Genomic DNA, 51629 nt, shown 5'->3' on the forward strand with positions numbered 1-51629 from the left:
ACCCACCCGGACGTGGACGCCATCTCGTTCGTCGGCTCGACCCCGATCGCGAAGTACGTCCACGAGACGGCCACCGCGCACGGCAAGCGCGTCCAGGCCCTGGGCGGGGCGAAGAACCACGCGATCATCCTCCCGGACGCGGACATGGACAACGCCGCGGACCACCTCTCCGCGGCCGCGTTCGGCTCCGCGGGGGAGCGGTGCATGGCCATCTCGGTCGCCGTCGCGGTCGGGGAGGCCGGGGACGCGATCGTGGGCAGGGTCGCCGAGCGGGCGCAGGCGGTCAAGGTCGCCGAGGGCACCGACCCGGACGCGGAGATGGGCCCGATCATCACCGCCGCCTCGAAGGAGCGGATGAAGGGCATCGTGACCGCAGCCGCCGAGGCCGGGGCGGAGCTGGTCGTGGACGGGCGGGAGTTCACCGTGGCCGGGAAGGAGGGCGGGAACTGGTTCGGGCCCACCGTGATCGACCAGGTCGGCACCGGCATGGACGCCTACACCGAGGAGATCTTCGGCCCCGTCCTCTCCGTGGTCCGGGTGCAGACCGTGGAGGAGGCGATCGAGCTGATCAACTCCAACCCGTACGGCAACGGCACCGCGATCTTCACCTCCTCCGGCTCGAACGCGCGCAAGTTCCACCGCGGGGTGCACGTGGGCATGATCGGGGTCAACGTCCCGATCCCCGTCCCGGTCGCGTACCACTCCTTCGGCGGCTGGAAGAACTCCCTCTTCGGCGACAAGCACATCTACGGCGAAGAAGGCGTCGCGTTCTACACCCGCGCCAAGGTCATCACCCAGCGCTGGCCCGAACCCACCCACGCCTCCGGCGCCTCCTACAACTTCCCCTCCAACTGATATGGAGTAGTCCGCTCTCAAGAGCAGCGCCCCTCCACCTGGGCGGGCCCGCCGTCGTCCAATCCGAGTCTGCGACCGCTCCGAAGTACCGGTGCAAGCTACCCGCCGACCCCCTTCCGGCGGGACACCGTGAACAGGAGTGGACCCATGAACACCATCACGCGCACGTCTGCCACCGTCGGTCTCGCCGCACTCGGCATGCTGGGCCTCGCCGCATGCGGCGGGACGACGGCGGCAAGTGACAGCCCGTCGTCGGCCATGTCCTCCGGAGGCGGGAGCAGCATGGCCGCGAGCCCTTCGAAGAGCACGATGTCCGCGATGGACCCGGCCGCGAACCTCGTGGGGCCCGGCTGCGCGGACTACGCGAAGGCCAACCCCTCCGGCGCGGCCTCGGTGCAGGGCATGAGCGCCGATCCGGTCGCCGTGGCGGCATCCAACAACCCGCTCCTGACCACTCTCACCGCCGCGGTCTCGGGCAAGCTCAACCCCAAGGTCAACCTCGTCGACACGCTTGACGGCGGTCAGTTCACCGTCTTCGCCCCGGTGGACTCCGCGTTCGCCAAGATCGACCCTGCCACGATCAACTCGCTCAAGACTGACGACGCGACCCTGTCCAAGATCCTCACGTACCACGTCGTACCGGGCCAGATCGAGCCCGCCTCGATCGCCGGCAGCCACAAGACCGTCGAGGGCCAGGACGTGACCGTCACCGGGTCCGGGAACAGCCTGCAGGTCAACGGGGCCAATGTGATCTGCGGCGGCGTCCGGACGGCCAACGCCACGGTGTACCTCGTGGACACGGTGCTCATGCCCCCGGCCAAGTAGGAGCACACGCACGACGGCGGGCCGGGACCTGGGAGGCCGGCCCGCCGTCCGCGGTCTGCGGCACGCGACAGGACAGAGCGAGGAAGCCCATGCCCGCACGTGAGACAGTGGTGTCCATGCCCGAGAAGAGCAACGGCACGCCCGCGCCGGACCTCGACGACCTCATGGCGCGCGTGGCCCGCGGCGACCAGGAGGCCTTCGGCCGTCTCTACGACGCCCTTGCGCCGCTCGTGCACGGCCTCGTGCTCCGGGTGGTGCGCGACCCGGCGCAGTCCGAGGAAGTCACCCAGGAGGTGTTCCTCGAGGTCTGGCAGCAGGCCAGGCGGTTCGACGCCGACCGCGGCCGGGTCCGCGCGTGGATCACGGTCATGGCCCACCGACGCGCGGTGGACCGCGTCCGCGCGGCTCAGGCCGCCACGGACCGCGACCTGCGCCAGGGCATCCGCGACTACCGGGAGAGCTACGACGACGTGGAGCACACCGTCGAGGTGGCCCTCGAGAGCGAGCGGGTCAACATGGCCCTCGAGTCGCTGACCGACGTGCAGCGGCAGGCGATCCGCCTCGCCTACTACGGCGGCTACACCTACGGCGAAGTCGCCGAGACCCTGGGCCTGCCCCTGGGCACCGTGAAGACCAGAATCCGCGACGGGATGATCCGCCTGAGAGACGTGTTGGGAGTGAGCCATGGATGATCAGCTGCACCTGCTGACCGGTGCCTACGCCCTCAACGCGCTCGACGACGACGAGCGCCGTCGCTTCGAGCACACCCTCTCCTTCGGGGACGCCACGGCTGAGGAGGCGCGCGAGCTTGCCGAGACGGCCGCCCTTCTGGCCGCCGGCACCACCCCCGTCGCCCCGCCTCCGGACCTCAAGGCCCGGCTCATGGCCCAGATCGCGGTGACCCCCCAGCTCGATGCGGGGTCCCGTCCCAGTGATGCGGGGTCCCGTCCCAGTGATGCGGGGTCCCGTCCCGGCGATGCGGGGTCACTTCCCAGCGATGCGGGGTCCCGTCCCGGCGATGCGGGGTCACCGGCCCCCGAGGCGACGGTCACCGACCTCGGCGAGCGCCGCCGTCGTGCGCTGTGGACCGCCCCCGTGAAGTGGCTCGCCGCCGCTGCGGCCGTGCTCCTTGTCGCCGCCGGCGCGGCCGGCGTGTGGGGACTGCGCGTCCAGCAGCAGCGCGACGACGCCCTCCGGCAGCTCGCCGCGGCCTCCAACGCCCCCGGCGCGGTCATGAACCGCATCCTCGGTGCGCCGGACGCGAAGGTCCAGGAGGTCAGCGTCCCGGGGGGAGGGACGATGCTGATCGTGCACTCGCGTCAGGACGCGCTGGCCGGCGTCATGACCGTCGACCTGCCCGCACCCGCCGCCGGTCACGTGTACGAGCTGTGGCTCGGCGACGAGTCCGGGTCGATGAAGCCGGCCGGCCTCGTGACCGGCAGCGGAACGACCTGGAACCAGCTCGCGGGCGGGATCGGCTCGGCCACGGCCCTCGGCGTGACCGTGGAGCCTGCCGGCGGGTCGCCCCAGCCGACCACGGCGCCGCTCCTCGTCCAGCAGTTCTCCTGACGGGGTCGGCCCAGGGCCGGCCCGGGGCCGGCCCCCGGCAGGTCAGCTGACGTGGATGCCGGGCCGGCGTGCCTTGTCCGGCTCGTGCTCGCGGATGATCTCCCGCACCACGGGTGGCGTGTCCCCTCGGCCGAGCAGCAGGTAGCGCATGAGGTGTGCCAGCGGGTTGCCCTCCGACCACTCGAAGTGCGCGTGGGGGATGACGCCGGTCGCGTCGCGGAGGGCGAGCAGGATCGCCGCGATCGCGTTCGGCGCCGCCGGGCTCTGGACCCGCAGGACCCGGAAGTCCCCCACCTCGACGCCGTGCACCTCGAGGGTGCCGCTGAAGTCTGAGGGGTCCTCGATGTCAACCTCGAGGAAGATCACGTCGGCCGCGCCCGGGACCGGGTTCGTCTCCCGCTGCACGGATTCCTTCTCGGCATACTCCGCCTCGTCGCGGGCCTGCGGCCGGTTCGCGATCAGGTTCAGGCGCCCGTCGTACTCGAGCGACTCGAGGATGAAGCGGCGGGCGGCCTCGTCGAAGACGATCCGGTCCGCGCGCAGCTCGGTGGTCCGTGTGATGCGGGAGATGAGGGAAACGACGATGATGCCGGCGATGAAGAGGGCCGAGATCGCCAGGCCGTCGGGCTTCTCGAGCACATTGTCGCCGAGTGCGTAGAGCAGGATCAGGCTGAGCACGGAGAACGCCACGGAGGCGATTCGTTGCCTCCGCCGGAACGCCGAGATGGTCACGGCGATGGCGCCGGAGAACATCATGGCGAGCACGCCGGTCGCGTAGGCGCCGGCCTGGGCGTTGACGTCCGCCCGGAAGCCGAGCGTGATGAGGATGCTGATGGCGGTATAGACGAGGACGACGGGCCGGATGTGCCGCGACCACTCGGGAGCCATCCCGTAGGAAGGCAGGTAGCGGGGCACGATGTTGATGAGGCCCGCCATGGCCGAGGCCCCCGCGAACCAGAGGATGAGCACACTGCTGAAGTCGTAGACGGACCCGAACACGGGCCCGAGCCGCTCGTGGGCGAGGTAGGCGAGGGCACGGCCGTTCGCCTGGCCACCCGGCTGGAACTCCTGCGCCGGGATGAGGAGGGCCGTGACGAAGCTGCTGCCGATGAGGTAGACGCTCATGATCACGGCGGCCGAGGTCAACAGCTTGCGGGTGTTGCGGATGCGCGAGGCCATCTTCTCCTCGGGCGTCGATCCCTGCGACGCGACGAGCGGCATCATGCTCACGCCGGTCTCGAAGCCGGAGAGGCCCAGGACCAGGAGCGGGAAGGCCAGGATGGCGGGTCCGAGGGCGCCGAGCGGGCCGCCGCTGCCCCGCGTCAGCGCTCCCCACCAGTCGGAGACCGTGGCGGGGTGGGAAAGGAGGTCGCTGAGCCCCACGCCGATGATGGCGGCGTTGAGGCCGAGGAACACGGCGACGAGCGGAATGGCGACGGCCACGGCCTAGGTGAAGCCCAGCAGGAACACCCCGCCGAGGATGAGCAGGAGGACCACCGTGACGAGCACGGCCTTCCCGTCGAGGAGGGCATGGGGCAGGAGCGGGTTCTCGATCAGATGCACCGAGGCGTCCGCCGCGGAGAGCGTGATCGTGATGATCCACGACGTCGCGACGAACCCGAGCAGCACGAGCACGAAGACCTTGCCGCGCCAGAACGGCAGCAGGTGCTCGAGCATGGCCACCGAGCCCTGGCCGTGCGGGCTCTCGTCTGCGACCCGCCGGTACATCGGCAGCATGCCGAGGAGGGTCAGCCCGACGATGAGCAGCGTGGCCAAGGGTGAGAGCGCCCCGGCGGCCAGGGCCGCGATGCCGGGAAGGTAGGAGAGGGTCGAGAAGTAGTCGACCCCGGTGAGGCACATGACCTTCCACCAGCTCTGCTGCCCGTGGTCCTCCGGGACCTCGGGACCCACGGGCTGGACCCGCTTCTCGAGGAGCCACCGGGCCAGGGTGCTCCTCGGCGGGGCCTGCTGCTGGGGTCCCGGCACACTCTCCGGCATCGTGTACCGAGGCGGTGCACTCATGGTCCTGTCTCCTTCGCGCCATCGGGCCGGTCTCGCGCTGTGTGCCTTACCCCGAACGGACCCCTCGTACGCGAATGGCCCGGGACGCCGGCCCACGTCGCCGCCGGCGCCGGTCCAATCCGGCTCCCCGCCCGTTCCGAAGTATCGCTGCGGACACATCGCACCGGCACCCATGGGCGCCGGACCACCGTGAGGAGAAGCCATGTCCACCTCAGTCCTTTCGCGCCGCCGTACTCCGATCCAGCTGGTCGCGACCGCCGTGGGTGCCGTGTTCCTGCTGGTCGGCGTCCTCGGGTTCATCCCCGGCATCACGACCGGCGGCCTCGGCGTCGCGGGCCACCATTCCGACGCCTACCTGCTGGGCCTGTTCCAGGTCTCGGTGCTGCACAACGTGGTGCACCTGCTGTTCGGGGTCGCCGGCCTCGCGCTCGGACGTTCGGCCGCCGGCGCGAAGATCTTCCTCGCGTGGGGCGGCGCGATCTACCTGCTCCTGTTCGTCTACGGGCTCGTGTTCGGCGGCGAGTCGGCGGCCAACTTCGTGCCGCTCAACGTCGCGGACAACGGCCTGCACCTCGTTCTGGGCCTCGCGATGGTGGCTCTGGGCCTCATCCTCGGACGCACGACGGCGACTGCCGGACTCGCGCGCGCCGCTCACCGCTGACCGGCCGCACCGCTGGCCGGCCGCCCGCTGGCTGGCAACCAACCTGAGGGCCGCCCGCTGCGGCCCTCAGAGCACGGTGCGCGCGGCCTGGATGAACGCCCGGATGAGCCGGACGTCCTTGACCCCGCGCGAGGACTCGACACCGCTCGAGACGTCCACCCCGCCGGGGCGGAGGGACTGGACAGCGGAGGCCACGTTCTCGGCGGACAGTCCGCCGGCGAGGGCCCAGAAGCCGGTCGGCGCGGCGCCGAGCTCGTCGTCGGAGAAGCGGGCTCCCGAGCCGGGGACGGCGGCGTCGAGCAGGAGCCGGTCGGGTGACGACCATCCCTCTGCCGTGCGGCGCGTGTACTCGCCCGCGGCGAGGGCCCGGATCACCCGGAAGCCGGCGTCGCGGAGGGCATCTGCCACCGTGTCCGGTTCGTCGCCGTGCAGTTGAACGGTGTCGACGCCGGCCTCCCGGGCCAGGCGCGCGACCTCCTCGAGGGACTGCCCGCGCACCACGGCCACGGTCTCGATCTCGCGTCCGGCCCGCCGGGCCGCGTCCCGGGCGGCCGCGACCAGCGAAGCCGCCAGCGCGGCGTCGACCGTCCGGGGACTGCGGGGCGCGAGCACGAACCCGACCGCGTCCGCTCCGGACTCCACAGCGGTCTCGACGGCCTCCGGCGTGGACAGCCCGCAGATCTTGACCCAGAGCATCAGGCGGCCCCGCCCTGTGGGGCCTCAGCCTCGGCGCCCGGGTCAGCGCCCGGACTTGCGCCCGGCCCGGCGTGCTCGGCCTCGTACCGGACCTTGATGGCGCCGCGCTTGACCTTCACCTCGAGGATCCGGACCCCGGTCAGGTCTGCGAGCGAGCGCACGTGCGTGCCGCCGCACGGCTCGGCGTTGACCCCTTCGATGGTCACGGTGCGGTGCCCCGATCCGTCGACGGAGGCGGAGACCTGCCCGCCCCGGGCCAGCACCGCGTCCATCTGTGCCTGGAGCTCGGCTCGCACGCTCTCGCGGAGCTCGGGCGTGGCCAGTTCCTCCTCGTGCCCGGCCGGGTCGAAGTCGAGGCGTGCCTGGCCCGGGAAGTGCGAGTGCCCTGAGTGGGTCCAGCCGCGGGCTTCGCCCAGGTGGCCGAGCACGTGCCCGGCGGTGTGGAGCGCCGCGTGGCGGCGCCGCAGACCTTGATCCACGTGGCACTGGACGCTCGCGCCGACCTCGGGCGCCGGCGCGCCGTGCAGCACCACGAGCCCGTCGGCGCGGGCAGGGACGATGGGCGCGCCGTCGAGCGTCCCCTCGTCCGAGGGCTGGCCGCCGCCCTTCGGGTGGAAGATGTTCGGCGAGACCGCCGCCCACGGGCCTTCCTCATCCGTCCCGGCAGCGACCACCGTCGCGGAGGCGTCGGTGAGGTAGGTGTCGTCGTAGTAGGCGTGGATCTGCCGGGCGATCGTTGCGGTCACCCATCAAGTGTAGGTTCGCGTGCGCTCCGGCCCGCATCCAGAAGCCGGTCGGCCCGACACGCCGAAAGAACGGCAGGTCTGTCTCGGAGAAGTGGGCGGGAACGTACGCGTTCCGGGGCCCGCCGCCGCCCTGGTTCGAGCGCGTGGGGCATGGGGTACTGTCGGGGCATGGCCGCCACTGAGGGAGCGACTGCGTACTGGACCACGGGGCCGTACTGCGGGGAGCTCCGCCCCGAACCCCTCAGGGCACCGGGGGAGGGCGAGGCGCTTGTCCGCACGCTCTACTCGGGGCACTCCCGCGGCACCGAGAACCTCGTGCACGCCGGCCAAGTGCCCGCCCGCGTGGCCGGACTCATGGAGGCGCCCCACCAGGAGGGCCACTTCCCGGCACCCGTCAAGTACGGCTACCTCTCCGTCGGCGTGGTCGAGGCCGGCCCCGAGGAGCTCGTGGGCCGCACCGTCTTCTGCCTCTACCCGCACCAGGACCGCTACGTTGTCCCCGCGGCGGACCTCACCGTGGTGCCCGACGGCGTGCCGCCCCGCCGCGCGATCCTCGCGGGTGCGGTCGAGACCGCCGTCAACGCCCTGTGGGAGGCCGGGCCGAGGATCGGCGACCGCGTGGCCGTAGTCGGGGTCGGCCTCATCGGCGGGTCCGTGGCCGCGCTCCTGCGCCGGTTCCCCCTCGCACGCCTGCAGGCCGTGGACAGCGACCCTGCCAGGGCGGAGCTCGCGGAGGCGCTCGGCGTCCCCTTCGCGCTCCCCGAGGACGCCGCAGAGGACTGCGACATCGTCTTCCACGCCTCCGCCACACCGGCCGGGCTCGCGCGCTGCCTCGAGATCGTGGGCGACGACGGCGAGATCATCGAGCTCTCCTGGTACGGCAGCGGGGACGTCGGGGTGCCCCTCGGCGCCGACTTCCACGCCCGCCGGCTTTCGCTGCGCGCGAGCCAGGTCGGCGAGGTCGCGCAGCCGCGGCGGGTCCGGCGCACGACGGCGCAGCGGCTCGCCCTCGCGCTGGACCTCCTCACCGACCGGGTGTTCGACGCCTTCCTCGGCGAGCCCTCAGACTTCGCCGACCTGCCCGCCACGATGGACCTTCTGGCGAGGGGCACCGGGGCTGAAGAGCAGCGCTCGGACCCCGGCATGTGCCATCTGATCCGCTACCCGGGTGCCCCGTGACGGCTGGCCATCGAGGCCCGCGGAGCCCTTGAGCTGAGTCAAACCCAAGGAGGAGCATGTTCAGCCTGACCGTCCGAGACCACGTCATGATCGCCCACAGCCTTCCCCGCCCGGCGTTCGGCCCCGCCCAGGGACTCCACGGCGCCACCTTCGTCGTCGAGCTGACCGTGCGCGCCGGGGCGCTCGACGCCAACTCGACCGTGATGGACATCGGCGAGGCAACCGAGGTCCTCTCGGCCATCCTGGGCGGCCTGCGCTACCGGAACCTGGACGAGCACCCCGACTTCGCCGGCCGGCTGACCACCACGGAGGTCCTCGCCCAGCACGTGGCGGTGGCCGCCGCGGAGCGCCTCCGCCACGTGGGCCACCTCACCGCGGTCGAGGCCACCCTCCGGGAACACCCGGATGCGTGGGCCTCGTGCACGGTCGAGCTGGCCGGCGCCGCGGATGGCCGCGGCTGAGCCGATCGCCGCAGTGCACCCGGAGCATTCAGAGACGCTGCGGCTCGTCGTCCCCGGCGGCCTCGGCTACTCCTCGGGGGGCACCGTCTACAACAAGGCGCTGCTCACCGAGCTCCACCGGCTCGGCGTTCCTGCCCGGGAGACGACGGTCTCGGGGGAGTGGCCGGTGGGATCGACTGCGGACCGCGCCCGCCTCGCCCGGGCGCTGGATCCCAAGGGCTCAGGCGAGGCTGCACCCGAGAGCATCCTCGTCGACGGACTCATAGCCCTCGGCGCGCCGGACGAGGTCCGCGCGGGGGCCCACGCCTGCGCGGAGTCCGGGACGGTGCTCGGGATCCTGGTCCACATGCTCCTCACCGACGCGCCGGGCCTCGCACCCGCTCGCCGGGCGCGTCTGGCAGGCCTCGAGCGCGACGCCCTCGAAGCCGCACCCGCGGTGGTCGTCCCCAGCGAGTTCGCCGCCCGGCGGCTCGCCCAGCGGTACGGGACGCGCGCGGACGTGGCGAGTCCCGGCGTCGTGCGCGTGCCAGCGGCGGGAGGCAGCATCGCGGAGGGGAAGCCGCCGCACCTCCTGTGCCTCGCCGCGCTTCTGCCGGGCAAGGGGCAGCTGCGGCTCGTGCGCTCGCTCGGCGCGCTGCGGGGAGAGCCGTGGACGCTCACGCTCGCCGGGCACGACGACGCCGACCCGGCCTATGCGCGCCGGCTTGCCGCGGAGGCCGAGCGGCTCGGGATCGCCGACCGCGTGGACCTCCCGGGAGAACTGCGCGGACCGGCCCTCGCCGCCGAGTGGGAGCGGACGGACCTCACGGTGCTGGCCTCGGAGTCGGAGACGTTCGGGCTCTCGGTCGCCGAGTCGCTCGCACGGGGCGTGCCCGCCATCGTCGGCGCGGGAACCGGCGCGACCGAAGCCCTGGCCCTCTCGCTTGCAGGAGGCCTCGGCCCGGCGGGGACCGCCGCGGAGCCCGCGCCCGCCGGCAGCGACGAGCCCGCCGCGGATCCGCTCACGGCAGAGCTCGCGCAGTGGCTCGGCCTTGGGGGGGTGCGGGCGCGCTGGCGGGCAGCGGCCCGCGCGGCGAGGCCGCTCCTGCCGGGCTGGGAGGCCACGGCGCGCGCGGTCGTGCGGGCTATGCGCCCAGGCGGCTGACTACTGGCCCCGCCAGCGCAGGGTCATGAGGAACCCGGCGATCGCGACCGCGAACCCGATCAGGATGTTCCAGTTCCCCAGCTCAGGGAGCGGGAAGAGCCCCTGGGTGACGTAGAACGTGATGATCCACAGCAGGCCCACCACCATGAGCCCGAACATGAGGTACTTGTACCACTGCGGGGTGGGGCCAGCGGCGCGGGCCGCGCGGGCCTGGCGCTTGGCCTTCCGCTTGGCCCGGCGGGCGGCATCCTTGGCCCCCGTCTTCTGCCGCCCGTCCTTCTGCTGCGGCTTGTCCGTCGACTCCGGCACTGAACCTCCTCGGGGCCGCTCGGCGTGCGGCGGGGCCCGCTTGGTATCCTGCAGTCACCCCGTTGTGCGCCGGGCACGGCTGGTGGCTGCAGTGGCTTCACTGGTGTGCCAGTCAGTCTATCCCGGCGCGCCGGACCCACCACTCCACGATTGGCCCACACATGTCCACGCGCATCCTCGTCATCGACAACTACGACTCGTTCGTCTACACCCTCGTCGGCTACCTGCAGCAGCTGGGCGCGGAGACCACGGTGGTGAGGAACGACGACGTGTCCCTCGCCGAGGCGATCGAGCTCGCGGAGGCGCGTGACGGCGTGCTCATCTCCCCCGGGCCGGGCAACCCAGCGGAGGCGGGCGTCTGCATCGACCTGATCCGGTGGTGCGGGGACCACGCGAAGCCCATGCTGGGCGTCTGCCTCGGGCACCAGGCGCTCGCCGAGGCGTACGGCGGCACCGTGACGCATGCCCCTGAGCTCATGCACGGCAAGACCTCACTCGTGGAGCACGAGGGCAAGGGCGTGTTCGCGGGGCTGCCCAGCCCGTTCACCGCCACCCGGTACCACTCGCTCGCGGCCGCCGCGGACACCATCCCCGAAGCGCTCGAGGTCACCGCCCACACGCATTCCGGCGTGGTGATGGGCCTGCAGCACCGTTCGGCTCCGCTGTGGGGCGTGCAGTTCCACCCTGAGAGCGTCCTGACCGAGGGGGGCTACCAGATGCTCGGCACGTGGCTCGAGTCGCTCGGGCTGGCCGGTGCCGCGGAAACCGCCTCGCACCTCAGCCCCCTCATCACCGCGGGCTGACTCCGACGCTGACTCCGGGGCGGCCCGGGCGGCGCGGCCGCGCGCCGGACTGGGCGGAGGCACTCAGCCGTTGCCCTTGCCGTTGTCCTTCTTGGTGGGGCTGGGCGACGGTGCCTGGGTCTGAGTGGTGGGGCTGGGGGCGGGGGGCGGCGGTGGCGGCGCTTGGGCCACGGTGAGCACCACCGTTCCGCCCTGGTCGACCGTCCCCGGGGACGCAGGGGACTGGTCGGTGACCGTCCCCGGTGCCACGACCGCGTTGTCCTGCTGCTGGACGGTGGTGGTGAGGCCGAGGTCGCTGAGGGCCTTCTGGGCCGCGTCGAGGGACTTGCCGCGCACGTCCGGGACATCGACCTTGCCGGTCGAGACCGTCAGCTCCACCTCGGAGCCGATGGCCACCGTCTGCCCCACACCGGGATTGGTGGCGGTCACGGTTCCCCTGGGGGCCTTCGGATCATTGGCCAGGACGGACTTCGCCTTGACCTTGAGGCCCAGCCCCTCGAGGGCCGAGCGCGCACCGATCTCCGTGGCGCCGATGATCGAGTCCGGGATGGTGGCGCTCGCGGGGCCGTCCGAGATCTGGAGCGAGATCGAGGAGCCGGGAGCAAGACGCGTGCCGGCGTCGGGGACCGTGCGGATGGCCTTGCCCTTGGGAACCGTGGCGTCCTTGGGCCTGTCGATGGACGGCTGCAGCCCGAGGCCCTGGAGCTTGAGCGCCGCCTCCGTCTCCGACATGTTGGCCACGGAGGGCACCTCGATCATCTGCACGGCGGCCGGCTGGTTCATGTAGGTGTAGAGCAGGATCCCGCCGCCGGTCGCCAGGAGCAGCGCGGCGATGATGAGCGCCACGATCCACGTCCGCCGGCGTCCTCGGCGGCGCCGCTCCCGCTCGTCGTCCCGCGCGTCGTCGAACTCGATGAGCCCAGGCGCCGCGGCGGCGACGAGGGGGATCTCGCCCGTGTCGCCGAGATGGGACGACGCGGGCCTATCGCCGTCGGCGGTCTGCTTGCCCGCCTCAGCGTCCGGCTCGGCCGCACCGGCCAGCCCGGCACGGCCAGCAGCTCCCGCAGCCCCGCCGGCGGCACCGGCAGCCCCGGCTGCGGCAGCTCCCGCCGCGAGGAGGCCGACCGCCTCGGTGGGAGCACCGTCGTCGCCCGCGGAAACCGCGTCGGTGCTCCGCCGCGGAGGCAGCGCCACTCCGGCCCTCGCCGCGCGGAGCGCACGCTGGAAAGCCGCCGCGCTCGGGAACCTGTCATTGGGGTCCTTCTCGAGCGCCCGGTCGATGACGCTCTGGAGCGCGTCGGTGACTGCTGGGTTGAACTCGGAGGCGGGCGGCGCGGCTGACCTCACATGCTGGAGGGCCAGGGAGACCGGGGACTCACCGATGAAGGGCGGCCGCCCCGTGAGCAGCTCGTACAGGAGGCAGCCGGCCGAGTACAGGTCGCTGCGGGCGTCCACAACCTCGCCCTGGGCCTGCTCGGGGGAGAGGTACTGGGCCGTGCCGACCACGGCCTGCGTCTGGGTCATCGTGGCCGCCGAGTCCGCGGTGGCCCGGGCGATCCCGAAGTCCATCACCTTGACCTCGCCCGGCGTGCTGCACAGCATGACGTTCGCCGGCTTGATGTCCCGGTGGATGACCCCCTGCCGGTGGCTGTACTCGAGCGCGGAGAGCACGCCGAGGACGTAGTCGACCGCCTCGTCCACGGTGACGCCGCCCTCGCGGATCACCTCCCGGAGCGTCTTGCCCGTGACGAGCTCCATGATGATGTAGGGCACCGCCACGCTGTGCGGGGACAGCGGCTCCGCGTTGTGCTCGCCGGTGTCGAAGACCGCCACGATCGCGGGGTGGTTCAGGCCGGCCACCGCCCGGGCCTCCCGCTCGAAGCGGGCCCGGAACTGTCCGTCACGCGCCATGTCGGGGCGCAGCATCTTCACGGCGACGGCGCGCCCCAGCCGCAGGTCACGGCCCTCGAACACGTCCGCCATGCCGCCGCGGCCGATGAGCTCGCCGAGCTCGTATCGGCCCGAGAGGACGATCGGAGCGGGCATGGGCGCGTCCTCTCGTTCCAGGGGCGGGTTGGCGGAGTGTGTCATGCGCTAGCTGCTCGGGGCCGTGGGAAGGATCGAGGGCAGCGCGCCGGATGAACGGGTCGGAGCCTGCGAGGTGCTGGGCGGCGGTGCAGGCGTGGAGGTGGCCGGCGTCGAGATGGTCACGGGCGGCTGGACCGAGAGGTAGGTGACCGTGATGGTTGATCCGACGGTCACGGCACCGGCCGGGTCGACTCCTGTCACCTGGCCCATGGTCCCCGTCTGCGACTGCATGGGGTTCAGGGCTACCCTCATACCAAGCGCCTCCAGCTGAGCCTTTACCTGAGTGTAGTTCTTGCCCAGATACGCGGCCGGGACGATGTTGACCGTGGCGGGTCCCGAATCCACCGGGGTGCTGGTGCTCGGCGGCGCGGAGGAGGTCGTGCTCGGAGGCGCGCTCGCTGTGGTCGGCGCCGGGCTGGTGTTCGAGGGCAGCGGCGACGGGCTGAAGAGGCCGGCGTTCGAGAGCCAGACGCCGATCAGCACGAACAGCAGCAGGAGGACCAGTCCCACGAGCGGCCACGTGAAGGGGCTCCTCTTGCGTGACCGCCGCTGCGGGGGGACATCGTCGAGCTGCTCGTCGTCCTCCACCGGCGCGTACAGCGGGTTGTGCGCGTCCTCGGCCCCGGCGGGGCCAGCGTTCGGGTCCGCCGTGCCGACCACGGGCAGGGCCGACGTCGCCGGCATGCGCCGTGCGGCCGACGCGCCTGCCGCTGCAGCAGCACCGGCGGCCGCGGCCCCGGCAAGGCCGGCGCCGCCCACGACGGCGGTCGGGGCGGTGGCCTGCCGGACGGGCGCAGTGATCGCTTCGGTGGAGTCGTCGTGCAGGAGCATGCCCGGCACGGCTGCCTGGGCCGCACGGACGTCGCCCCGGCGCAGTGCCTCCGCCGCCTCGGCGAGCTTGATCGCGTTGGCCGGGCGGTGGCGCGGGTCCTTGGCGAGCATCGACATGAGCAGCGCCCGCACGGGGGCGGGGATTTGCTCCGGCATGGGCGGCGGGGCGTCGTTGACCTGGGCGAGGGCGATCGCGATCTGGCTCTCGCCCGAGAACGGCCGGTGGCCGGTGAGGCACTCGTAGCCGATCACGCCGAGGGAGTAGATGTCGCTCGATCCTGTTGCCTGCTGGCCGGTCGCCTGCTCGGGGGCAAGGTACTGCGCCGTGCCCATCACCTGGCCGGTCTGGGTCAGCGGCACCTGGTCTGCCAGGCGGGCGATGCCGAAGTCGGTGACCTTGACCTTGTGGTCGGGCGTGATGAGCAGGTTGCCGGGCTTGACGTCCCGGTGCACGAGTCCCTGGCCGTGTGCGGTCGCGAGGGCGCGCGCCGTCTGGGCGATGATGTTCAGCGTGCGGTCGGGGGAGAGGACGCGCTCGCGCTCGAGGATCGCGGAGAGCGGCTCGCCGGGGACGAGCTCCATCACGAGGTACGCGGAGCCGCCGGCCTCGCCGTAGTCGAAGACGTTGGCGATCCCGTTGTGGTTCAGGAGTGCCGTGTGGCGGGCCTCGGCCCGGAACCGCTCGAGGAAGCTCGGGTCGCCCGCGTACTCCTCCTTGAGGATCTTGATGGCAACGATGCGGCCGAGCACCTGGTCGCGCGCACGCCACACCTCGCCCATGCCCCCGATGGCGATACGGCTCTGCAGCTCGTACCTGCCGCCCAAGGTGATGCCTGACGTCGGTCTCACTTGTTCAACACCGCCTTGAAGATCTTGCTCGCTGTAGGACTGGTCAGCGCGGCCCCCGTGTAGATGTCGACGCTCTCCATCACCACGGTCACCTGCACCTGGGGGTTGTCTGCCGGGGCGAACCCGGTGAACCAGGAGTTGTTCAGCATCTGGCCCTTGCTGTTGGTCACGCCGAGCTCCGCCGTGCCGGTCTTGCCGGCCACCTGGACGCCGGGAACCGCGGCCTTGGACGCGATGCCCTGGGAGACCACGCTGGTCATCCACTCGGTGATCTGGCGCGCGATGTCCGGGGTGGTCGAGGTGCGCAGCACCTCGGGCTTCGGCTGGGACACGACCCGCAGGTCCGGCGCCGTGATCTGCTTGACCAGCGACGGCTTCATCTGCACGCCGCCGTTGGCGATGGCACTCGTCATGAGCGCGATCTGCAGCGGCGAGGCCTTGACGTCGAACTGTCCGATGGCGGACTGCGCGAGCTGCGCCTGATTCAGCTTCTGCGGCCACACGCCCGGGGAGTAGTCGAGGTGGAGCTGGTTGCCGGCGTCCTGGCCGAACCCGAAGGCGGCCGCCTGCTTGCCGATCGCATCCTGCCCGAGGTCCAGCGCGATGGAGGCGAACGGGGTGTTGCAGGACTGCTGCAGCGCGAACGCGAAGTCCGCGGTGTCCCGGGTGTAGCAGTTGCCGCCCGCGTAGTTCGGCAGCTGGGTGGTGGTACCCGGCAGGGTCAGCTGCGCGGGGTTCGGCAGCGTCGAGTCCTTGTTGTACTTGCCGGAGGCGAGCGCCGCGGCGGTGTCCACGAGCTTGAACACCGAGCCGGGGGCCAGCAGGGCACCCGTAGGGCCGCTGACGCCCTGGTTGAGGTTGATGCCGGGCTCGTCCTGGATCTGCTTCATGGCGGCAGCGGCCGCCGCCTGGTCCTGGGTGGCGATGCGGTTGGGGTCGTAGCTGGGCTTGGAGACCATCGCGATGATCGCGCCAGTCTTCGGGTTGGTGACCACAATGGAACCGCGCTGGCCGTCCGGGATGAGGTCGTACGCGAGCTTCTGGATGGCAGGATCGATCGTCAGCTCGACCGAGGCGCCCTTGGGCTGTTCGCCGAGGAAGAGCTGGCGGATCTTGTCGAGCAGGAGCTGGTCCGACTCGCCCGTGAGGGTCGAGTTCATCGAGTTCTCGAGGCCCGAGGAGCCGTAGACGTTGGAGTAGAAGCCGGTGAGGCCCGCGTAGAGGGGGGCGTTGCCGGGGTAGGTGCGCTGGAACTTGCACGAGTCGGAGCCGCTCGCCACGGACTGCGCGATCGGCTGGCCGGCCACGGTGATGGGACCCCGCTCCTGGCAGAAGGTCTGCAGGATCGCGCGGTTGTTCTGGCTGTTCTTGTTCAGCTCGTCGGCGCCGATGACCTGGACGTAGCTGATGGCTCCCAGGACGAGCGCGAACATGGCCGCGATGGCCACCCACGCGTTGCGGATCGCCTGGTTCATAGGGTCTTCACCGCCTGGGTCGTGGACGTGTCAGTGAGCGGGGGCGCGCTGCTCGGCCGGCGAGCGATGTTCGAGATGACCAGGAGCAGCGCGACGATGATCCAGTTCGCCAGGAGCGACGAACCGCCCGCGGCGAGGAACGGCGTCGTGAGGCCCGTGAGCGGGATGAGGCGGGTGACGCCGCCCATGATGACGAAGACCTGGAGCCCCACGGCGGCCGAGAGGCCTGCCGCGAGCAGCTTCCCGAAGGAATCCCGGGCGCCGAGCGCCGCGCGGAAGCCGCGCGAGACGAGGAGCGCGTAGAGCATGACGATGGCGAACAGGCCCACGAGCCCGAGCTCCTCGCCGAGGGCCGCGACGATCATGTCCGAGTGGGCGAACGGCACGAGGTCCGGCCTGCCCTGGCCGATGCCGGTTCCGAGGAGGCCGCCGTTCGCCATGCCGAAGAGGCCCTGGACTATCTGGTAGCTGCTGCCGTACGTGCGCCCGTACACCTCGGGGGAGAAGGCGTTGAGCCACCCGTCGATCCGCAGGCGGATGTGCGGCAGGGCCAGGCTCGCTCCCATCGCTCCGGCGAACATGAGCAGGATGCCCAGGATGGCCCAGCTCACGCGGCTCGTGGCGATGTAGATCGTGGAGATGAAGATGCCGAAGAAGAGGATCGACATGCCGAGGTCGTGCTGGAAGATGAGGATGCCGATGGCCGCCACCCACGCCACCACCATCGGCCCGAGGTCGCGGAACCGGGGCAGCTGGAGCTTCCCGATCCGACGGCCGGCCAGGAGGATGAGGTCGCGGTTCGTGGAGAGGTAGCCGGCGAAGAAGATGGCGATCGTGATCTTCGCGACCTCGCCGGGCTGGAAGGTTGACCCGCCGATCCGGATCCACACCTGGGCGCCGTTGATCTCGCCCGCCGTGATGCCCGGCACGAGGGGCAGGAGCAGCAGCACGGCGCTCGCGGCGAGGGAGATGTAGGTGAAGCGGCGCAGGACACGGTGGTCCTTGAGGAACCAGATCACCGCGATCGCCAGGAGCATGCCCACGACGGTCCAGCGTGCCTGCACGTTGCCGTAGTCAGTCTGCGGTGTGTCCAGCCGATGGATCATGGCCAGCCCGAGCCCGTTCAGGGTGACGACGATCGGAAGGATGATCGGATCGGCATACTTCGCCCTGAAGCGCAGCACTATATGAATGGCCAGGGATGGAACGATCAGGAGCGCTGCCTGCTGCCAGAAGTCGCCGCCGAACGCCGTCCCGTCCTGCAGGCCCTTCATCGTGTTGGCGCCGATCGCCACGCCCCACGCCAGGACCAGGAGCGCGAGCTCCACGTTCCGACGGGGCTTCGTCACGGTCTCCACGCCGCTCATGGGGTTCCTCCCAGGCAGGGATCGGGTGTGGTGGTGGGGCGGGCACTTGCCGACGCGGTGGCGCTCGCACCCGCTGACGCTCCGGACGCGCTGGGTGCCGCGGACGACGGCGCCGGGCTGGCCGGCGCTGGAGCGGCGCCCGAGGCGCTCGGTGCCGCCGATCCTGTGTGCGAGGCGGAGGGGCTGGCCGTGGCTCCCGAGCCCGGAAGGCAGCCCAGCGGATCGGTCTGGATGCCCTTGACGAGATCCTCGGCTGCTTCGAGGCCGTCGGCCGGGACGCCGGAACGGAGGCGCGTCTGCGTGTAGGGCGTGAGCGAATCGACCGAGATATTGGTGACGGAGTGCACGTGGGAGAGAGGGATCGGCCCGAGCTGCTGGGAGACCCCGTTGTAGATCGCCACCCTGCTGTCGTAGATGCCCACGTAGTAGCGCGTCTGCGTCCAGGCGTAGCCGAACCATGCCCCGAGGACGAGCACGAGCGCAGCGATCGCGCCGAGTCCGATCCTGAACCAGCGGCGGATCAGCCGGCGGCCCAGGCCCGTGGCGCCCGGATCGTCCGCCTCCCCGGCCGGCTCGGGCCCATGGGTGAGCACAGCGGCAGCTCGGCGCGCGGCCGTGCGGCTTGCGACGGAGGGCAGCGACCCGCTCTCCGCGGCTGCAGCGGCAGCACCGACGAGCTCGTGCGGCCTGGAGTCGAGTTCCTGCCTGAGCACCTCTGCGGTGAGGTGGGCGCCGAGGTTCGGATCTGTGGCCGGTTCCTCCCGGCGCGGCGACTCGGTCTCCGCGTCCGTGTCGGGGCCGATCGGGACCGGCGCGCCCTCGCCCTGCTCGCCAGCGCCGCGGCTGGCGGGCTCCGCCTCCCGGCCGGCGGTGGCACCCGCGGCGGCCGCACCGCTGGCCGCCGCACCAGCGCCAGCGCCCGCGGCTGGGGCCTCAGCCGGTGTGCCTCCGCGGGCAGGCCGGTCGGTGTCGACGGACGCGGTCTCGGCCCGTGCGGCCTCGCCGCCCCGGGGCCGCGGCGGGTGCGCCTTGGCGGCAGAGCTCACCGGAGTACGCGCTGCTGCGGCTGCGGTGAGCGACGCGGCGGCCGCGGACTGGGCGGCGGGTGCGGGCTCGGCGTCGTCCTCGGAAGCGGCGACCACGTCCGCAACGATGACGGTGACGTTGTCCGGCGCGCCTGCAGCGAGGGTGAGCTCGACGAGCCGATCGGCGCACTGCGCGGGATCTTCGAGTTCGCGCAGGGTGCGGGCCACGAGGGGGAGGGGAACGTAGTTCAGGCCGTCGGAGCACAGGAGCCACCGCTCGCCCTCGACCGCGGGGAAGGTGGCGAGGTCCAGCTCGGGGCTCGCGTCGACGTCGCCGAGCACGCGCATGAGCACGTTCTTGTGCGGGTGGGTCTCGGCCTCCTCGGGGCGCAGCCGGCCCTCGTTGATGAGCCGCTGGACGAAGGTGTGGTCGGTGGAGACCTGCTCGAGGTCGTTGCCGCGCAGGCGGTACGCGCGCGAGTCGCCGATGTGGGCGAACGCGAAGTCCTCCCCGGAGAGCAGGAGGGCGGTCACGGTGGTGCCCATGCCGGCAAGGAGCGGGTTGGAGCTCACGAGCTCGGACAGGAGCGAGTTCGCCGTCTGGATCTCGTCGGCGAGCTGCGTGGACGCCTCGCCCTCGGCGTAGTCGCCGTGGTCGAGGTGGATGAGGTCCAGGACCGTCGAGGCGCTGGCCACGTCGCCGCCCGCGTGCCCGCCCATGCCGTCGGCGACGACGGCAAGATGACGGCCCGCGTAGGCGGAGTCGTCATTCTTGGAGCGGAGGCGGCCCACGTCGGAGCGGGCCGCGTAGCGCAGGATCAGCGGGGCGTCGGCCAAGATCAGGGCCTCAGCTCGATCACGGTCTTGCCGATCCGGATCGGTACGCCCAGCTCAACGGGCTGGGCGCGGGTGAGCTGCTGGTCGGCGAGGTAGGTGCCATTGGTGGATCCGAGGTCCTCGATGAACCACCGGCTGCCCTGCGGGAAGAGGCGGGCGTGGCGCCCGGACGCGTAGTCGTCCTCGAGGACGAGGGTGGCCTCTTGGGCGCGCCCGAGCAGCACCGGCGTGCCTTCGAGGGGCACGCTGGTCCCCGCCAGCGGACCCTCGACGACCACGAGACGGCCGGCGTGCTGCCGTGCGGGAGGCTCGGCCAGCTCGGGGTTCCTGCGCACCTGGCGCGCCGTGGGAGCACCGGTCTTGTTGCGGCGCCCGATGGCCAGGTCCCGGCGCATCGCGCCCACCACGCTGAACACGAGGAGCCACATGAGCACAAGGAATCCCAACCGCAGAGCGGTAAGGGTCAGGTCGTTCACGCGTTCCCTCCCCGGGGTGCCGGAAGCATGCGGAAGACGATCGTGGTTCGCCCCATCCTGATGGTGGTGCCGTCGTGGAGTTCGGCGCTTCCCTCGATCCGGTGGCCGCCGATGTAGCTGCCGTTCGTCGAGCCGAGGTCCACGGCGTAGGTGGCGCCGCCTTCGCGGCGGATCTCGAGGTGCCGCCGCGAGACCCCGGTGTCGTCGACGACGATGTCCGCCTCGCCCGAACGGCCCAGCACCACCGAGTCGGCATTGAGCGAGTAACGCTGCCCGTCGATCTCGAGGACCGGAACGAGGGAGGTGGGCTGGCGGCTCGGCGCCGCGGGGACGTGGGGGCGAGAGGCGCCCTTCTCCGTGCTCGAGACCACCTCGAACTCCCCAGCCTTGAGGGAGGCATCGTGCCGGAAGGTGAAGCGGACCGGGCCCTGGAGGGTGTAGCCCTGGGAGCGCGCGTGCTTGACGGCCACATCGCACAGCTCCTCGGCAAGCGGCTGCCCCCACCCGCGGGCCCGCTCGAAGTCGGCGTCGGAGAGGTGCGCCTCGAAGACATTGGGCGCGAGGGTTCGGTCCTGGTCGAGGGCGAAGGCCTGGCGGTCCATCTCGCGCCGGAGCCGGCTCGCGATTTCGACGGGCTGGACCTGGCCCTTCGTGCCGGTGGTGAAGACGCCGTGGACAGCCTTCTCGAGGCCGCGCTCGAGCCTGTCGAGCAGTCCCATGTGCCCCTCCTCTCCGGTCTCCGCCGCGCTGACTCCGCGGGGCTGGCTGTGCACAGTCCTCGTCCGATACTACTGGGAGCACCTCCGGATCACCTGATCGGGCCGGCCGGGCCGCGTTGTCCCGCAGCGCACGACGGCGCCCCGCACCGTACGCTCTCCGCCGACGGCGCAGCTCCCCGCCTCAGGCGCCCGCACCCGGTGATTTCGCAATCGGCGTTTGGCTCGGCTATGCTGGTTCTCGCTGCTTTCGCGGGTTCGGGCTCGGCCCGGTCGTCGCGGGAGTGCTGCGCGCGAGTGGCGGAACGGCAGACGCGCTGGCTTCAGGTGCCAGTGTCCGAAAGGGCGTGCGGGTTCAAATCCCGCCTCGCGCACCGCTGAAGGACCCCCGGCCAGGACTGTCTGGCCGGGGGTCCTTGCGTTTCCAGAGCCTCCGGGTTCCCCACGACCCCGCTCGGCGAGGGGGATGAGGCGCGTCCCCGGCTTTCTTCAGTCCCCGTCGCGCAGGGTGATCGGACTGATGAGCAGCCGTAGCGGCGTGACGACCCACCGGTTGCCCGTCTCCCGGAACTCCGCGTGGGTCGAGAACTCGTACAGCGCGTTGCGCACGCGGACCCACTGCGGCCGCTCGCCGTGGAACGGGTCTTCTCGCAGGAGCTTCAGGGTGGCCGGGTCAGCGCGGAGGAGCTTCATCAGGAACGTGTAGAACCAGTCCTCATGCACCGTGCGCAGGGGAAGGAACCACATGAGCCAGTCGAGCCGCAGATGGTACGGCGCCCACTGGCGCGGGATGCGAGTGGGCTCGCCGGGCTTGCCGCGGAAGCGGTACTCGCGCCAGTCGGCGTCGGAGGCGGGCACGGCGTCCATGGTCCCCTCCACGATGATCTCCACCCGGTTCTTCGTCACGGACCCGAAGGCGCCGTACGCGTTGACGAGCTGCCAGCGGTTGAACGCGGCGTTCATGAGCTGGTGGCTGGAGAGCAGGTTCCTCGCCGGCTGCCAGGACAGCACCACGAGCAGCACGGACGCGGCCATCACCACGATGACCCACGCCCACGTGACGGGATCGCCCGCGGCCGGCCACGCGGTCGTCCGAATGTTCCACGACGCACTCGAGAGGTCTGCGGGGATGACGGGGAGCAGCCAGTGCACCGCCGAGTCCCCGACCGCGGCGAAGGCGAGCACGATCGCGGACCAGTTCAGCCACGCGAAGTTGCCGGAGAGCACGAGCCACAGCTGGGTCACGACCACCACGGCCGCCGCGATCGTCCCCACCGGCTGCGGGAAGAACAGGAAGAACGGCACCACGAGCTGCGCGACGTGGTTGCCCACCACCTCCGCGCGGTGCATCCACTTCGGCAGGAGGTGGAACTGTCGTGAGAGCGGCCCGGGCATGGGCTGCGTCTCGTGGTGGTAGTACAGGGCGGTGAGGTCTCGCCACTCCGCGCCGCCGCGGATCTTGATCATCCCGGCGCCGAACTCGAGGCGGAACACGAGCCACACGAGCAGGATGAGGATCGGCCGCGGGGGCGGGACCTGGTCCGAGCCGAGGAACGCGACCGTGAACCCGGCCTCGAGCAGGAGCATCTCCCAGCCGAAGCCGTAGAACGTCTGCCCCACGTTCACTATCGACATGTACAGGCCCCACAGCGCGAGGAACGCCACGAGGGGCACCCACCAGGGCCCCATCTGCGGCACGCCGAGCACGAGAAGCGCCGACACGACGAGCCCTATGGCGCAGAACCAGCGGAACAGCCGGTCCGAGTAGCCGTACCGGAACAGGGTGGGGCGGCGGAAACGGTGGAATCCCGCGAGATAGTCCGCCGAGGGAAGCAGGCCGTGCTCGCCGACGAGAGCTGGGAACTGGTTGAGGCTCGAGAGGAAGGCCACGAAGAACAGTGCCGCGACCCCACGCTGCAGCACCCAGCGCGCCACCTCGGAGTCGGTGGCGGCGAACCACGTCATGAACGCGTCCACGCTCCAACGCTACGCCGGGCGCCCCGGCCTCAGGCAGGGGCGGTAGGCTCTATCCGCCGTGACTTCCGATCCCCGCGCCGGTGAGGGCGCCGCTCCAGAGGGGCCCGTGCACGACGCCGGGGCCGCACCTCCTGCTGCCCACGTGGCGTCGCACGCCGCGTCGCGGCTGCCGGCTCCCGCGCGGTTCGCCCACCCGTTCTCGCCCGCTGTCCTCGCGCTCGTGTTCGCGGGGGGCGTGCTGGGGGCGCTGTCGCGGTGGGCGCTCGGCATGGCGCTGCCCGCGCCCGGCGGCTGGCCCCTGCCCACCCTGCTCATCAACCTCGCCGGCGCCCTCGCACTCGGGGCGCTGCTCGAGTCGCTTGCCCGCCGCGGCCCGGACGTGGGCGTCCGCCGGCTCGTGCGCCTCACGGCCGGCACCGGCTTCCTCGGGGCCTTCACCACGTACTCGACGCTCGCCGTGGACGGCGCCCGCCTCTTCGCGGGCGGCCGCGCGGCCGACGGCGCGTGGTACCTCGCGCTGTCCCTGCTCGGCGGCGCCGCCGCGACCCTGCTCGGGGTGGCGGGTGCCGCCTGGCTGCACCGCGAGGACAGGCGCGGGCTCGCCGCCGAGGCCCACGTAGCAGCGCACCCTCACGCCGGGCAGGCCCCGACCACCGAACGGGTCGCCGAGAGCCGGGAGGGGCGCCGGTGAGCCCCGCGGAGGCGCTGCTGCTCGGAGCGGCAGGCGGGATCGGCGCCGTCGTGCGCTACGTCCTCGACACCGCGGTGAGCCGGCGCGTCAAGGGGCCGCTGCCGCTCGCGACGATGGGCATCAACGTCACCGGCTCGTTCGTGCTGGGGCTCATCGCGGGTGCGGTGCTCTCCGGCGTCGCGGACCCGGCCGTCCAGACCGTGCTCGGCACGGGATTCCTCGGCGGGTACACAACCTTCTCCACTGCGAGCTACCAGAGTGTGAGCCTCGCGTTGGGCGGCCGGTGGGCGGCCGCCGTCGTCAACGGGGTGGGGACGCTTGCGCTGTGCCTCGCTGCCGCGGCAGCGGGGCTCGCGCTCGGCACCCTGCTCTGACGCACGACGCCGTGCGGGCTACTCGATCTCGCCGGTCACCATCATCACGGCGCGCCCCACCGTGTGGAAGAAGATGTTGAAGCCGAGGAAGGCCGGGGACGCGTCGGGCCCCACGCCCAGGTCCTCGACGTCGAGGGCGTGGACGGTGATGAAGTAGCGGTGCTGCCCGTGCCCGGAGGGCGGCGCGGCCCCGACAAACTGGGCGGTGCCGCCGTCGTTCTTGAGCTGGAAGGCCCCTTCCGGCAGCTGGTCCCCAGCCGCCGTGCCGGCCCCCTCGGGCAGCTCGGTGGCGGAGGCGGGGATGTTCGCCACGGCCCAGTGCCAGAAGCCGGACTGGGTGGGGGCGTCGGGGTCGAAGACCGTCACGGCGTAGCTCTTGGTGCCCTCCGGCGCGCCGGACCAGGCCAGCTGCGGGGAGATGTCCTTGCCGCCGGGGACGTCGAACGCGCCGGAGTACTGGGCGGCGGGCCAGGGGGCGCCGTCCGTGACCGTGGTGCTCGTCACGGTGAAGCTGGCCGTGGGCGGGATGCGGTCAAAGGGGTCGTTGCCAGTCATGCGTCCGATCCTAGGCCCGTGTACGGCGGCGATCCTAGGCCCGGAAATGGTGGGTTCTGCAGGGTTGAGGGCCCGCGGACCCTGCTCAACCCACCATTTCGCAGGGCTGTGCGCGGCGCAGGGCCCTGAGCACGATCAGCGCGGCGGCGAGCACGAGCGCCGCCCCGATCGCGGACGTGTACGCTACGCCGGAATCGAAGGCCCGGTGGGCGGAGTCCAGCAGCGCCGACGCGGCGTCGGCGGGCAGGGAACGGGAAGCCTCGACGGCGCCCGCGAGGGTCTCGTGCGCCCGCGCGGCATCCCCGGCCGTGAGCCCCGCGGGGACGTGGACACCAGCACGGTACGCGGCGCCCAGCACACTGCCGAGGACGGCCGTGCCGAGGACCGCGCCGAGCTCGTACGCGGTCTCCGAGACGGCGGAGGCCGCGCCGGCCTTCGCGGCCGGGACGGCGCCGAGGATCAGGTCGTTGGAGAGGGTCTCCGCAAGCCCCACCCCCGCAGCCGTCACAGCGAAGCCGGCCAGGATCGCGGCGAGCGACCCCCCCTGCCCGAACGCGAGCACTATGCCGTAGCCGGCCGCGTTGAGCAGCAGCCCGGCGACCATCACGCGCCAGGCGGAGAACCGCGCTGCGAGCCGCACCGCGGCGAGGCCCGCCACGATCGACAGTGCCGTCCCGGGCAGCATGAGCAGCCCGGCCTCGAGCGGTTCCTTCCCGGCCACGAGCTGGAGGTGCTGGGCGAGGAAGTACATGAACCCCACGAGCGAGAAGATGCTCAGCAGGTTCGCCGCGAGGCCAGCGCTGAAGGCCGGGCGGGCGAACAACCGCACGTCCAGCATCGGCGTTGCCCCGCGCCGGGCCCGGCCCAGCTGGCGCCGGACGAATGCTGTGCCGAGCGCCAGCCCGGCGAGGATCGCGCCGACGGCGAGAGGGCCGGCGTCGTGCGCGAGCTCTTTGATCCCCCACACGAGCACGACGGCGCCGCCCACCACGAGCGCAATGCCCGCCGCATCGACGGGGGACGGCGCTGGGTCGCGGGATTCGGGCACGAGGACGGGGGCGAGGAGCAGCGCCGGGACGAGCATGGGCACGGCGATGAGGAACACCGAGCCCCATGAGAAGTGGGCGAGCAGAGCGCCGCCCGCGAGCGGGCCGAGCGCGGCGCCGCCGGAGAACACCGCCGCCCACACGGCGACTGCGAGGCGGCGCTCGCGCGCGTCCGTGAAGATGTTGCGGATCAGGGACAGGGTGGCGGGCATGATCATCGAGCCGAACACGCCGATGAGGGCGCGGGCCGCGATGAGCTGGCCCGGGGTGGCGGCAAATGCGGCTGACGCTGAGACGGCCGCAAAGCCGGTGGCGCCCAGGAGAAGGATGCGGCGGCGGCCGATCCTGTCGCCGATGGAACCCATCGGGACCAGGAGGCCCGCGAGGACGAGGGAGTAGACGTCGACGATCCACAGCATCTCGGTGGAGGTGGGCTGCAGGGCGAGGGAGATCGCGGGAACGGCGAAGCTCAGCACCGTGTTGTCGACGGCGATGAGCAGCACTGGGAACATGAGCGCGGTCAGTGCGAGCCAGCGGCGGGCGGATGTGGTCCGGGGGGATGCCTGGACCGCAGAGGTCTGGTTCATCGGGGCTCCTTGAGAGATCTTCCAATAACTATACCGTCCGGACGGTATGGATACAACGGCACGTACAGTGTCCCTATGCCGAGACCCCCGAAAGCGCGTGCGGCGATCCTCGAGGCCTACAAGGGCCTCCTTGTCTCCGACGGCGAGCGTGCGGCGACCATGGACGCCGTCGCCGCCGCTGCCGGCGTCTCCAAGGGCGGGCTCCTCTACCACTTCAAGAGCAAGGAATCCCTTGCGGACGCCCTTCTCGAGCGGCTGCGCACGGCCGCCGCCGAGGACCGCGAACGCATGGCAGCGTCTGAGGAAGGACCGTCCCGGTACTTCGTCCGCACCTCCGTGAGCACGGGCTCGGACCTGGACATGCTGTTCGTGGCGGCCGTGCGCCTCGCCCAGTCCGGCTCCGCCGCGGCGTTGGCGGCCCTCGAGGAGTTGGACGCCGCTTGGCTCGAGCTCATCCGCGGCGAGGTTCCGGACCCCGCGGCTGCTGCCGCGATCATGCTCATCGGGGAGGGGCTCTACCACTACTCGTCACTCGCCGGCACGTGGCCGGAGGCGGCCTTCGGGACGGGGGTCGAGGGGCTGCTCGGAGTTGTGGACCGGTTGCGGGAGGGATAAGGTTCCGACTCGCCGCACGGTCAGTGCATTCGCAGGTCCGTTATGCCAAATGAGCGCCTTGGTACAATTCGCCCATGGCCAAGAAAACCGACGCCGAGACCCTCTCGAAGCACCTCCACGATGCGCTGCGCCGTGACATTCTGGCCGGGCGCTGGAGCCCAGGGGCCAAGCTGCAGCTGACGGCCCTGTCGCAGCACTACGAGACGAGCAGCACTGTGGTGCGTGAGGCGCTCACGCGGCTCGTGGGGGACCGGCTGGTCCAACTGCGCCCGAACCGAGGATTCTTCGTGCCCGAGCTCTCACTCTCGGAGCTCGAGGACATCACCGAGATGCGCTGCGTCAACGAGGAACTCGCGGCGCGGCTCGCCATCGAGCGCGGCACTCTCGACTGGGAGTCCGAGCTCATCGCTGCACACCACACACTTGCGCGGACCCAGCGGCGCGACCCTGAGGACCCGGATACTCATACGGAGGCCTGGAACGAGGCCCACCAGGCGTTCCACGCGAAGCTCGTCGAGGCCTGCGGCGTCCCCGTGCTGATCGACCTCACGTCGGTACTCTCCGACCTCAGCCAGCTCTATGGCCGTTGGGCCGGCGTTGCGACGCGCCACGCGGACCGCGATATCGAGCAGGAGCACCGCGACATCCTCGCGGCGGCCTTGGCCCGGGATCCCCGCCTCACGGCCGCGCTCCTGCGGGCGCACTACCAGACCACCATGGCGGCGATCCGCAGCGCGGGGGAAGTCGGCATGAAGGTGGGCTGATCAAGGCCCAGCAAACTTTGCACTATCGGTAGATAATGCAAAATCCTTAAGATACTGTGTTCCTCGGGAACGTCGAATGACGGCCGAGCGAAGGAGCGCGCATGTCTTGGGGACTGATCAGCGAGATGGGCCACGTGGCCATCCAGACTACGGACGTGGCCGCATCAGTGGCCGATGCCACTGAGCTGCTGGGCCTCCGGGTCACCGAGCGCACCTCTGACGGCAGCGTCTACCTCGCCGCAAACGCGGTGCACCACGAGCTCGTCTACGTCGAGTCGAGCCGCAACGGCATCCACGCCCTCGGCCTGATCGCCCGCAACGGCGACGCCCTCGCCGAGGTCCGCCGCCGGGTCGAGGCCGAGAACCTGCCGGTCCTCTCCGAGCGCCCGATCAGCGCCGGCGTCGCGGACGGCTTCGCGTTCGTGGGCCCCGAGGGCTGGATCTTCGAGGTCTACACCGGCATGCAGAAGTCGGACCCGGGCGCGCTCTCGTTCGGGCCCGACCGCTACGGGCACATCAACTTCCACCCGCAGGACGTCACGGGGATGATGAAGTTCCTCTCGCGCGTCTTCGACTTCCGCCTCTCCGACGTGATCGGGGACGACTTCGCGTACTTCATGCGCTGCAATCCTGACCACCACGGGATCGCGCTCATCAAGGGCCGCGGCACCTTCCACCACCACGCGTGGCAGACCCAGTCGGTCGGGGACATCGCGAAGCTCGGCGACCGCCTCAACCGCAAGGGCCGCGAGCTCATCTGGGGCCCGGTGCGCCACGGCGCGGGCCACAACATCGCCGCCTATTACGTCGAGTCCTCAGGCGCCGTCGTCGAGCTGTACACGGACCTCGAGCAGATCTACGACAACGACCGAGAGCCCGTCATCTGGGGCCAGGACGACAACTGGTACAACATGTGGTCCGACCGGCGCCCCGACGACTTCCGCACGTTCGGGATTCCGCCAGTCGACCACCGCTTCTGACCACCGCTTCTGACCAGCGCTGCCGGCCGGGACTTCTGGCTGCACGCGCACGACGGTGCCGCCGCGCCGCCCGCTGACACGCACCGCCCGCTGACCTTCACCACCTACGAAAGGCCTCCCATGAACTACGTCTCCTTCACGACCCCCGACGGCGCCGCGACCTGGGGCGTTGCCCTCGACGGCCGTGTCCACGACCTCGGCCCGACCGGCGCGAACGTCGCCGGGACCCTCAAGGACCTCGTCGCGGACGGCCGCTTCGGCACGCTCGCCGAGGAGCAGGTCCGCGACGCCCCGGCGTTCGACGAGGCCGACGTCGCCCTCCTGCCGCCGATCACGGAGCCCGGGAAGATCCTGTGCATCGGCGTGAACTATGTGAGCCACCAGCAGGAGACCGGCAGGACGAACCAGAAGGCCCCGACGGTCTTCATCCGCTTCGCCGACTCCCAGATGGGCCACAACGCTCCGGCGCTCATGCCGGCCTCGACCACCCAGTATGACTACGAGGGCGAGATGGCCCTCGTCATCGCCAAGGACGCCTATCGCGTCAGCGCCGACGACGCGTGGGGCTACGTGGCCGGGTACGCCGCCTACAACGACTTCTCGGTGCGAGACTGGCAGCTCGCCGCGACCCAGTGGACCCCGGGCAAGAATTTCCCGGGCACGGGCGCGTTCGGCCCCTACCTCGTCCCGGCCGCGGACCTCGGAAGCGTCGACGAGCTCAAGCTCGAGACCCGCGTCAACGGAGAGGTCCGCCAGAGCGCCTCGGTCGCGGACCTGTACTTCTCGATCCCGCAGATCATCGAGTACCTCACCGCATGGACCAAGCTCTCCGCGGGCGACGTTGTCGTCACGGGGACACCGGGCGGTGTGGGCCTGTTCATGGAGCCCAAGGGCTTCCTGTCCCCCGGGGACGTCGTCGAGGTCGAGATCACCCGCCTGGGCACGCTCACCAACACCGTGGCCCTGGACGCCTGAGTGCCATGAGCGAGCCACTCACCCCGGAACGCGTCACCGAGGAGCGCGTGGACGTCGACGTCGTCGTGCTCGGCGCCGGCCCCACCGGCCTCACCGCCGCGTGCCTCATGGCCGATGCCGGACTGACCGTCGCGGTCGTCGAGCAGCACCCCGGTACGGGCGATGAGCCACGCGCCATCAGCGTCACGGACGAGTCGCTGCGCATCATGCAGCAGCTCGGCGTCCTGCGCGAGCTGGCCTCCGAGACGCTCATGGACACGGGCGCGCGGTACACGGGCCGACGCGGGCAGGTCCTCGCCGAGGTCCGGCCGCCGCGTCAGCGCCTCGGCCAGCCCGGCAAGAGCCAGTTCGACCAGCCCGTCATGGAGGGCCTCCTCTGGAAGGCCGCGGCCGCCCGCCCAGGGATCGTGATGCATTTCGGCACCGAGGCGACGGGCCTGGCGCAGTCCGCCAGCGGCGTCCAGCTCGAGGCCGTGCGCCGCGGGCCGCGCAGCGAGGGCTTCCGCGGAGACCTTGCCCAGGACGCCGCGTTCGCCGCGGAGTCCGCCGCCGGGGGAGGTGACGTGGTCCACGTGGGCGGCGGCGCGCCGTCGTCGGAGGGGACCGCTCCGGACGACGCCGCGTCCTCGCCCACGGCGGTGACGTTCCGGGCGCAGTGGCTCGTCGCATGCGACGGCGGGCGCAGCTTCGCACGGAAGGCGCTCGGGATCGGGCTCGAGGGGTCGACCCAGGTCGAGAAGTGGATCGTCGTCGACCTGCTCGACGCGGGCGAGGGCGAGCCGTACGCGTCGTTCCACTGCAACGGTCGGCGGCCGGTCGTCGTCGTGCCCGGCGTCCATGGGCGGCGCCGGTACGAGTTCATGCTGCACCCGGGCGAGGATGAGGCCGCCATGCTCTCGGCCGAGTCGATCCGCGCACTCGTGGGAGAGCACCAGGACGTCGGGCGGCTCCGGGTGCGGCGCGCCGCCGTGTACACGGCGCAGCAGCGGCTCGCGGCACGGTGGCGCGACGGGCGCGTGCTCCTCGCGGGCGACGCCGCGCACCTTATGCCGCCGTTCGCCGGCCAGGGCCTCAACGCCGGGCTCCGCGACGCCGCCGCGGCCGCATGGCGCGTGGCCGAGGCCGTGCACGGGCGTGCGGGGGAGGCGCTGCTCGACTCTTACGAGCGCGAGCGCAAGCCGCACGCGGGAGAGATGGTGCGGCTGTCGAAGCGGATCGGCTCGATCGTCATGAGCACCAACCCGCTCGTGTGCGCGGTGCGCGACGCGGTGATCCCCGCACTCGGGATCGTGCCGAGCGTCAAGACGTGGCTCACGACGATGAAGTTCCTGCGGCAGCCGCGGTACCACGAGGGGCTCGCGGTCCCCGTGGCGCCGGCGGTTCCAGGGCCCGCCGCGGACCTGCTCGGGCGCGCGCTGCCGCAGCCGGACGTGGTGCCTGCGGAGGGCGGCGCCGTCGTGAAGCTCGACTCCGTGCTCGGGCGGGGCTTCGCGTGGATCGCCGTGACCGGGCCGGGGCAGCTGACAGTGACGCGCCCGGGGCAGGCCCCTGTCGCGGTGCGGACGGTGGCCGGAGCAGTTGACGCCGCCGTGCTCGACGCCGCCGGCGGCCACGAGCTCCTCATCCGGCCCGACCGGTACATCGCCGCCGTCGTGGCGCCCGGTGGACGCCCGGACGTCTACGGGGCGCTCGCGGACGCGCTGCCAGCGATGGCGGAGCACTTCGCAGGGGCCACGACGGCACTGCGGTAGCGGGGCACAGGCAGCGGGGTGCGCGACGGCGGGTGGCCGCCGTCGCGCGCGGTGTCGTCAGGCGAGCCGGACGGTCACCGTCTTCAGCTCCTCGAGACATGTGACTCTTGCAACATCATCGTACTGAAGATACATTGCTAACAGAGAAATACATTCTTAGGCGGATGATGCACATGATCCGCAGAGAACCCCGGTTCCGCCCCTTCCCGGCACCCGATGCGGCAACGCCGCCGAATCACGCAGGAGACACCACATGTTCACTCGACGCACGTTCCTGGCCCGCAGCGCGGCCGTCGTCGCCATCGCCGCCAGCGCGTCCCTCGGGCTCGCCGCGTGCGGCGGTGACGCCCAGTCCGCCACAAGCGGCGGGACCACCAAGCTCAAGATCGCGGTCGCCCCGATCCAGTTCGAGACCGCCTACATCGCCCAGCAGCAGGGCTTCTTCGCCAAGCAGGGCCTCGACGTCGAGATCGTCCGCGGCGCTGACCCGGCCGCGCTCCTCGCGCAGGTGGTCTCGGGCGACGTCAACATCGCCATCGGCTCGTGGATCAACGTCGCGACCTCGGCCGCCAAGGGCGTGCCGGTCAAGGTGATCGGCGGCAACGGCATCGTCGACCCGAAGGCGGACAACTCGGGCATCCTCGTCCCGAAGGGCTCGTCCGTCAAGAGCCTCAAGGACCTCGCGGGCAAGACCATCGGCGTCGTGGGCGTCAAGTCCGGCGGCGACATCCCCGTCCTCCAGGCACTTGAAGCGGCCGGGGTCGACGTGAACTCGGTCAAGGAGGTCGCGATCCCGTACGCCGGCATGCAGGCCGCGCTCGAGCGGAACACGGTCGACGCCGTCGTCCCCGTCGATGCGTTCTACCACCAGATGATCTCGGCCGGCTACACGAGCATCTCGAACCCGGTGCGCGAGTTCCAGGCCAACATGCCCGTGACGGTGTGGACCACAACCCAGCAGTGGCTCGCCCAGAATTCTGCGACCGCGAAGAAGTTCGACGACGCCATGACCGCGGCCGTCTCGTACTTCGATGACCCGGCCAACCTCGAGGCTGTGCGCAAGGTCAACGCGGACGTCAACCAGACGGACATCTCCAAGTCGCCCACAGCCCTCTTCAAGGCGGACGTGACGGTCAACGTCAAGGAGGCCCAGGACGGCGTGGACGCCATGAACCACTTCGGCCTCCTGACGAAGGCCGTCTCGGTCAAGGACATCCTGTGGGACCAGGCCCCGCAGCGTGCCGCCGCGGGCAAGTGAGCCGACCATGACCCGCCTCTCGACCAACGGTGCGTGGCTGCTGGCCCAGCGCGTGCTCGCGATCGGCGTCCTGCTCGCGGTGTGGCAGGTGATCGTCGCCGCCGGCCTGGTGCCGTCGATGGTGCCCGGCGTCGGCGCCGTCGTGGCCGCGGCCGTGGCCTCGCTCGTGAACCCCGCCTTCTGGCAGGCCCTCGGCGGGACGCTCCTCGCGGCCCTCGCCGGGTGGCTCATCGCGACCGTGGCCGGGGTGGTGCTCGGCCTGCTCATCGGCTCGATCCGGTTCCTTGACCGCTCCACCTCGATCCTCATCGACTTCGGCCGCTCGTTCCCCGTCCTCGCGCTCATGCCAGTGGTCATCATGCTCCTGGGATCGAACACCCGCATGGAGATCGTGGTGGTCGCGCTCAGCGCGCTGTGGCCGATCCTCATCCAGACGACCTACGGCGCGCGGCGCCAGGAGGCCGCGGTCGCGGACACTGTCGCGGTGTTCCGGATCCCGCCACTCCTGCGATTCCGCCGCGTCCTGCTCCCCGGCGCGCTGCCGTTCATCGCGACCGGCGTGCGGATCTCCTCGGCCATCTCGATCCTCGTCGCCGTCGGCGTCGAGGTCATCTCCCAGGCCCCCGGCATCGGGCGCCAGATCACCCTCATGCAGCAGAACGCGAGCTGGGATGTCGCCTTCGCGTACCTGCTGTTCACGGGCCTCGTCGGGTGGACCCTCGCGGTGCTCCTGCACAAGGTCGAGGCCCGTGCGCTGACCTGGAAGAGGCAGATCGATGACTAGCACCACACTCCGCGCCGCCGGTCCGCGTCCCGCGCGCACGACGCCGCGCCGCCCCCGCCGCTCCCGGCCCACCCTGGGCGGAGCGATCATCCAGGGCTCGTGGCTGATCGTGGTCGTCGCGGCCGCGTGGTGGTTCGCGACCGCGAAGAGCGCGAACTTCTTCGTCCCACCGCTGCCGACGATCCTCCAGGCCCTCATGAGGGACCTCGGCAACGGGGTCATCGCGGCCGGGGCCGCGTACTCCCTCGGGAACCTGTTCGGGGGCCTCGCGATCGCCATCGTCGTGGGGATCGCCCTCGGCATCCTGCTGGGGGAGGCGAAGTGGCTGCGCGACGTCGTAGACCCGATCATCCACTTCTTCCGCTCGATCCCGCAGGCCGCGCTCGTCCCGCTCATCATCGGCACGTTCGGGATCGGCCAGGGGCCCAAGGTGGGCACCATCGCATTCGCGTGCATGTGGCCCGTGCTGCTGAACACGATCGACGGCGTGCTCGGCGTCGAGCCGACCGTGCGCAAGTTCGCGCGGGTCTACCGGATCCCACGCGGGCTGTACTTCCGCCGGGTCGTCCTCCCGGCGGCGCTTCCGCAGATCATGGCCGGCATCCGCGTGGCCCTCCCGATCGGCATCACGGTCATGGTCGTGTCCGAGATGTTCGCCTCGACCGAGGGCCTCGGCTTCTACATCCTCAATTCCTCGGCCACGTTCCAGGTGCCCGAGACGTGGGCGGGCGCGCTGCTCGTCGGCGTCGTGGGCTACATCCTCTCGATGCTGTTCGTCCTCGTCGAGCGCCGCGTCCTGCGCTGGTACCACGCCTCGGGTGCCCAATGAGCACGACGCCGTCCACCTCACCTCGGTCTCAAGCCACCCCAGGAGTTCCCATGACCATCCAGGACCAGCCCGTCCAGGACGCCACCGTCCTGCCGGCCCCCGTGCAGCAGGCGCCGGCCCATGATGGGGACGTGATGACCGTGCGCGGGCTCAGCATGAGCTACGGCGCCGGCGCCTCGTTCAACCCGATCCTCGCCGGCCTCGACCTCGACACCGCCGCCGGCGAGTTCGTGGCGATCGTTGGCCCCTCGGGGGTCGGCAAGACGACGCTGCTGCGCTGCCTGTCCGGGCTCATCCGGCCGCAGTCGGGCACCATCACGGTCTCCGGTGACGTCATCGACGGGCCCCACCCGGACCTCGCGGTGGTGTTCCAGGACTACAGCCGCTCGCTCATGCCCTGGATGACGACACTCGAGAACATCGCCTTTCCCCTCCAGGGCAAGGGCATGGGCAAGACGGAGCGGACCGCCGCGGCCGAGAAGAACCTCGCGGCGGTGGGCCTCGCCGGCCAGGGCCACAAGTATCCCTGGGAGATGTCCGGCGGCATGCAGCAGCGCGTCGCGATCGCCCGGGCGCTCGCGTACGAGGCGAAGGTCCTGCTCATGGACGAGCCGTTCGCCTCGGTCGATGCGCAGACCAGGTTCGACCTCGAGGACCTTGTCCTGAACCTCCAGCAGGAGCTCGGCGTGACGATCCTCCTCGTCACGCACGACATCGACGAGGCCCTCTACCTCGCGGACAAGGTCGTGGTCATCGCGAACAAGCCCGCATCGGTCGTGGACGTCATCGAGACCGGGTTCGGCGACCAGCGCGACCAGCTCGAGACGAAGGCCGACCCGCGCTTCGCCGAGGCCCGCGCCCGCATCATGCACCGGCTGCGGAAGGACTGACGCCTCGAGAGGCGCGCGCTCGCTCGGGCGCAGCGGAGGGGCCGGGTCAATCGACCCGGCCCCTCCGCTGCGAGACGACAACACCCCCGACGGGATCCGCCGCTACGGCCAGGCCAGGCTGCAGGCCTGGCTGAAGAAGCAGGGCGCGCGCAGCAGCGCCGCCGTCGCCGAAGCAGCCGTCGCCGCGGCCCGGGAACAGCACACGATCGACCCATGGCCCCGTACACGAAGGAACTCGACCAGGCCTGGATCGAAGGCCGCACCACCCAGCCAGAGCCCGCAGCGACGGAGCAGCAGGCACAGAGCCTGCACCCGCAGGTCCACGCCCTCCAGCACGCCCTCGCCCAGCTGAAGGCCGCACGGTACTGGCCCCAGGCAGACCCCGACGTCCAGGACGCCGTCCGCGCGGCCGCCGCGGCGATCGCCGACGAGCTCGCCCACCACACCCACCCCGACGACACCGGGACCGAGGCAGCTCCTCAGGCCGCCGGGCCCAGGGCGGGGAGGCCGTGACCGTCACCGGCAACCTGGTCGCCGCGCCCCGGCTCGACCGGACCCCGGCCGGGACCCCCGTCGCGAACTTCACCATCGCCACTGCACCCCGCGTCTAGGACCGGCAGGCAGGGGCGTGGAAGGACGCCCGCACCAGCGCCGAGCTCGACGTCGACGAGCTCGGCGCGAGCGTGAGGGTCGCCCCCGTGACCGTCGCCCGGCGCCCCGGACGCCGCGACCAGGCTCCCACACAGGCCACCGACGAAGGGACAGCACAGTGAGCGAGGCCGACACGATGACCAGCCCGGCCCCGCGCTGGTGGGCGGTCAAGTACACCGCCGTCCCCGACCCCATCGAGGCCGACACCGACTACTGCTTCGGCACTGCAGCCGAGGCCGCCGAGCACGGGCAGCCCTGGGCCGTCCTCGAGCACCCCGCCGCCTACACCGCCGGGCCCGTCAGCCCCGGCCACTACATCACCGCCGGCCACCACGACGATGCGGCCTACTGCCTCGCCACCCGCGAGCCCGTCCGCGACGAGGACCGCGGCACCTGGTACCGCTTCTCCTGACCACCCGGCCCCCCGGGGCCACACCACAGCGACCATCACGAGCACCGGAGGAAAGCACGGCATGAGCGCAGAGCACATGCCACCGGCCAGGACCACCCCGCGCCCGCAGCCCTGGCCACCGAAGGCCACCGAGAGGCCCGCGAGCTGGCCGAGGCTGCCCTGGAATGGCAGACCCTCGCCGGCCAGGAATGGGACGGCGACGGGAGCGCCAGAGACTTCCAGCCCCGGCCCCACGGCTCCTACCACGAGGACCTGGAGGGCCACGACGAAACGGCAGCGGCTACGTCCTGCCCCATCCGCTGACCGACCACCGGATCGCCCACATGGTCAAGGCCATCTCCGTCCGCCTGGACCTGCACGCTGACTTCGACGAGCTCAGCACCGCCGTGCAGGCCGTGACCCGAGCCGTCTCCGACGAGGCCGCCCGCCTCGTCGCCGAGCGCCACCCCGACGAGGCCGCCGGGGTCGAGTATGCACTCTGGGGAACCCCGGCCGTGCGGTACGACGGGACCGACGAGGAGCAGGCGGCCCTGTACGAGAAGGGAATCCCCGAGCACTCCCTCCTCAACACCGCCGTCACCGCCACACCCGGAGGCATCATCGCCGTCACCAGCATCCGCGCCCAGAGGGCCGCAGCAGCCGTCCAGGCAGAACCGGACAGCCGGGACCAGGACAAGGCCAACACCCTGCCCCAGCACGCCCCGGCCGCCGACGCCCGACTCACCGAGGACGAGATCGCCCAGATCCGGGCACTGCAGGCCGCAAGCTTCCCCACCAGCCCCGGAACCCACCAGCCCCAGCGTGCCGGCACCCCCACCGCAGCAGCCCGCACCGCACCGGCCGCGGCCGCCGACCTCGGACACGGACGCTGACCCGGCGCCCAGAACGCCGGGCATCCGGGGAACGTCGGCCCCTGGGCGGCCGACCACACTTCCGAAGGCGACGAACGGGTTCTCGACGATTTCAGCGCCATAGGCGTCGCGCATCCAGGTGCGCACCCATCGATAGGCGATTTGGACGGGCATATCCAGTAGGCACCCGCTGACCAGTTGGTCATAGGTCGAGATGAGCTTCTGATTGTTTGACCGCATGTCAGGCCACTCTTTGCGAATGTCATTGCTGGGCCTCCAGCGAAGGGGGCCGCTCACGCTGGTCCAGCCGTCACCCTCGATCACGGCCCCGGGATTCTCAGGCGAGATCTCGGCCAGGGGAGTCACAGCATGGGCCACGGCGTTGCGAGCGAAGCGCAGGCCATTGATGATCTGTCCGTTCGGGTCCTTCTCCCGGGCGCCCTTGTATCCGGCCGTCTTGTGGAACTGCTCATCGAAAGCGCAGATCCAGAACAGCGCTTGGGCGGCGCGCACGTGCCAATGAACGCCGGGGCGGTCAATGCTTCCGACCGCATGCTGGACTCCTTGGAGGGTGAGGTCAAGCCCGTAGGTCCACTGCGGGGCAGCTGTCGTAGCGCCGTCCATGGCAGGCAGTCTACGGTTTGGGCATGTCCACTCCCCGGGCCGCTCTGCTGGGCGGGCCGTTCGAGCTCGCCCTGGCCAAAGCCGTCCCGTCGGTCCCCACGCGAGCGGGGATCCAGTACGAGCCCAAGTGGGACGGTTTCCGCGCAGTCGCCTGCGTCGGGGAGGGGACGGCGGTCATCTACTCCCGGAACGGCACTGACCTCAGCGCACGCTTCCCTGAGCTATCGGCCGCGGCCGCCGACCAGATTCCGGACGGCTGCGTGCTCGACGGCGAGGCGGTGATCTGGGGAGGGGACCGGCTGGATTTCGACGCCCTACAGCGCCGCCTGGGCGCCAGCCCCGCCACCGCCCGCCGCCTGGCAGCAGAGCAGCCGGCCTCCTTCGTGGCCTTCGACGTCCTCGCCGTGCTCGGCCGCGACGTACGCACCATGCCCCTGTCAGACCGCCGGCGCCTGCTCGAGGAGCTCGCCGCAGGACTCGCGCCACCGCTGGAGCTCTCACCCGCGACCACCGACCGGGCCGAGGCCATGCGCTGGTGGGACGAGCTCGCCCACACCGGCATCGAAGGCCTGATGGCGAATTCCCTGTTGAATGAGCGTGTTGATGCCGTTCGAGAGGGAGACGATTCGTGCCGAGTTGGCGTGTGTACTGGGTTCCGGCAGGGGGGTCCGTCGCGTCGACGGCTCGGCTGTCGGCTCTAACTGGCCGAGAGGATTTCGCGGGCGAGGAGATGCTTGCGGGTGCCCGGCCCGGGACCCCGATCATGCTCTCTCCAGGACATCAGGTCGATGGGCGCTTGGCTCGTTTCATGGTCCGTTCGTCCTTTGCCCGGTTGGAGCAGGAGACCAAGCGGAACTACACGACTGACTACTGCGTCTTCTTCGACTTCCTCTGGCGTCGGGATAAGCACTGGGATCAGGCGACGGCCGATGACCTGTGGGACTTCGAGGACTGGCGTACCCGGTCGCTGAGCAACCCGTATCGGGTGGGGGGCGCGCGCTGGAACCGTGGATTGGCAGCCTTGGGCCGCCTGTACTCGTGGGCGGCCAGCCAGGGCTATGTACGGGAAAGCCCGATCGAGACGAGGGAAGCAGTCGGGCGGCGCGGCCAGATCGTGGAGGTGCCGGCGGCTCGGGCAAAGGATGCGAAGTCGTCTGATGTGCATTGGCTCACCCCGAGGCTGTTCAGGCGCTGGGTCGATGTCGGCCTGCGCGGGTTCTCCTCCGATGGTTCACCGGACCCGGGGTGGCGCGGGCGAATGGACGACCGGAATTCGGCCTTCGCCGACCTGCTGTTCTCGTCCGGGCTGCGGCTGACCGAGGCCGCTTCGCTGCTCGCGCTCGAGGTCCCGCAATCAGCCCCGAGTGAGCGCCGATACCACCCGGGCAGGCTGGCCCCCGCCGTGACGAAGTCGAAGCGCGCCCGCACCTTCTACGTCGCGACCCGGGTGGTGGGCGAGATCGAGGCCTACTGCGAATCGAGCCGGGCCGCGGTGGTCCGTCGCGCCCAGCGCCAGGGCCGATACGACGCTCTCGCCCAGATGCGCCTGGTGACATCGGTCTCCGGGCACCGGGTGAAGGTCCTGCGCTGGCGCGACCGCGACGGCGTCATCGGGGAGACGGCGCTCTCCCGGGCGGGCGTCGAGGAACGGGCGACGCTCTTCATCGAGGGGCCGGAGGGCCCGGAGCCGCTGTGGCTGTGGCTGAACCAGTCCGGCCTGCCGTTCCGGCCGCCGTCCTGGGAGGGAGTGTTCCGTTCCGCGACAGAGCGGTGCGCAGAGATCTTGACCGGGGCGGCAGCCGAACCCCCGTTCTGCACTCCGCACATGTGCCGGCATTCCTTCGCGCTCTACATGCTGGTCGCGCTCCACCACGTGATGGATGTCCGGCTCGGCCTGACTCCGCAGGAGCGCCGGGACTTCCGCCTCCTGTACGGGGATCCGTGGCGGATGGTCCAGGACCTGCTCGGGCACGCGGATGTTGAAACCACACGTGCCATCTACCTCGCACCCGTCTCCGACCTCCAGCTGAGCTCGCTGATCTCCTCGCCGGCGACCGGGGTGGCCGACGCCGGGAACTGGGCGGTCGAGGACATCTCCTGGATCCTTTCAAGGCTCGCGAGCGAAACCGGGCGGATCCAGGACCTGCGCGAAGACGAGGTGCTCCAGTGAGCGGGCGAGGACGACGGGCCGCGCTGCCGCACGAGCCGCACCACCGGCCGGTCCGACGCCCGCACGAGGGACTGGAGGTCGAGCACCGGGACCGGAAGGGCCGGACGGCGACATTCAGCTTCGATCAGATCGCCGTGGGGGCTGAGCTGCAGGAGGCCTTCGCGCGGTGGTTCGCCCAGAAATGCGCGCCTGGCGGCGGCTGGGACTCCCTGGAGACCAGCCGGGCGATGTGGTGGCTCCTGCTCGCCTTCGGCCGATTCTGCGCCGAACAGGACAGCCCGCCCCAGCTGATCGCAGACATCACCCCGGCATTGTGGAATCGGTGGAGGATGCGACGGCCCGAAGGGCGCCACGGCTACGCCCAGGTCACCTCGCTCGGAGGCTTTCTGCGGAGGCAGCCCGAGCTCAGCGAGGCCACGAGAGCCGCGATGGCCAGACGGCTTCCCCCGGTCAAGACCGGCGAGCGAGCCCTGTCCCCGGAGGAGTATGAGGAGCTGCGTGCCGCGGCGCGGAAGACGTTCCGGTCGGCACTTCTGAGGATCCGGGCCAACACCGAGCATCTGCACCGATGGCGGGTGGGGGACTTCGAGCAGGGGTCACGGGACTGGGTGGTCGGGGAGGCACTTGACTCTCTGGCCCGCACCGGCTTCATCCCGCACACGATGATGAAGAAGGGCTCGAGGTACTTCATCGCCCGCTACGTCACAGCGCTCGGGGGCGGCGACCCGCAGCAGACGTGGATGCGGCTCTTCTTGTCCCGTGCCGAGGCCTACGCCCTCGCCCTGCTCCTGGTCATGGAGTTCGGCCTCAACGCCACAGTGGTGTCGGAACTACGCACGCCGCGCGCCATGCCAGACGGCGCAGTGGACGCGGTCCCGATCTATCGGATGGAGCTGGAGAAGCGGCGGCGGGGAGCCGGCCGCCAATTCGAGACCCGCAATGTCCCTGACACTGGCGCCGACACAGCGGGCCGGCTGATCACCAGGGTGCTGGAGGCCACCGCACCTGCTCGGGCCTTCGTCACCTCCGTCGACAGCACCTTGGACTTCCTGCTCGTCTGGCGCAACATCCTGCCCGGGCCCCGGAACGCATCCCCGGTGAACCCGTTCGGCATCGGCCTGACGAACAACGCGGCCGAGGGATGGCTCCGGGAAACCGGACTGAGCGGTGCCCGGATGCGCAGGCTGCGCAAGACCGTGAATGCGCTCCATCGCCGGGAGCACGGCCAGAACAGCCAGGACACCCACGACGCCATCTACGTTCTCCCCGAGCCCCAAGTGCAGCAGGCATCCATCCCGGTCATCGCCGAGGGCGCCGAAAGCGCCCTCGCCCACGCCCGGCACGCCGTCCTGCGCGCGCAGCTCGCGGACACATCGGAGACGGGTTCCCAGGAGACTCCCACCGCGGACTGCGCCGACTACGAGAACAGCCCGTTCGGCACTCAGGGAATAGGGTGCACGGTCTCATTCCTGATGTGCACGGCCTGCCCGAACGCGCGCATCCACCCGAAGCACCACCCGCGCCTTGCCCACCTGCACCGCTCCTTGGCCAGCCTGCGCTCCGCCTTGGGCGAGGAGAGCTGGGCAGCCGATTGGGGCAATCCTTTCCTGCGGCTGGAGGACCTCAGGCTGCGGCTCGGCGACCAAGTCTGGGCAACCGCCCTGGCCAACGTGACCGCCTCCGACCGAGAGATCGTCGGCAGGCTCCTGGAAGGACAGTACGACCTATGACCGCCTCCTTCGAAGAAGCAGTCCCATACCCGGGACCGCAGGCCGACGCCGTCCTGCCCAGCCAGGTCGCCAATGGATTCACCGGCCCGGTCCCAGGCTACGCCGACCCGTCGTGGAGCCTTGCGGCCTTGGCGCACGCGCCCGGGGCATCGCGCCCGACGATCCACTGGGAGACCGTCCCGGAGGCCTTCCGGGAGGATCTGAGGCACCTGACATGGCTGCTGATCAACGCCCCGCTCCCGGCCAGCTTCCTGATCGGGAAGCCCTCACGGTGGCGCACCACTGTCTCCCCCCGGCAGGTATACCCGACCGTGGAGAGGTGGCGGGCGTTCTGCCGGTGGCTGGAGGCCAGGGGCCGCGCGTCCCTGACCGCGTGCACGCCTGCAGACCTGCGAGCCTATGCCCTCCACGTCGGCAGAGATCGCGGAATGTCGCGCAGCTCAGCCCAGAAGGCCCTCGCGGCACTGACACGGCTATGGGCGCTCGACTCCTCGAACAACTCCCCGGCCGGATTCTGCGAGCCCCCATGGATGAGCGAGGGCGCGGACGACTTCCTCCCCGCCGGGTCGTCCACGGGCGAGAACTCGACCGAGCCGATCACGCCGGAGGCCATGGGCCCGCTGCTGGTCTGGGCGCTGCGCGTGGTCGAGGACTTCGCCGAGGACATCCTCTCCGCAGTCCGACGAAAAGAGGAGATACTCGCCACGAGCGCCCGGACCGCCACCACCCCTGAAGGCTGGGCTGCGCTCGAGGCGTATCTGGGGCGCTTCGTCGCCGAGGGCGTCTCGCCACCGAGCATGGCGGCCGGGAACAGGACAGGGCTCGCCGCCAAGTACATCTCCTATATGACTGGCGCTTCCATCCGTCAGGTCCATCGGCAGACGGTCGAGGGCCCATGGAGGGACCAGCTCCTGGCCGCAGACGGACCCGCTCCCGTACTCGCCGAGCTCTCCGGCAAGGTCGAGGGCCGACCTTGGAAGCACTCCATCGATTACTCGGAGGTACGTTCCCTCAGGACCCACCTGACGACTGCGGCCTACATCGTCATCTCGTATCTCACAGGCATGAGGCCGGGCGAAGTCCAGGGGCTGGAGAGGGGGTGCTGCCCTCAGCCCGAATCGGGGCGTCATCTGATCCGTGCGACAGTGTTCAAGACCGCCATCGACGACGCAGGCAATCACGTCCCCCAAGGGATCCCCCGCGAGGTCCCCTGGGTGGCGATCGACCCGGTGGTCCGGGCTATCCGTATCGTCGAGAGGATGGTCCCCGAGGGTTATCTCTTCGGCAACTGCTCGACCTCTACGATGAACAGCCGGATCGAGAGGTTCAGCGCATGGGCCTCGGACCTCGCCCGAGCCTTGGACCGTCCTCACGAGGCAATCCCCGAGGACAGGCACGGCCCGGTCGGAGCCTCCCGGTTCCGTCGGACTCTGGCCTGGCACATCGCCAGGCGCCCCGGGGGGCTCGTCGCCCTCGCCGTCCAGTACGGCCACATGCGCACCGCCATGAGCGCCGGGTACGCGTCCCGGAGCCGGAACGGGATCCACGACCTGCTCGATGTGGAAACGGCACTCGCCGTCGCCGACACCCTCGCCTCCCTCAACGAAGACCTCGAGAACGGCACCGGGATCTCGGGGCCAGCCGCCCGCAGGGCCGTCAACGCCGCGCAGCACGCCCCCGAATTCGCCGGGACCATCGTCACGGCAAGGCAGGCACGGGCTCTCCTGGAGAACCCGGCGCTGACCGTCTACGAGAATCCCTCGGCCATGCTCATGTGCGTGTACAGGGCAGACCGCGCGCTCTGCAACCGCGTCGCCGTGCGCGAGGCTCCCCGCCTCGACCGATGCGTCTCCTCCTGCGCCAACATCGCTAGGACCGACGGCCACGCGCATCTCATGAGGCAGGAGGCCGACTCCCTCGAACGGCAGGCCCCGCTGTCGCCGCAGCCCCTCCAGCACCGGCTCCGGGCCCGCGCCGAGAGGCTCCGTGAGGGAGCCGACCTGCATGACCGCTCGCGAATCGTCCTAGAGGAGGCCGAATGAGCCCGCTGCCCGATGAACGCACCCGGATCAAGGCCGCCATGGACCGGATCCTCGACGGCACGCCCGAGAACTCCGACGGCGCATTGACCGTCGTAGCCCTCGCCACTGAGGCGGGAGTGCCCCGGAACGCCCTCACCCAGCGGCACCCCGACCTAAAGAACCTCTTCTACGAGAAGGTCCGGGCGCGCGGCGGGACGCCGGACAGCGAGAGACGCCTCAGGCGGGAGACGGCCAGGCTGACGCGGCTGCGGAAGGACGACAAGGAGCAGATCCGACAGCTGAAGGAGGACAACGAAGCCCTCGTCAGGGCCCTCCACCTCGCACAGCTGGAGAACGAAGAACTCCGACGCCAGCTCGCCGAATCCAGAGGGAAGGTCCATGCCATCGGCAGCCACTGACGCGGACTACGTTCCATCAGCCTTCGGTACGAAACTGCAGATTTCCGGCTATGTGAACCCGAACGAGGACCAGGGCGATGGCTTGATTCGGGACCAGTCCGGGGCGCTGTGCCGGTGACTCGGATGTTGCTCTCGTCGTGCGCTCACCGTGCATCTCATCGCGCGGGGTAAACGTGCCCTCGGCCGCCCCAAGCCGTTGGGGGACATGGAGCGCACCGCAGGGCGCGTTGATCGGCCGGCTTGCGGACACAGGCCGCTCCGCTCCTAGGCTTTGCCTTATGGACTCTGTCATCCACCCTGCTGATCCGATGCGTGATTGGTCGGCGTATAACGCTGCCCAGGCTGCTCGGGCGCGGCCACGCGAGCTGCTCGGACCAGCGCTGGCGGCAGCCGGTACTGCCCAGGGACGTGTAGCTGTCGAAATCGGCTGCGGTGCTGGCATCGAGGCCTTGGAGATGGCAAGGGCCGGCTGGAGCGTTCGAACGTATGATCGGGATCCAAGTGTCGTGCCTCTGATCGCCGAGATCGGCAGGCGATGGCCCGTGGTCCACACTCAGGTGGACATCGCTGCGCTGAAGACGCTGCCGCAAGCCGGGCTGATCTTCTCCAGCGCCGCGCTGCCGTACATCGCCCGAAGCGGCTTCCCGGCTCTCTGGCAGCTGCTCGTGAGCGCCCTCCTTCCGGGCGGCGTACTGGCGGTTGACCTGTTTGGGGATCGGGACGAATGGTCTTCTGGGCCCGGCACCTACCTGACCCGTGCCGAGGTGGAATGCCTCGCATCAGGCCTGGAGACCTTGAGGCTCGACGAAGAGGAATACGACGGACCGGCCTTCTCTGGGCCCAAGCACTGGCACCTTTTCACCCTCATCGCGCGCCGTCCTGCTTGAGGTACTGCTGGCGGGCACCATAAGGGATGGTTACCGACGCCGAGGAAATGGGCCGGGCCAGCGCTAGACGATGGCTCCGTTGTTGATCTGTAGGTGAACGGAGCGGCGGAACCCTCGGGTCCCGATTGCGATCGTGAGCCCTGCTGTCGCGGCCCCTCCCGCGTGAATCCAGGATGACGACCAAGATCCTTCCGGTGTGGGAATAGCGAAGGCGACGACGACCGCCGCGAGTCCCAGCAGAGCCTCCACCGCAGCCTGCAACGGCCGGGCACGGTATTCGGGGTGGGCCAGCCGGAGGAAGGGGATGATCGGCAGCAGGAAGAGACCGAGGCTGAAGGGCGGGAAGATGGCGTTGAACGTGAAAATGACCAGTCCCAGCATCAGTAGGCCCAAGAACTTCAGCAGCTGGACAAGGTCGAGCGGGTTCCCGCGCGTCCATCGACTCAGCAGCAGCCCCCAGGCCGGAAGGCCGAGAAGCCAACCGCCGGCCCAGAAGCCCACATCCAGCCACGCCAAGATGACGAGCAGGGCACCCGGCAGCAGGAAGGCCACGGTCTGCCGCAGCGACGGGAAGGTCTGAAGAGGGACGAAGATGCACGCTCCTATCAGGAGATAGGCAGCCACGTAGCCCGGTAACAGCTCGGTTGCCGGCACCTGGGACAGCCCAAATACCAGCAGCGTCAGCGCGGCGACCACGACGCAGACCCCTGCAAAGGTCCACGGGCAGCGGTCCCGGGCAGCGTTTACAGGCTCTTCGCGTTTCGTCGGGAAGTGAGCTCATGCCGTAGGGCGTGAAGGGGCTCGTGGTCCTGCTTGGATGAGTGGTGTCTAAGCATTCTTCCGGAACAGGATCCACGAGCCTTGGTCGAGCCTACGTCGGGGCAGCCGTGTGCTGCCACCGTGATCTTCAACCTGCCCGAGTACCGCGTCCTCGCCGCTGCCTACTCTGCCTTGGGGGTGCGTCGGATCACGGTGGAGTCCACCGGTGTCCCGGGCTGCCCGGCCTGCGGGGTCGTCTCCGAACGTGTGAAGGACACCCGGCTCCAGCGGATCCGGGACATCCCGGTCGCCGGTGTGGCCCTGGTGCTGTGGCGCAAGCGGCGCTGGTTCTGCGACGAGCCGGCCTGCCCGCGCGGATCGTTCACCGAGGCCACGGACGAGGTCCCCCGCCGGGCCAGGTCCACGCGCCGGCTCATGCGCGCCCTGGCCGAGGCGGTGGTCCTCTCCGGCCGCGCCGCTGTCGAGGCCGCCCGGGCCCACGCGGTCTCGTGGTGGCTGGTGCAGTCCGCGCTGGACGCGGCCGCGGCGACGCTGCCGGACGTGGACGCCCTGGCGCCGAAGCGGCTCGGGATCGACGAGCACCGCTACCGCTCCGTGCGCTGGTACCGCGAGGCCGAAGGCTCCCCGTGGGTGCGGGTCGAGCCGTGGATGACCACGGTCGTGGACCTGGACACCGGGCAGGTGCTGGGCATCGTGGACGGCCGCGACAGCACCGGCGTGGGCGAGTGGCTGTTCGCCCGGCCGCTGGCGTGGCGCCTCGGGGTGGAGGTGGTGGCGATCGACCCGTCCGCGGCGTTCCGCAAAGCCCTGCGGATGTGGCTGCCCCGCACCGCGGTCTCCGTCGACGCGTTCCACCTGGTCTCCTTGGCGAACCAGGCCGTCACGGAGGCCAGACAGCGCCTCTCGCAGGAGATCAGGGGGCGCCGCGGCCGCACCACCGATCCGGGGTGGGCGAACCGGCGCCTGCTCCTGCGCGCCGCCGAGACCCTCTCCGAGCGCGGCCGCAAGCGGCTGCGGGACGTGTTCGGCACGGACGACCCGACCGGGCAGCTGCAGGCCGCCTGGGAGGCCAAGGAACAGCTCCGCACCCTGCTGGCGTCCGGGTCCTTGGAGGAGGCGTGGGACCACCGGCGGATCCTGGAGGGACTCGTCGAGGCTGCCCCGACCGTGGAGACGAAGCGGCTGCTGCGGACCGTGAAGCGCTGGTGGAGCGAGATCGAGGTCCTCATCACCACCGGGGCCACCACGGCGAAGGTCGAGGCCAACAACACTGCGGTCAAGAACATCAAGCGCACCGGCCGCGGCTTCCGCAACCCGGACAACTACAGATCCCGTATCCTGCTCAGGAGCGCCGCTCAGACAGCAGCGTGACACTCACCCAGCAGGACCATTCCCGCGGAAACGCGAAGAGCCCGTTTACATCCCCCGATGTCATGAATGCACTCTAAAGCTTTCCAGGCGCTACGCCTCGAACGTGCGACGCCCGGAGGCCGATCCGCTTCCGCCTTAGCCCTGCTGGCTTGATCGTGCTGCTGACCAGCGCCTGAGGCAGGTGATGACGATCGCCGCGGCCAGGGGGAGCGCGAACACCACTGCGAACGACCTCGGCACGGGCACCGTCCCGTCGAGCCATGAGGCGAGGATCGAGATGGGGTTCCAGGACCGCGACGACCAGTCAGTTCCGGTGGGTGTGATGCGTTCGCTGAGGAATACCGCGGGCAAGAAGACCACGACAGAGAAAATGGCCCACTGCATCACCCCCCACCGGGTCCTAGGGGCGGTTTCGCGCTCGTCGCTCACCGGCTCGAACCACTTCTGAAGCACACGCTGATTCCCCCATTCCGGCGCCCCATGGCGCGTAAGTATCGCCCTGGCACAGGCTATCTGTTAGGCGCCGCACTAGCAGCTGCGCAGTCGACGCCGTGCCGCAGGGGTTGAGGCCTCACGCCGAGGTGCGCGGGCGTCCCTGCGCACTCGTCCACTCGGCCTTTGCCCGAGCTGCGATCTCCTTGAACCGGTCGCTGTCGAGAAAGGGTTCGCCGGGCCTTCGGATCACCCGGCCTAGGTACGGGTCCCGCTGCTCGACATCGACCCGATACTGCGGGAACGTCGTGTACCCCGCCTCGACCTCCGCCCACATCTTGTTCGCAGTGAGCTGCGCCAAGACCAGGAGCGGAATGATCGTGATGACGAGCAGCGTGCTCAGGGTGATATTCAGCCACTGGAGGTACACATGCGCGGAGCTGAGGATGACCAAGGTCACGGGGAGAACCAGGTAGCACGCGGTGTACTTCGATCGGACGCGTGAAAGCGCATAGGCTGATGGGCCGTCGAGAAGGTCCCGTTGAAAAGTCACAGGTGCACCATACGTTGACGGAGGCCAACGCGTTCTTTCCGCGCCGTTCTGTCCTGAATGCGCGCTGAAGAGGATGCTACTTCTCGCCGAAGGACGCCTGCCATGGCTCCCGCAGGTTCCTGTGTTCCTGACAGGCTCGGCCGATCGGAGGAGCGTTTACCCGGCGCGACGAGATGCCCGATGAGCGTATCACCGGCACAGCACCCCGGACTGGTCCCGAATCAAGCCGTCCCCCTGTGTTAGCGGCCATGAAAAACTGCCCATAGGCGGCCACGAAAGTGCCCGCTGGCGGCCAGCAGAACTGCCCGCTGGCGGCCATGAGATCTGCCCACTTCCTCACTGAACCTGCCGCGTCTTGAGCGGCGGGGGCCTCTCCCCGGGATTTGATGACGGTGTCTATGCGCCACCCGAATCGCCAGGAAGAGGCCCTGTATGAAGTCTGACGGAGAAATCATGGAGATTCTTGCTGCCTACGATCTGACCGGGTCGCTGCGCGCAGCTGCGGAGCTGACGGGCTGTTCCCACCACACTGTTGCCGGGCACGTCTCCGCCCGCGACGCCGGCCGGCCCATCGCCGAGCCCGCGCCCCGGCCCCGGGCCACCGACGCGTTCCTGCCCAAGATCGAGGAATGGGTCGAGGCGTCCAAGGGCCGGATCCGCGCCGATGTGGCCCACGGGAAGCTGACCGCGCTGGGCTACGCGGGCTCGGAGCGCTCGACCCGCCGCGCGGTCGCCCAGGTCAAGGCTGCCTGGCGGCTGGGACACGTCCGGGTGCACAGGCCGTGGATCACGGAGCCGGGCATGTGGCTGCAGTACGACTTCGGCGACGGGCCGGCCATCGACGGGATCAAGACCATCCTGTTCGTGGCCTGGCTGGCGTTCTCCCGCTTCCGGATCGTGATCCCGCTGCGGGACAGGACGGCCCCGAGCGTCTACGCGGCGCTGGACCGGTGCTTCCGCATCCTGGGCGGGGCGCCGACCTACGTGCTCACCGACAACGAGAAGACCGTCACCACCGCCCATGTTGCCGGGGTTCCGGTGCGGAACCGGCAGACCCTGGACTTCGCCCGCCACTACGGTGTCACGGTCCTGACCTGCCAGCCCGCCGACCCGGCGACCAAGGGCGGGGTCGAGGCCTCGGTGAAGCTGGCCAAGGCCGACATCGTCCCGACGGAGACCAACCTCCGCGGCGAGTATGCCTCCTTCGCCGAGCTCGAGGCGGCCTGCCAGGGGTTCATGGACGAGGTGAACCACCGCGAGCACCGGGCCACCCGGCGTCGGCCCGCGGACGTGCTGGCCGAGGAGGCGCCCCGGCTGCACCGGGTCCCGGACACGGCGCACACGGTCGCGTTCGGACTGGCCCGCACCGTTCCGGAGAACACCCCGATGGTCACCTACGAGAACGCCCAGTACTCCGTCCCGGCGCACCTGCTCGGCGCCCGCGTGTTCGTCCGCGCCCACGGCACCGGGCCCGGGGAGCAGGTCGTCATCGTCCACCACGGCCCCGCCGGCCCGGTCGAGGTCACTCGGCACGGGCGGGCACGGCCCGGGTCCCCTGCCATCGCCGAGGAGCACTTCCCCGGGGCAAGGGCCAAGGTCCCGGGCGACTACACGCCCCGGGCCCGCAGCGCCCAGGAGGCGGAGTTCCTTGCCATCGGCGCCGGCGCGGCGGCCTGGCTCGCCGAGGCCGCCGCCGCGGGGACCGCACGGATGAACGTGAAGATGGCCGAGGCCGTGGCCCTGGCCAAGATCGCCGGCACCGCCGAAGTCGACAAGGCCCTGGGCGATGCCGCGCTCGACGGACGTTTCGCCCACGGGGACCTCGCCTCGATCCTGAACGCGAGCATCGCACGCACCACCATGCACTCCGCCGACGAGGCCCGGTCCCTGACCCAGGGCACCGCCGCCTGGGCGTCCCTGGGCACCGGAACCCCGACCATCGCGAAGGAGCAGGACCGATGAGCCCGATCACGACCGTGAACACCGCCGCCCCGGCACTCCCGGCCGAGCTCGAGGCCCTGATGCGCCAGCTGAAGATGCCCCACGCCCGCGCCCTGGCCCCCGAGCTGATCGCCACCGCCCGCGCCCAGCGCTGGGAACCCGCCGAGATCATCAAGGCCCTCTTCGCCGAGGAGACCGCCGGACGGGCACGCTCCATGCTCGCCACCCGCCGCAAGGCCGCAGGCTTCCCCACCGGGAAGACCTTCGACGCCTGGGACCCCGCGGCCTCCTCCATCCCCGACCCGACCCAGCAGGCCCTGCGGACCCTGGAATGGGTCCACCGGCGGGAGAACCTAGTCGTCTGCGGGCCCTCCGGGACCGGGAAGACCTTCTTCCTCGAGGCCCTCGGCCAGGCCGCCGTCGAGGCCGGCATGCGCGTGGCCTGGTTCAGGCTCGAAGACCTCGGGGCCCTGATCCGCGCCCACCGCACCGACGACAGCGTCACCCGCGCCGTGACCCGGATCCTGCGCGCCGAGCTCGTCGTGATCGACGACATCGGACTCCTGCCCGTGGCCACCGACGCCGCCGAAGGCCTCTACCGGGTCGTGGACGCCGCCTACGAGAAACGCTCCGTCGCGATCTCCTCGAACCTGCACCCGGCAGGCTTCGACGAGCTCATGCCCAAGACCCTGGCCACCGCCACCGTGGACCGGCTCCTGCACCACGCCCACGTCTGCCAGACCAGCGGCGACTCCATCCGCCTCACCCAGGCCCTCGCCGGGAAAGGAGTGACCCAACTGAACTAGACCCAACCCCAACGATGGCCAAACCCCGCCGAAACCAATCAGTGGGCAGATCCATTGGCCATCACCGGGCAGTTCTCATGGCCACCAGCGGGCACATCCACTGACCGCCAGCGGGCAGAAACCAATGGCCATTGACACCCCTGGCCCTCGTTCGGGTTGACATAGCCGCTGGAACCTAGGCGAGGTCTCGACTGGATTGTCCTTCAGGGGCTCGCTGCCGACTCATAGTCCTGGGCCACGATTCCCATCAAGCAGTTGGGAATTTAGTGCAGGCAGAAGTGCGGCTGGGTCCAGGATGGATGGGGGCTACATTCTCCCGAACCTGTACCCGTCGGACCGGCCCCCTTCGAGTCAGTCGTTGCACTCGACGAGCCCTAGCCGAAGTCGGGCACGGGAAGGAGGAGTCCCGTTCGGTCGCCTGCTCCTTCCCGTGCCCACCGGCAGCCTTTCGTTTCACGGCGCCCCGCCACCCGAGTTCTCAACACGCTGAAGTTGACAGGGAAGGCCAAAGACCTCACCCAGCCCTACAGGGGAGGGGAGGGGGGCTCCTGGTCCAAGATCAAGCGCCGCGAGGACACAGATTCGCTCTGCGCAGCGGTTATCGGGCCACGATCCCGGCCGCAGCAGCTAGTCCTCGGAGCCCGGGACACCGACGGCCGGCTGCGCTTCACCGGCCGCACCGCGCCCCTCCTGGCGGCGCAGGCGGCGATTGCCGCGGGCTTCCTTCATGCACCCACCGCAGAGCACCCGTGGCCCCAAGAAGTGCCCGCGACGGCCCTCGACCGATTCGCGCGGGACCGCGGCGCGGTGCACCTGACCCTTGTGGAGCCGGTCGTCGTGGAAGTGTCCGCCGACTCCGCGCGGTCAGGGGTCGCCTTCCGCCATTCGGTGAGGCTGGCCCGGTTACGTCCAGAGTTGCATCCGATGGAGATCTCATCACCTAGCGCGACGCCCTGAAATCTGCGGGGGCG

Annotated in this window: 49 protein-coding genes, 1 tRNA gene and 1 pseudogene; 35 read left to right on the forward strand and 16 right to left on the reverse strand. The window is 70.7% G+C overall.

Annotated elements, in window-relative coordinates:
• From IE231_RS16715 to IE231_RS16730, 4 genes are all read left to right on the forward strand, one after another.
• On the forward strand, positions 1-855 hold an 855-nt coding region (locus IE231_RS16715; protein ID WP_189695135.1), incomplete at its 5' end, for an aldehyde dehydrogenase family protein.
• A gap of 147 nt (positions 856-1002) precedes the next feature.
• Positions 1003-1680: a fasciclin domain-containing protein gene (locus IE231_RS16720; protein WP_189695136.1), complete on the forward strand. Its 678-nt coding sequence runs from the start codon at positions 1003-1005 to the stop codon at positions 1678-1680.
• Between the two features lie 116 nt (positions 1681-1796).
• On the forward strand, positions 1797-2372 hold the full coding sequence (gene sigK / locus IE231_RS16725) for an ECF RNA polymerase sigma factor SigK (RefSeq protein ID WP_189695137.1): 576 nt from the start codon (positions 1797-1799) through the stop codon (positions 2370-2372).
• Positions 2365-3249 (forward strand): anti-sigma factor, encoded by an 885-nt coding sequence (locus tag IE231_RS16730; RefSeq protein WP_189695138.1) that lies wholly within the window; start codon positions 2365-2367, stop codon positions 3247-3249. The genes sigK and IE231_RS16730 overlap by 8 nt, the downstream gene beginning before the upstream one ends.
• A 42-nt stretch (positions 3250-3291) precedes the next feature.
• Here IE231_RS16730 and IE231_RS16735 read toward each other — a convergent pair.
• A pseudogene (locus tag IE231_RS16735) lies at positions 3292-5271 on the reverse strand (APC family permease).
• A gap of 202 nt (positions 5272-5473) precedes the next feature.
• On the opposite strand from IE231_RS16735, the gene IE231_RS16740 reads away from it, so the two are divergent.
• A complete protein-coding gene (locus IE231_RS16740; protein ID WP_189695139.1) occupies positions 5474-5932 on the forward strand; it encodes a DUF4383 domain-containing protein in 459 nt (152 codons plus the stop codon).
• 66 nt (positions 5933-5998) lie between these two features.
• On the opposite strand, the gene IE231_RS16745 is transcribed toward IE231_RS16740, so the two are convergent.
• Together IE231_RS16745 and IE231_RS16750 are read right to left on the reverse strand one after the other, a co-directional pair.
• Positions 5999-6628, reverse strand: coding sequence for a phosphoribosylanthranilate isomerase (locus IE231_RS16745; protein ID WP_189695140.1), 630 nt, complete (start codon positions 6626-6628; stop codon positions 5999-6001).
• Positions 6628-7374: an alanyl-tRNA editing protein gene (locus IE231_RS16750; RefSeq protein ID WP_229867303.1), complete on the reverse strand. Its 747-nt coding sequence runs from the start codon at positions 7372-7374 to the stop codon at positions 6628-6630. The genes IE231_RS16745 and IE231_RS16750 overlap by 1 nt, the downstream gene beginning before the upstream one ends.
• Positions 7375-7542: 168 nt before the next feature.
• On the opposite strand from IE231_RS16750, the gene IE231_RS16755 reads away from it, so the two are divergent.
• The 3 genes from IE231_RS16755 to IE231_RS16765 are packed head-to-tail and all read left to right on the forward strand — an operon-like array spanning position 7543 to position 10158.
• Positions 7543-8553, forward strand: coding sequence for a zinc-dependent alcohol dehydrogenase (locus tag IE231_RS16755; protein ID WP_189695141.1), 1011 nt, complete (start codon positions 7543-7545; stop codon positions 8551-8553).
• 56 nt (positions 8554-8609) lie between these two features.
• Complete coding sequence (locus tag IE231_RS16760) at positions 8610-9014, forward strand: 6-pyruvoyl trahydropterin synthase family protein (protein WP_189695142.1); 405 nt, start codon at positions 8610-8612, stop codon at positions 9012-9014.
• Positions 9001-10158 carry a glycosyltransferase family 4 protein gene (locus IE231_RS16765; protein ID WP_189695143.1) on the forward strand — a complete coding sequence of 386 codons (1158 nt, stop codon included), beginning with the start codon at positions 9001-9003 and terminating at the stop codon, positions 10156-10158. Before IE231_RS16760 ends, IE231_RS16765 begins: the two co-directional genes overlap by 14 nt.
• Here IE231_RS16765 and IE231_RS16770 read toward each other — a convergent pair whose 3' ends face one another.
• Entirely contained in the window at positions 10159-10467 is a 309-nt protein-coding gene (locus tag IE231_RS16770) for a cell division protein CrgA (RefSeq protein ID WP_189695144.1), read from the reverse strand.
• Positions 10468-10628: 161 nt separating this feature from the next.
• Here IE231_RS16770 and IE231_RS16775 point away from each other — a divergent pair, with 161 nt between their 5' ends.
• Positions 10629-11270, forward strand: a complete 642-nt coding sequence (locus tag IE231_RS16775; RefSeq protein WP_189695145.1) for an aminodeoxychorismate/anthranilate synthase component II — start codon at positions 10629-10631, stop codon at positions 11268-11270.
• Positions 11271-11333: 63 nt separating this feature from the next.
• Here IE231_RS16775 and pknB read toward each other — a convergent pair whose 3' ends face one another.
• Genes pknB through IE231_RS16810 form a run of 7 tightly spaced genes read right to left on the reverse strand, consistent with a single transcriptional unit; the run spans position 11334 to position 20937 of the window.
• Positions 11334-13316, reverse strand: a complete 1983-nt coding sequence (pknB, locus tag IE231_RS16780) for a Stk1 family PASTA domain-containing Ser/Thr kinase (protein ID WP_189695146.1) — start codon at positions 13314-13316, stop codon at positions 11334-11336.
• 48 nt (positions 13317-13364) lie between these two features.
• Positions 13365-15038: a serine/threonine-protein kinase gene (locus IE231_RS16785; protein ID WP_189695147.1), complete on the reverse strand. Its 1674-nt coding sequence runs from the start codon at positions 15036-15038 to the stop codon at positions 13365-13367.
• Complete coding sequence (locus IE231_RS16790) at positions 15035-16513, reverse strand: peptidoglycan D,D-transpeptidase FtsI family protein (protein ID WP_189695148.1); 1479 nt, start codon at positions 16511-16513, stop codon at positions 15035-15037. Before IE231_RS16790 ends, IE231_RS16785 begins: the two co-directional genes overlap by 4 nt.
• The gene (locus tag IE231_RS16795; protein ID WP_189695149.1) at positions 16510-17880 is read right to left on the reverse strand and encodes an FtsW/RodA/SpoVE family cell cycle protein; all 1371 of its coding nucleotides are present in this window, start codon (positions 17878-17880) and stop codon (positions 16510-16512) included. Before IE231_RS16795 ends, IE231_RS16790 begins: the two co-directional genes overlap by 4 nt.
• On the reverse strand, positions 17877-19742 hold the full coding sequence (locus tag IE231_RS16800; RefSeq protein ID WP_229867311.1) for a PP2C family protein-serine/threonine phosphatase: 1866 nt from the start codon (positions 19740-19742) through the stop codon (positions 17877-17879). The genes IE231_RS16795 and IE231_RS16800 overlap by 4 nt, the downstream gene beginning before the upstream one ends.
• 2 nt (positions 19743-19744) lie before the next feature.
• Positions 19745-20218: an FHA domain-containing protein FhaB/FipA gene (locus tag IE231_RS16805; RefSeq protein ID WP_189695150.1), complete on the reverse strand. Its 474-nt coding sequence runs from the start codon at positions 20216-20218 to the stop codon at positions 19745-19747.
• Complete coding sequence (locus tag IE231_RS16810) at positions 20215-20937, reverse strand: FHA domain-containing protein (protein WP_189695151.1); 723 nt, start codon at positions 20935-20937, stop codon at positions 20215-20217. Before IE231_RS16810 ends, IE231_RS16805 begins: the two co-directional genes overlap by 4 nt.
• 288 nt (positions 20938-21225) lie before the next feature.
• Between IE231_RS16810 and IE231_RS16815 the strand changes: the two genes are divergently transcribed.
• A tRNA-Leu gene (locus IE231_RS16815) sits at positions 21226-21308 on the forward strand.
• Between the two features lie 115 nt (positions 21309-21423).
• On the opposite strand, the gene IE231_RS16820 is transcribed toward IE231_RS16815, so the two are convergent.
• Positions 21424-22899 carry a lipase maturation factor family protein gene (locus IE231_RS16820; RefSeq protein WP_189695180.1) on the reverse strand — a complete coding sequence of 492 codons (1476 nt, stop codon included), beginning with the start codon at positions 22897-22899 and terminating at the stop codon, positions 21424-21426.
• Between the two features lie 70 nt (positions 22900-22969).
• Here IE231_RS16820 and IE231_RS16825 point away from each other — a divergent pair, with 70 nt between their 5' ends.
• Together IE231_RS16825 and crcB are read left to right on the forward strand one after the other, a co-directional pair.
• Positions 22970-23602: a fluoride efflux transporter FluC gene (locus IE231_RS16825; protein ID WP_229867314.1), complete on the forward strand. Its 633-nt coding sequence runs from the start codon at positions 22970-22972 to the stop codon at positions 23600-23602.
• Positions 23599-23976 (forward strand): fluoride efflux transporter CrcB, encoded by a 378-nt coding sequence (crcB, locus tag IE231_RS16830; RefSeq protein ID WP_189695152.1) that lies wholly within the window; start codon positions 23599-23601, stop codon positions 23974-23976. The genes IE231_RS16825 and crcB overlap by 4 nt, the downstream gene beginning before the upstream one ends.
• Before the next feature lie 18 nt (positions 23977-23994).
• On the opposite strand, the gene IE231_RS16835 is transcribed toward crcB, so the two are convergent.
• Both IE231_RS16835 and IE231_RS16840 read right to left on the reverse strand, forming a co-directional pair.
• Positions 23995-24531, reverse strand: coding sequence for a YbhB/YbcL family Raf kinase inhibitor-like protein (locus IE231_RS16835; protein ID WP_189695153.1), 537 nt, complete (start codon positions 24529-24531; stop codon positions 23995-23997).
• A gap of 85 nt (positions 24532-24616) precedes the next feature.
• Entirely contained in the window at positions 24617-26164 is a 1548-nt protein-coding gene (locus tag IE231_RS16840; RefSeq protein ID WP_189695154.1) for an MFS transporter, read from the reverse strand.
• 75 nt (positions 26165-26239) lie between these two features.
• On the opposite strand from IE231_RS16840, the gene IE231_RS16845 reads away from it, so the two are divergent.
• The 19 genes from IE231_RS16845 (at position 26240) to IE231_RS16935 (ending at position 44775) form a co-directional block, all read left to right on the forward strand.
• On the forward strand, positions 26240-26779 hold the full coding sequence (locus IE231_RS16845) for a TetR/AcrR family transcriptional regulator (protein WP_189695155.1): 540 nt from the start codon (positions 26240-26242) through the stop codon (positions 26777-26779).
• Positions 26780-26853: 74 nt separating this feature from the next.
• Positions 26854-27543 (forward strand): GntR family transcriptional regulator, encoded by a 690-nt coding sequence (locus IE231_RS16850; RefSeq protein ID WP_189695156.1) that lies wholly within the window; start codon positions 26854-26856, stop codon positions 27541-27543.
• Between the two features lie 101 nt (positions 27544-27644).
• On the forward strand, positions 27645-28523 hold the full coding sequence (locus tag IE231_RS16855) for a VOC family protein (protein WP_189695157.1): 879 nt from the start codon (positions 27645-27647) through the stop codon (positions 28521-28523).
• Between the two features lie 120 nt (positions 28524-28643).
• A complete protein-coding gene (locus tag IE231_RS16860) occupies positions 28644-29498 on the forward strand; it encodes a fumarylacetoacetate hydrolase family protein (RefSeq protein ID WP_189695158.1) in 855 nt (284 codons plus the stop codon).
• Between the two features lie 5 nt (positions 29499-29503).
• Positions 29504-31249 carry an FAD-dependent monooxygenase gene (locus IE231_RS16865; RefSeq protein WP_189695159.1) on the forward strand — a complete coding sequence of 582 codons (1746 nt, stop codon included), beginning with the start codon at positions 29504-29506 and terminating at the stop codon, positions 31247-31249.
• 253 nt (positions 31250-31502) lie between these two features.
• Complete coding sequence (locus IE231_RS16870; protein WP_189695160.1) at positions 31503-32507, forward strand: ABC transporter substrate-binding protein; 1005 nt, start codon at positions 31503-31505, stop codon at positions 32505-32507.
• Positions 32508-32514: 7 nt separating this feature from the next.
• Entirely contained in the window at positions 32515-33291 is a 777-nt protein-coding gene (locus tag IE231_RS16875) for an ABC transporter permease (RefSeq protein WP_189695161.1), read from the forward strand.
• Positions 33284-34120: an ABC transporter permease gene (locus IE231_RS16880; RefSeq protein ID WP_189695162.1), complete on the forward strand. Its 837-nt coding sequence runs from the start codon at positions 33284-33286 to the stop codon at positions 34118-34120. The genes IE231_RS16875 and IE231_RS16880 overlap by 8 nt, the downstream gene beginning before the upstream one ends.
• A 50-nt stretch (positions 34121-34170) precedes the next feature.
• On the forward strand, positions 34171-35010 hold the full coding sequence (locus tag IE231_RS16885; protein WP_201896961.1) for an ABC transporter ATP-binding protein: 840 nt from the start codon (positions 34171-34173) through the stop codon (positions 35008-35010).
• Between the two features lie 213 nt (positions 35011-35223).
• Positions 35224-35523, forward strand: coding sequence for a hypothetical protein (locus tag IE231_RS16890; RefSeq protein ID WP_189695163.1), 300 nt, complete (start codon positions 35224-35226; stop codon positions 35521-35523).
• Positions 35520-35621 (forward strand): single-stranded DNA-binding protein, encoded by a 102-nt coding sequence (locus IE231_RS18570; protein WP_189695164.1) that lies wholly within the window; start codon positions 35520-35522, stop codon positions 35619-35621. The genes IE231_RS16890 and IE231_RS18570 overlap by 4 nt, the downstream gene beginning before the upstream one ends.
• 158 nt (positions 35622-35779) lie before the next feature.
• Complete coding sequence (locus tag IE231_RS16900) at positions 35780-36073, forward strand: hypothetical protein (RefSeq protein WP_189695165.1); 294 nt, start codon at positions 35780-35782, stop codon at positions 36071-36073.
• Positions 36074-36396: 323 nt separating this feature from the next.
• Positions 36397-36945, forward strand: a complete 549-nt coding sequence (locus tag IE231_RS16905; protein WP_189695166.1) for a hypothetical protein — start codon at positions 36397-36399, stop codon at positions 36943-36945.
• A 626-nt stretch (positions 36946-37571) separates the two neighbouring features.
• Positions 37572-38249, forward strand: a complete 678-nt coding sequence (locus IE231_RS16910) for an ATP-dependent DNA ligase (protein ID WP_189695167.1) — start codon at positions 37572-37574, stop codon at positions 38247-38249.
• Between the two features lie 107 nt (positions 38250-38356).
• Positions 38357-39718 (forward strand): site-specific integrase, encoded by a 1362-nt coding sequence (locus IE231_RS16915; protein ID WP_201896962.1) that lies wholly within the window; start codon positions 38357-38359, stop codon positions 39716-39718.
• Positions 39715-41448, forward strand: a complete 1734-nt coding sequence (locus tag IE231_RS16920; RefSeq protein WP_189695169.1) for a hypothetical protein — start codon at positions 39715-39717, stop codon at positions 41446-41448. Before IE231_RS16915 ends, IE231_RS16920 begins: the two co-directional genes overlap by 4 nt.
• Positions 41445-43490, forward strand: coding sequence for a site-specific integrase (locus IE231_RS16925; protein WP_189695170.1), 2046 nt, complete (start codon positions 41445-41447; stop codon positions 43488-43490). Before IE231_RS16920 ends, IE231_RS16925 begins: the two co-directional genes overlap by 4 nt.
• Positions 43487-43888, forward strand: coding sequence for a hypothetical protein (locus IE231_RS16930; protein WP_189695171.1), 402 nt, complete (start codon positions 43487-43489; stop codon positions 43886-43888). Before IE231_RS16925 ends, IE231_RS16930 begins: the two co-directional genes overlap by 4 nt.
• Before the next feature lie 278 nt (positions 43889-44166).
• On the forward strand, positions 44167-44775 hold the full coding sequence (locus tag IE231_RS16935) for a class I SAM-dependent methyltransferase (protein ID WP_229867320.1): 609 nt from the start codon (positions 44167-44169) through the stop codon (positions 44773-44775).
• A 63-nt stretch (positions 44776-44838) separates the two neighbouring features.
• On the opposite strand, the gene IE231_RS16940 is transcribed toward IE231_RS16935, so the two are convergent.
• Complete coding sequence (locus IE231_RS16940) at positions 44839-45471, reverse strand: hypothetical protein (RefSeq protein WP_189695172.1); 633 nt, start codon at positions 45469-45471, stop codon at positions 44839-44841.
• 165 nt (positions 45472-45636) lie between these two features.
• Between IE231_RS16940 and IE231_RS16945 the strand changes: the two genes are divergently transcribed.
• Positions 45637-46926, forward strand: coding sequence for an ISL3 family transposase (locus IE231_RS16945; protein ID WP_189695173.1), 1290 nt, complete (start codon positions 45637-45639; stop codon positions 46924-46926).
• Positions 46927-47110: 184 nt separating this feature from the next.
• Positions 47111-47374, forward strand: a complete 264-nt coding sequence (locus IE231_RS16950) for a hypothetical protein (protein ID WP_189695174.1) — start codon at positions 47111-47113, stop codon at positions 47372-47374.
• A 123-nt stretch (positions 47375-47497) separates the two neighbouring features.
• Here IE231_RS16950 and IE231_RS16955 read toward each other — a convergent pair whose 3' ends face one another.
• Positions 47498-47818: a hypothetical protein gene (locus IE231_RS16955; protein WP_189695175.1), complete on the reverse strand. Its 321-nt coding sequence runs from the start codon at positions 47816-47818 to the stop codon at positions 47498-47500.
• Between the two features lie 525 nt (positions 47819-48343).
• On the opposite strand from IE231_RS16955, the gene istA reads away from it, so the two are divergent.
• Both istA and istB read left to right on the forward strand, forming a co-directional pair.
• Positions 48344-49873, forward strand: coding sequence for an IS21 family transposase (gene istA / locus IE231_RS16960; RefSeq protein ID WP_304944929.1), 1530 nt, complete (start codon positions 48344-48346; stop codon positions 49871-49873).
• Complete coding sequence (gene istB / locus IE231_RS16965; RefSeq protein ID WP_189695177.1) at positions 49870-50658, forward strand: IS21-like element helper ATPase IstB; 789 nt, start codon at positions 49870-49872, stop codon at positions 50656-50658. Before istA ends, istB begins: the two co-directional genes overlap by 4 nt.
• Positions 50659-51629: the final 971 nt, after the last annotated feature.

Source organism: Sinomonas cellulolyticus, assembly GCF_014656475.1.
GTDB classification, from domain to species: Bacteria; Actinomycetota; Actinomycetes; order Actinomycetales; family Micrococcaceae; genus Sinomonas; species Sinomonas cellulolyticus.

Coding starts and splice junctions, on each gene's coding strand:
- IE231_RS16720 (WP_189695136.1), top strand. CDS start 1,003: ATGAACACCATCACGCGCACGTCTGCCACCGTCGGTCTCGCCGCACTC.
- sigK (WP_189695137.1), top strand. CDS start 1,797: ATGCCCGAGAAGAGCAACGGCACGCCCGCGCCGGACCTCGACGACCTC.
- IE231_RS16730 (WP_189695138.1), top strand. CDS start 2,365: ATGGATGATCAGCTGCACCTGCTGACCGGTGCCTACGCCCTCAACGCG.
- IE231_RS16740 (WP_189695139.1), top strand. CDS start 5,474: ATGTCCACCTCAGTCCTTTCGCGCCGCCGTACTCCGATCCAGCTGGTC.
- IE231_RS16745 (WP_189695140.1), bottom strand. CDS start 6,628: ATGCTCTGGGTCAAGATCTGCGGGCTGTCCACGCCGGAGGCCGTCGAG.
- IE231_RS16755 (WP_189695141.1), top strand. CDS start 7,543: ATGGCCGCCACTGAGGGAGCGACTGCGTACTGGACCACGGGGCCGTAC.
- IE231_RS16760 (WP_189695142.1), top strand. CDS start 8,610: ATGTTCAGCCTGACCGTCCGAGACCACGTCATGATCGCCCACAGCCTT.
- IE231_RS16765 (WP_189695143.1), top strand. CDS start 9,001: ATGGCCGCGGCTGAGCCGATCGCCGCAGTGCACCCGGAGCATTCAGAG.
- IE231_RS16775 (WP_189695145.1), top strand. CDS start 10,629: ATGTCCACGCGCATCCTCGTCATCGACAACTACGACTCGTTCGTCTAC.
- pknB (WP_189695146.1), bottom strand. CDS start 13,316: ATGCCCGCTCCGATCGTCCTCTCGGGCCGATACGAGCTCGGCGAGCTC.
- IE231_RS16790 (WP_189695148.1), bottom strand. CDS start 16,513: ATGAACCAGGCGATCCGCAACGCGTGGGTGGCCATCGCGGCCATGTTC.
- IE231_RS16795 (WP_189695149.1), bottom strand. CDS start 17,880: ATGAGCGGCGTGGAGACCGTGACGAAGCCCCGTCGGAACGTGGAGCTC.
- IE231_RS16810 (WP_189695151.1), bottom strand. CDS start 20,937: ATGGGACTGCTCGACAGGCTCGAGCGCGGCCTCGAGAAGGCTGTCCAC.
- IE231_RS16820 (WP_189695180.1), bottom strand. CDS start 22,899: ATGACGTGGTTCGCCGCCACCGACTCCGAGGTGGCGCGCTGGGTGCTG.
- IE231_RS16835 (WP_189695153.1), bottom strand. CDS start 24,531: ATGACTGGCAACGACCCCTTTGACCGCATCCCGCCCACGGCCAGCTTC.
- IE231_RS16840 (WP_189695154.1), bottom strand. CDS start 26,164: ATGAACCAGACCTCTGCGGTCCAGGCATCCCCCCGGACCACATCCGCC.
- IE231_RS16845 (WP_189695155.1), top strand. CDS start 26,240: ATGCCGAGACCCCCGAAAGCGCGTGCGGCGATCCTCGAGGCCTACAAG.
- IE231_RS16850 (WP_189695156.1), top strand. CDS start 26,854: ATGGCCAAGAAAACCGACGCCGAGACCCTCTCGAAGCACCTCCACGAT.
- IE231_RS16855 (WP_189695157.1), top strand. CDS start 27,645: ATGTCTTGGGGACTGATCAGCGAGATGGGCCACGTGGCCATCCAGACT.
- IE231_RS16860 (WP_189695158.1), top strand. CDS start 28,644: ATGAACTACGTCTCCTTCACGACCCCCGACGGCGCCGCGACCTGGGGC.
- IE231_RS16865 (WP_189695159.1), top strand. CDS start 29,504: ATGAGCGAGCCACTCACCCCGGAACGCGTCACCGAGGAGCGCGTGGAC.
- IE231_RS16870 (WP_189695160.1), top strand. CDS start 31,503: ATGTTCACTCGACGCACGTTCCTGGCCCGCAGCGCGGCCGTCGTCGCC.
- IE231_RS16875 (WP_189695161.1), top strand. CDS start 32,515: ATGACCCGCCTCTCGACCAACGGTGCGTGGCTGCTGGCCCAGCGCGTG.
- IE231_RS16880 (WP_189695162.1), top strand. CDS start 33,284: ATGACTAGCACCACACTCCGCGCCGCCGGTCCGCGTCCCGCGCGCACG.
- IE231_RS16885 (WP_201896961.1), top strand. CDS start 34,171: ATGACCATCCAGGACCAGCCCGTCCAGGACGCCACCGTCCTGCCGGCC.
- IE231_RS16890 (WP_189695163.1), top strand. CDS start 35,224: ATGGCCCCGTACACGAAGGAACTCGACCAGGCCTGGATCGAAGGCCGC.
- IE231_RS16905 (WP_189695166.1), top strand. CDS start 36,397: ATGGTCAAGGCCATCTCCGTCCGCCTGGACCTGCACGCTGACTTCGAC.
- IE231_RS16910 (WP_189695167.1), top strand. CDS start 37,572: ATGTCCACTCCCCGGGCCGCTCTGCTGGGCGGGCCGTTCGAGCTCGCC.
- IE231_RS16915 (WP_201896962.1), top strand. CDS start 38,357: ATGGTCCGTTCGTCCTTTGCCCGGTTGGAGCAGGAGACCAAGCGGAAC.
- IE231_RS16925 (WP_189695170.1), top strand. CDS start 41,445: ATGACCGCCTCCTTCGAAGAAGCAGTCCCATACCCGGGACCGCAGGCC.
- IE231_RS16930 (WP_189695171.1), top strand. CDS start 43,487: ATGAGCCCGCTGCCCGATGAACGCACCCGGATCAAGGCCGCCATGGAC.
- IE231_RS16935 (WP_229867320.1), top strand. CDS start 44,167: ATGGACTCTGTCATCCACCCTGCTGATCCGATGCGTGATTGGTCGGCG.
- IE231_RS16950 (WP_189695174.1), top strand. CDS start 47,111: ATGACGATCGCCGCGGCCAGGGGGAGCGCGAACACCACTGCGAACGAC.
- istA (WP_304944929.1), top strand. CDS start 48,344: ATGAAGTCTGACGGAGAAATCATGGAGATTCTTGCTGCCTACGATCTG.
- istB (WP_189695177.1), top strand. CDS start 49,870: ATGAGCCCGATCACGACCGTGAACACCGCCGCCCCGGCACTCCCGGCC.